Origin of the sequence: Streptomyces sp. S.PNR 29, from assembly GCF_030386795.1 — a bacterium.
Lineage (GTDB): Bacteria > Actinomycetota > Actinomycetes > Streptomycetales > Streptomycetaceae > Streptomyces.
The window spans coordinates 262,492-317,216 of record NZ_JANUQM010000009.1; the positions used below are offsets into that span (position 1 = coordinate 262,492).

Annotated in this window: 55 protein-coding genes and 1 pseudogene (1 of these 56 running past the window's edge); 18 read left to right on the plus strand and 38 right to left on the minus strand. The window is 71.6% G+C overall.

Annotation, left to right across the window (positions count from 1 at the left end; genetic code table 11):
* Nucleotides 1-238: 238 nt before the first annotated feature.
* Both NW895_RS24660 and NW895_RS24665 read left to right on the plus strand, forming a co-directional pair.
* Nucleotides 239-1,444 carry an FAD-dependent oxidoreductase gene (locus tag NW895_RS24660; RefSeq protein ID WP_289938102.1) on the plus strand — a complete coding sequence of 402 codons (1,206 nt, stop codon included), beginning with the start codon at nucleotides 239-241 and terminating at the stop codon, nucleotides 1,442-1,444.
* Complete coding sequence (locus NW895_RS24665; protein ID WP_289938103.1) at nucleotides 1,441-2,361, plus strand: RNA polymerase sigma-70 factor; 921 nt, start codon at nucleotides 1,441-1,443, stop codon at nucleotides 2,359-2,361. Before NW895_RS24660 ends, NW895_RS24665 begins: the two co-directional genes overlap by 4 nt.
* A 24-nt stretch (nucleotides 2,362-2,385) precedes the next feature.
* Here NW895_RS24665 and NW895_RS24670 read toward each other — a convergent pair whose 3' ends face one another.
* The 3 genes from NW895_RS24670 to NW895_RS24680 all read right to left on the minus strand — a co-directional run bounded on the left by NW895_RS24670 (nucleotide 2,386) and on the right by NW895_RS24680 (nucleotide 5,708).
* On the minus strand, nucleotides 2,386-4,773 hold the full coding sequence (locus NW895_RS24670) for an excinuclease ABC subunit UvrA (RefSeq protein ID WP_289938104.1): 2,388 nt from the start codon (nucleotides 4,771-4,773) through the stop codon (nucleotides 2,386-2,388).
* A gap of 87 nt (nucleotides 4,774-4,860) precedes the next feature.
* Nucleotides 4,861-5,277 (minus strand): VOC family protein, encoded by a 417-nt coding sequence (locus NW895_RS24675; RefSeq protein WP_289938105.1) that lies wholly within the window; start codon nucleotides 5,275-5,277, stop codon nucleotides 4,861-4,863.
* A gap of 5 nt (nucleotides 5,278-5,282) precedes the next feature.
* Nucleotides 5,283-5,708 carry a helix-turn-helix transcriptional regulator gene (locus tag NW895_RS24680; protein WP_289938107.1) on the minus strand — a complete coding sequence of 142 codons (426 nt, stop codon included), beginning with the start codon at nucleotides 5,706-5,708 and terminating at the stop codon, nucleotides 5,283-5,285.
* 94 nt (nucleotides 5,709-5,802) lie between these two features.
* On the opposite strand from NW895_RS24680, the gene NW895_RS24685 reads away from it, so the two are divergent.
* Entirely contained in the window at nucleotides 5,803-6,783 is a 981-nt protein-coding gene (locus tag NW895_RS24685) for a GNAT family N-acetyltransferase (RefSeq protein WP_289938108.1), read from the plus strand.
* A gap of 48 nt (nucleotides 6,784-6,831) precedes the next feature.
* On the opposite strand, the gene NW895_RS24690 is transcribed toward NW895_RS24685, so the two are convergent.
* A complete protein-coding gene (locus NW895_RS24690; RefSeq protein WP_289938110.1) occupies nucleotides 6,832-7,536 on the minus strand; it encodes a TIGR03943 family protein in 705 nt (234 codons plus the stop codon).
* Nucleotides 7,533-8,555 carry a permease gene (locus tag NW895_RS24695; RefSeq protein WP_289938111.1) on the minus strand — a complete coding sequence of 341 codons (1,023 nt, stop codon included), beginning with the start codon at nucleotides 8,553-8,555 and terminating at the stop codon, nucleotides 7,533-7,535. Before NW895_RS24695 ends, NW895_RS24690 begins: the two co-directional genes overlap by 4 nt.
* Before the next feature lie 173 nt (nucleotides 8,556-8,728).
* Between NW895_RS24695 and NW895_RS24700 the strand changes: the two genes are divergently transcribed.
* A complete protein-coding gene (locus NW895_RS24700) occupies nucleotides 8,729-10,642 on the plus strand; it encodes an NAD-binding protein (protein WP_289938323.1) in 1,914 nt (637 codons plus the stop codon).
* A 116-nt stretch (nucleotides 10,643-10,758) separates the two neighbouring features.
* Here the strand turns inward: NW895_RS24700 and NW895_RS24705 are convergent, their stop codons facing one another.
* Nucleotides 10,759-12,597, minus strand: coding sequence for a prolyl oligopeptidase family serine peptidase (locus NW895_RS24705; RefSeq protein WP_289938113.1), 1,839 nt, complete (start codon nucleotides 12,595-12,597; stop codon nucleotides 10,759-10,761).
* Nucleotides 12,598-12,801: 204 nt separating this feature from the next.
* Here NW895_RS24705 and NW895_RS24710 point away from each other — a divergent pair, with 204 nt between their 5' ends.
* A complete protein-coding gene (locus NW895_RS24710) occupies nucleotides 12,802-13,596 on the plus strand; it encodes an SURF1 family protein (RefSeq protein ID WP_289938114.1) in 795 nt (264 codons plus the stop codon).
* A gap of 26 nt (nucleotides 13,597-13,622) precedes the next feature.
* Here the strand turns inward: NW895_RS24710 and NW895_RS24715 are convergent, their stop codons facing one another.
* The 4 genes from NW895_RS24715 to NW895_RS24730 form a co-directional block, all read right to left on the minus strand.
* Nucleotides 13,623-14,783, minus strand: a complete 1,161-nt coding sequence (locus tag NW895_RS24715; RefSeq protein WP_289938115.1) for a hypothetical protein — start codon at nucleotides 14,781-14,783, stop codon at nucleotides 13,623-13,625.
* The gene (locus NW895_RS24720; RefSeq protein WP_289938324.1) at nucleotides 14,780-15,355 is read right to left on the minus strand and encodes a SigE family RNA polymerase sigma factor; all 576 of its coding nucleotides are present in this window, start codon (nucleotides 15,353-15,355) and stop codon (nucleotides 14,780-14,782) included. The genes NW895_RS24715 and NW895_RS24720 overlap by 4 nt, the downstream gene beginning before the upstream one ends.
* 494 nt (nucleotides 15,356-15,849) lie before the next feature.
* Complete coding sequence (locus tag NW895_RS24725; protein ID WP_289938116.1) at nucleotides 15,850-16,926, minus strand: aspartate-semialdehyde dehydrogenase; 1,077 nt, start codon at nucleotides 16,924-16,926, stop codon at nucleotides 15,850-15,852.
* Nucleotides 16,926-18,203: an aspartate kinase gene (locus NW895_RS24730; RefSeq protein ID WP_289938117.1), complete on the minus strand. Its 1,278-nt coding sequence runs from the start codon at nucleotides 18,201-18,203 to the stop codon at nucleotides 16,926-16,928. Before NW895_RS24730 ends, NW895_RS24725 begins: the two co-directional genes overlap by 1 nt.
* A gap of 237 nt (nucleotides 18,204-18,440) precedes the next feature.
* Between NW895_RS24730 and NW895_RS24735 the strand changes: the two genes are divergently transcribed.
* Nucleotides 18,441-19,142 (plus strand): response regulator transcription factor, encoded by a 702-nt coding sequence (locus NW895_RS24735; RefSeq protein WP_289938118.1) that lies wholly within the window; start codon nucleotides 18,441-18,443, stop codon nucleotides 19,140-19,142.
* Nucleotides 19,139-20,488 carry a HAMP domain-containing sensor histidine kinase gene (locus NW895_RS24740; protein WP_289938119.1) on the plus strand — a complete coding sequence of 450 codons (1,350 nt, stop codon included), beginning with the start codon at nucleotides 19,139-19,141 and terminating at the stop codon, nucleotides 20,486-20,488. Before NW895_RS24735 ends, NW895_RS24740 begins: the two co-directional genes overlap by 4 nt.
* Before the next feature lie 3 nt (nucleotides 20,489-20,491).
* Here NW895_RS24740 and NW895_RS24745 read toward each other — a convergent pair whose 3' ends face one another.
* From NW895_RS24745 to NW895_RS24765, 5 genes and pseudogenes are all read right to left on the minus strand, one after another.
* Entirely contained in the window at nucleotides 20,492-21,019 is a 528-nt protein-coding gene (locus tag NW895_RS24745) for an SgcJ/EcaC family oxidoreductase (protein ID WP_289938120.1), read from the minus strand.
* A 118-nt stretch (nucleotides 21,020-21,137) separates the two neighbouring features.
* A pseudogene (locus NW895_RS24750) lies at nucleotides 21,138-21,362 on the minus strand (Uma2 family endonuclease); the annotation flags it as partial.
* A 50-nt stretch (nucleotides 21,363-21,412) separates the two neighbouring features.
* Nucleotides 21,413-22,381, minus strand: coding sequence for a hypothetical protein (locus NW895_RS24755; protein WP_289938122.1), 969 nt, complete (start codon nucleotides 22,379-22,381; stop codon nucleotides 21,413-21,415).
* 285 nt (nucleotides 22,382-22,666) lie between these two features.
* The gene (locus tag NW895_RS24760; RefSeq protein WP_289938125.1) at nucleotides 22,667-22,849 is read right to left on the minus strand and encodes a DUF397 domain-containing protein; all 183 of its coding nucleotides are present in this window, start codon (nucleotides 22,847-22,849) and stop codon (nucleotides 22,667-22,669) included.
* On the minus strand, nucleotides 22,846-23,622 hold the full coding sequence (locus NW895_RS24765) for a helix-turn-helix transcriptional regulator (RefSeq protein WP_289938325.1): 777 nt from the start codon (nucleotides 23,620-23,622) through the stop codon (nucleotides 22,846-22,848). Before NW895_RS24765 ends, NW895_RS24760 begins: the two co-directional genes overlap by 4 nt.
* A 117-nt stretch (nucleotides 23,623-23,739) precedes the next feature.
* Here NW895_RS24765 and NW895_RS24770 point away from each other — a divergent pair, with 117 nt between their 5' ends.
* Nucleotides 23,740-24,135 (plus strand): hypothetical protein, encoded by a 396-nt coding sequence (locus NW895_RS24770; protein WP_289938127.1) that lies wholly within the window; start codon nucleotides 23,740-23,742, stop codon nucleotides 24,133-24,135.
* A 31-nt stretch (nucleotides 24,136-24,166) separates the two neighbouring features.
* Entirely contained in the window at nucleotides 24,167-25,003 is an 837-nt protein-coding gene (locus tag NW895_RS24775; protein ID WP_289938128.1) for a PhzF family phenazine biosynthesis isomerase, read from the plus strand.
* A 34-nt stretch (nucleotides 25,004-25,037) separates the two neighbouring features.
* Here NW895_RS24775 and NW895_RS24780 read toward each other — a convergent pair whose 3' ends face one another.
* Genes NW895_RS24780 through NW895_RS24790 form a run of 3 tightly spaced genes read right to left on the minus strand, consistent with a single transcriptional unit; the run spans nucleotide 25,038 to nucleotide 26,711 of the window.
* Nucleotides 25,038-25,715, minus strand: coding sequence for a DUF5063 domain-containing protein (locus NW895_RS24780; protein WP_289938129.1), 678 nt, complete (start codon nucleotides 25,713-25,715; stop codon nucleotides 25,038-25,040).
* Nucleotides 25,708-26,307: a recombination mediator RecR gene (gene recR / locus NW895_RS24785; RefSeq protein ID WP_289938131.1), complete on the minus strand. Its 600-nt coding sequence runs from the start codon at nucleotides 26,305-26,307 to the stop codon at nucleotides 25,708-25,710. Before recR ends, NW895_RS24780 begins: the two co-directional genes overlap by 8 nt.
* 59 nt (nucleotides 26,308-26,366) lie before the next feature.
* Nucleotides 26,367-26,711: a YbaB/EbfC family nucleoid-associated protein gene (locus tag NW895_RS24790; protein WP_289938132.1), complete on the minus strand. Its 345-nt coding sequence runs from the start codon at nucleotides 26,709-26,711 to the stop codon at nucleotides 26,367-26,369.
* A 258-nt stretch (nucleotides 26,712-26,969) separates the two neighbouring features.
* On the opposite strand from NW895_RS24790, the gene NW895_RS24795 reads away from it, so the two are divergent.
* Entirely contained in the window at nucleotides 26,970-27,716 is a 747-nt protein-coding gene (locus NW895_RS24795; RefSeq protein ID WP_289938134.1) for an SLATT domain-containing protein, read from the plus strand.
* A 57-nt stretch (nucleotides 27,717-27,773) separates the two neighbouring features.
* On the opposite strand, the gene NW895_RS24800 is transcribed toward NW895_RS24795, so the two are convergent.
* The 3 genes from NW895_RS24800 to NW895_RS24810 all read right to left on the minus strand — a co-directional run bounded on the left by NW895_RS24800 (nucleotide 27,774) and on the right by NW895_RS24810 (nucleotide 30,923).
* Entirely contained in the window at nucleotides 27,774-29,768 is a 1,995-nt protein-coding gene (locus NW895_RS24800; RefSeq protein ID WP_289938136.1) for a serine/threonine-protein kinase, read from the minus strand.
* A 76-nt stretch (nucleotides 29,769-29,844) separates the two neighbouring features.
* Nucleotides 29,845-30,303, minus strand: coding sequence for a MarR family transcriptional regulator (locus NW895_RS24805; RefSeq protein WP_289938137.1), 459 nt, complete (start codon nucleotides 30,301-30,303; stop codon nucleotides 29,845-29,847).
* Nucleotides 30,300-30,923 carry a type 1 glutamine amidotransferase family protein gene (locus NW895_RS24810; RefSeq protein WP_289938139.1) on the minus strand — a complete coding sequence of 208 codons (624 nt, stop codon included), beginning with the start codon at nucleotides 30,921-30,923 and terminating at the stop codon, nucleotides 30,300-30,302. The genes NW895_RS24805 and NW895_RS24810 overlap by 4 nt, the downstream gene beginning before the upstream one ends.
* Before the next feature lie 154 nt (nucleotides 30,924-31,077).
* On the opposite strand from NW895_RS24810, the gene NW895_RS24815 reads away from it, so the two are divergent.
* From NW895_RS24815 to NW895_RS24825, 3 genes are all read left to right on the plus strand, one after another.
* Nucleotides 31,078-32,448 carry an aspartate aminotransferase family protein gene (locus NW895_RS24815; RefSeq protein WP_289938142.1) on the plus strand — a complete coding sequence of 457 codons (1,371 nt, stop codon included), beginning with the start codon at nucleotides 31,078-31,080 and terminating at the stop codon, nucleotides 32,446-32,448.
* A gap of 144 nt (nucleotides 32,449-32,592) precedes the next feature.
* Nucleotides 32,593-33,294 carry a GntR family transcriptional regulator gene (locus NW895_RS24820; protein ID WP_289938143.1) on the plus strand — a complete coding sequence of 234 codons (702 nt, stop codon included), beginning with the start codon at nucleotides 32,593-32,595 and terminating at the stop codon, nucleotides 33,292-33,294.
* 189 nt (nucleotides 33,295-33,483) lie between these two features.
* A complete protein-coding gene (locus NW895_RS24825; protein WP_289938144.1) occupies nucleotides 33,484-34,134 on the plus strand; it encodes a hypothetical protein in 651 nt (216 codons plus the stop codon).
* Nucleotides 34,135-34,137: 3 nt separating this feature from the next.
* On the opposite strand, the gene NW895_RS24830 is transcribed toward NW895_RS24825, so the two are convergent.
* Complete coding sequence (locus NW895_RS24830) at nucleotides 34,138-34,428, minus strand: DUF3303 family protein (protein WP_289938145.1); 291 nt, start codon at nucleotides 34,426-34,428, stop codon at nucleotides 34,138-34,140.
* A gap of 92 nt (nucleotides 34,429-34,520) precedes the next feature.
* Entirely contained in the window at nucleotides 34,521-34,646 is a 126-nt protein-coding gene (locus NW895_RS24835; protein WP_289938146.1) for a hypothetical protein, read from the minus strand.
* 33 nt (nucleotides 34,647-34,679) lie between these two features.
* On the opposite strand from NW895_RS24835, the gene NW895_RS24840 reads away from it, so the two are divergent.
* Entirely contained in the window at nucleotides 34,680-34,904 is a 225-nt protein-coding gene (locus NW895_RS24840; RefSeq protein WP_289938148.1) for an RICIN domain-containing protein, read from the plus strand.
* Nucleotides 34,905-34,968: 64 nt separating this feature from the next.
* On the opposite strand, the gene NW895_RS24845 is transcribed toward NW895_RS24840, so the two are convergent.
* On the minus strand, nucleotides 34,969-36,252 hold the full coding sequence (locus tag NW895_RS24845; protein WP_289938150.1) for an adenylosuccinate synthase: 1,284 nt from the start codon (nucleotides 36,250-36,252) through the stop codon (nucleotides 34,969-34,971).
* Nucleotides 36,253-36,437: 185 nt separating this feature from the next.
* Here NW895_RS24845 and NW895_RS24850 point away from each other — a divergent pair, with 185 nt between their 5' ends.
* Nucleotides 36,438-37,289: a diacylglycerol kinase family protein gene (locus NW895_RS24850; RefSeq protein ID WP_289938152.1), complete on the plus strand. Its 852-nt coding sequence runs from the start codon at nucleotides 36,438-36,440 to the stop codon at nucleotides 37,287-37,289.
* Nucleotides 37,290-37,302: 13 nt separating this feature from the next.
* On the opposite strand, the gene NW895_RS24855 is transcribed toward NW895_RS24850, so the two are convergent.
* Complete coding sequence (locus NW895_RS24855; protein ID WP_289938154.1) at nucleotides 37,303-37,893, minus strand: Uma2 family endonuclease; 591 nt, start codon at nucleotides 37,891-37,893, stop codon at nucleotides 37,303-37,305.
* Nucleotides 37,894-37,963: 70 nt separating this feature from the next.
* Entirely contained in the window at nucleotides 37,964-38,482 is a 519-nt protein-coding gene (locus NW895_RS24860) for a MarR family transcriptional regulator (protein WP_289938156.1), read from the minus strand.
* Nucleotides 38,483-38,555: 73 nt separating this feature from the next.
* Between NW895_RS24860 and NW895_RS24865 the strand changes: the two genes are divergently transcribed.
* On the plus strand, nucleotides 38,556-39,452 hold the full coding sequence (locus NW895_RS24865; RefSeq protein WP_289938157.1) for an ABC transporter ATP-binding protein: 897 nt from the start codon (nucleotides 38,556-38,558) through the stop codon (nucleotides 39,450-39,452).
* On the plus strand, nucleotides 39,449-41,053 hold the full coding sequence (locus tag NW895_RS24870) for an ABC transporter permease (protein WP_289938158.1): 1,605 nt from the start codon (nucleotides 39,449-39,451) through the stop codon (nucleotides 41,051-41,053). Before NW895_RS24865 ends, NW895_RS24870 begins: the two co-directional genes overlap by 4 nt.
* Nucleotides 41,054-41,093: 40 nt before the next feature.
* On the opposite strand, the gene NW895_RS24875 is transcribed toward NW895_RS24870, so the two are convergent.
* Nucleotides 41,094-42,314: a cytochrome P450 gene (locus NW895_RS24875; RefSeq protein WP_289938159.1), complete on the minus strand. Its 1,221-nt coding sequence runs from the start codon at nucleotides 42,312-42,314 to the stop codon at nucleotides 41,094-41,096.
* A gap of 220 nt (nucleotides 42,315-42,534) precedes the next feature.
* Here NW895_RS24875 and NW895_RS24880 point away from each other — a divergent pair, with 220 nt between their 5' ends.
* On the plus strand, nucleotides 42,535-43,281 hold the full coding sequence (locus tag NW895_RS24880) for a class I SAM-dependent methyltransferase (protein ID WP_289938160.1): 747 nt from the start codon (nucleotides 42,535-42,537) through the stop codon (nucleotides 43,279-43,281).
* 47 nt (nucleotides 43,282-43,328) lie between these two features.
* Here the strand turns inward: NW895_RS24880 and NW895_RS24885 are convergent, their stop codons facing one another.
* The 11 genes from NW895_RS24885 to fbaA all read right to left on the minus strand — a co-directional run.
* A complete protein-coding gene (locus NW895_RS24885; protein ID WP_289938162.1) occupies nucleotides 43,329-43,994 on the minus strand; it encodes a response regulator transcription factor in 666 nt (221 codons plus the stop codon).
* On the minus strand, nucleotides 43,991-45,313 hold the full coding sequence (locus NW895_RS24890) for a histidine kinase (protein ID WP_289938326.1): 1,323 nt from the start codon (nucleotides 45,311-45,313) through the stop codon (nucleotides 43,991-43,993). Before NW895_RS24890 ends, NW895_RS24885 begins: the two co-directional genes overlap by 4 nt.
* A gap of 115 nt (nucleotides 45,314-45,428) precedes the next feature.
* A complete protein-coding gene (locus NW895_RS24895) occupies nucleotides 45,429-46,103 on the minus strand; it encodes a response regulator transcription factor (protein ID WP_289938164.1) in 675 nt (224 codons plus the stop codon).
* Nucleotides 46,100-47,494: a sensor histidine kinase gene (locus tag NW895_RS24900; RefSeq protein WP_289938327.1), complete on the minus strand. Its 1,395-nt coding sequence runs from the start codon at nucleotides 47,492-47,494 to the stop codon at nucleotides 46,100-46,102. Before NW895_RS24900 ends, NW895_RS24895 begins: the two co-directional genes overlap by 4 nt.
* A gap of 13 nt (nucleotides 47,495-47,507) precedes the next feature.
* On the minus strand, nucleotides 47,508-48,707 hold the full coding sequence (locus NW895_RS24905) for an acyltransferase (protein ID WP_289938329.1): 1,200 nt from the start codon (nucleotides 48,705-48,707) through the stop codon (nucleotides 47,508-47,510).
* A gap of 1 nt (nucleotide 48,708) precedes the next feature.
* Nucleotides 48,709-49,800, minus strand: coding sequence for an alpha/beta hydrolase (locus NW895_RS24910; protein ID WP_289938165.1), 1,092 nt, complete (start codon nucleotides 49,798-49,800; stop codon nucleotides 48,709-48,711).
* A gap of 145 nt (nucleotides 49,801-49,945) precedes the next feature.
* A complete protein-coding gene (locus NW895_RS24915) occupies nucleotides 49,946-50,827 on the minus strand; it encodes an alpha/beta hydrolase (RefSeq protein WP_289938167.1) in 882 nt (293 codons plus the stop codon).
* A gap of 212 nt (nucleotides 50,828-51,039) precedes the next feature.
* On the minus strand, nucleotides 51,040-52,239 hold the full coding sequence (gene kynU / locus NW895_RS24920) for a kynureninase (RefSeq protein WP_289938169.1): 1,200 nt from the start codon (nucleotides 52,237-52,239) through the stop codon (nucleotides 51,040-51,042).
* Nucleotides 52,232-53,062, minus strand: a complete 831-nt coding sequence (locus NW895_RS24925; protein ID WP_289938171.1) for a tryptophan 2,3-dioxygenase family protein — start codon at nucleotides 53,060-53,062, stop codon at nucleotides 52,232-52,234. The genes kynU and NW895_RS24925 overlap by 8 nt, the downstream gene beginning before the upstream one ends.
* 137 nt (nucleotides 53,063-53,199) lie before the next feature.
* The gene (locus NW895_RS24930; protein WP_289938173.1) at nucleotides 53,200-53,613 is read right to left on the minus strand and encodes a DUF3151 domain-containing protein; all 414 of its coding nucleotides are present in this window, start codon (nucleotides 53,611-53,613) and stop codon (nucleotides 53,200-53,202) included.
* A 108-nt stretch (nucleotides 53,614-53,721) separates the two neighbouring features.
* Nucleotides 53,722-54,725 carry the 3' portion of a class II fructose-bisphosphate aldolase gene (gene fbaA / locus NW895_RS24935; RefSeq protein ID WP_289938174.1) on the minus strand. It continues 28 nt past the right edge of the window, so 1,004 of the gene's 1,032 nt are visible here — the last part of the coding sequence; its start codon lies off the right edge, out of view — the gene reads right to left on this strand; its stop codon occupies nucleotides 53,722-53,724.

The window sequence follows — 54,725 nt, forward strand, 5'->3', positions numbered from 1 at the left end:
TGCCGCCAGGAGCTGGCGATCACCGAGCTCTTCGCCGCCCGGGTCTCGGTCGGCACCGGATTCCAGCAGTACGACATCTGGGGCTGAAACCGCACCCAGGTTGCCGCCCCCGGGATCACCCACACGGTGGGTGGTCGCCCGGCCCGTCTGTGGCGCGCGTCACATCCGCCTCATGTCACGAACGAGGCGGCAGCTTCCATCTCGTGGTCGTCGACAGCGACCGGAGAGAGGCGAAGCGATGAGCGCACAGCACACGACCGACCGGGCGACCACCCACCGTGTGGTGATCCTGGGGGCGGGTTACGCGGGGATGTCCGCGGCCGTCCAGCTCGCGGCCCGGGTCCAGCGGCGCAAGGACGTGCAGGTGACGCTGGTGAACGCGCAGGAGCGGTTCACCGAGCGCATGCGGCTGCACATGACGGCGACCGGGCAGCGGCTCGCCGGGCTGAGCATCCCGGAGCTGCTGGAGGGCACGGGCGCGCGGTTCGTGCGCGGCTGGGTGACGGCGGTGGACGCGGACGCGAGGACGGTACGGATCGACGACGAGCGGGTCCTGCACTACGACACCCTGGTGTACGGGTTGGGCAGCATGGCCGACACGTCGGCGGTGCCGGGTGCCGAGGACCACGCGTACACCCTGAACAGCGCGCAGGACGCCGAGGTACTGGCCGACCGGCTGGCACGGCTCGGCAGCGGCACGGTGGTGGTCGGCGGGAGCGGGCTGACCGGCGTCGAGACGGCCGCGGAGATCGCCGAGCGGCACCCGGAGCTGAACGTCGTGCTGCTGGGCCGGGAGGAACCCGGCGCGGCCATGAACGCGAAGGCCAAGGCGTATCTGCACGCCGCGCTCGGCCGGCTGGGCGTGACGGTGCGCAGCGGGGTCGAGGTGGTGAAGGTGCTGCCCGACGCGGTCGAGCTGGCGGGCGGGGAGAGCGTCGCCGCCGATGTGGTCCTGTGGACCAGCGGCACGCGGACCTCGCCGCTGGCGGCCGCCGCCGGGCTGGCCGTCGACGGGCACGGGCGCATCGTCACCGACACCACGCTGCGGTCGGTGTCCCACCCCGAGGTGTACGCCATCGGCGACGCGGCCGGGATCCGCCAGGGCTACGGCGTCATGCACGGCACCTGTCAGGGCGGCATGCCGACCGGCGTGCACGCCGCGGTGTCGATCGTCCGCGCGCTGAAGGGGAGGCGGCCCAAGCCGTTCCGCTTCGGCTACTACCACACGCCGGTGAGCCTGGGGCGCCACGACGCGGTCGTGCAGTTCACCCGCCCCGACGACAGCCCGCGACGTATTCATCTGACCGGGCGTACGGCGGCCTGGTACAAGGAGACGGTGACTGCCTCGCCCTGGCCGACCTACGGCCGTATGAAGAAGATGCCGGCCTCGGGCGCGTTGTGGCCCCGCGGGGGCCGCTTCACCCGGGTCCGGGACGCGCGGTGACTCCCCTGCCCGCCGACCTCGACCAGAAGGTGTTCCACCAGCACCGGAACCTGCTGTTCTCGGTGGCCTACCGCGTCCTCGGCAGCGCGGCCGATGCCGAGGACGCGGTCCAGGACGCCTGGATCAAGTGGTCGGCTGCCGACCGCTCTCAGGTGGCCGACCCCAAGGCGTACCTGACGCGGATCGTGTCGAATCTGGCGCTGGAACGGCTGCGCTCCACCCGGCACAAGCGGGAGACCTATGTGGGGCCGTGGCTGCCGGAGCCCATCCTCACCAGTGCCGACACCGCCGAGGCCGTCACGGACGCCGAGTCGGTGTCGATGGCGATGCTGGTGGTGCTGGAAACGCTCAGCCCGCTGGAGCGCGCGGTGTTCGTGCTGAAGGAGGTCTTCGGCTTCAGCCATGCCGAGATCGCGGAGGCGGTGGAGCGCTCCGAGGCCGCGGTGCGGCAGGCCGCGCACCGTGCCCGTGAGCATGTGCGGGCCCGGCGGCCCCGTTTCACCGCCGACCGGTCGCGGCGGCGTGAGGTCACCGAGCGGTTCTTCGCCGCCGCGACCGGTGGTGACCTCAACGCCCTGATGGAGCTGCTGTCCCCGGACGTCACCCTGTGGACCGACGGCGGCGGCAAGGTCCGCCAGGCCCTGCGTCCGGTCGTGGGTGCGCAGACGGTGGCCGCCTGGTTCGCGGCCATCGGCACGGTCAGCTACCAGGGCATCGAGCCCGCCGACATGAACGCCGAGCTCGTCGAGATCAACGGCGGCCCGGGCCTGCTGTTCAGCGGGCCGGGCCGCGTGATCGCCACGGTCACCTTCGACTTCGACGCCGACGGTCGCATCACCGCCATCCACAACGTGGCCAACCCGGACAAGCTCCAGGCCGTCGCCGACGGCACCGCTCATGACGTCGGGACGCGGTGAGCGCTCCGGCCGTCGGGGGCCCGCTCACGCGCCGACGTACTCCGCGAGGTGCTCGCCGGTGAGGGTGGAGCGGGCGGTGACCAGGTCGGCAGGGGTGCCCTCGAAGACGATGCGGCCGCCGTCGTGGCCCGCGCCGGGGCCGAGGTCGATGATCCAGTCGGCGTGCGCCATGACCGCTTGGTGGTGCTCGATGACGATGACCGACTTCCCGGAGTCGACGAGCCGGTCGAGGAGGCCGAGCAGTTGTTCGACGTCGGCGAGGTGGAGGCCGGTGGTCGGCTCGTCGAGGACGTAGGTGCCGCCCTTGTCCGCCATGTGCGTGGCCAGCTTGAGCCGCTGCCGCTCGCCGCCGGAGAGGGTGGTGAGCGGCTGGCCGAGACTGAGGTAGCCGAGTCCGACGTCCGCCATCCGGTCGAGGATCTTGTGTGCGGCGGGGGTGCGGGCCTCGCCCGTGCCGAAGAACTCCTCGGCCTCGGTCACCGACATGGCGAGCACCTCGCTGATGTCGCGGCCGCCGAGGCGGTACTCCAGCACCGAGGGCTGGAACCGCTTGCCCTCGCAGTCCTCGCAGGGGGTGTCGACGCCGGCCATCATCCCCAGGTCGACATAGATGACGCCGGCGCCGTTGCAGGTGGGGCAGGCGCCCTCGGAGTTGGCGCTGAACAGCGCCGGCTTGACTCCGTTGGCCTTCGCGAACGCCTTGCGGATCGGGTCGAGCAGTCCGGTGTACGTCGCCGGGTTGCTGCGGCGCGAGCCGCGGATCGGCGATTGGTCCACCGACACCACGCCTTCCGGGGCCGGGATGGAACCGTGGATGAGCGAACTCTTGCCGGACCCTGCGACACCGGTGACGACGCAGAGCACGCCGAGCGGGATGTCGACGTCGACGTTCCGCAGGTTGTTCGCCGTCGCGCCGCGGATCTGGAGCGTTCCGGTGGGCTTGCGCACCGTCTCCCGGAGCCTGGCGCGGTCGTCGAGGTGGCGGCCGGTGACGGTGCCGCTCGCCCGCAACCCCTCGACGGAGCCCTCGAAGCAGACGGTGCCGCCCGCCGTGCCGGCGCCGGGGCCGAGGTCGACGACATGGTCGGCGATCGCGATCGTCTCCGGCTTGTGCTCCACGACGAGCACCGTGTTGCCCTTGTCCCGCAGCCGGAGCAGCAGTTCGTTCATCCGCTGGATGTCATGGGGGTGCAGACCGATGGTGGGCTCGTCGAAGACGTACGTGACGTCGGTGAGCGAGGAGCCGAGGTGCCGGATCATCTTCACGCGCTGCGCCTCGCCGCCCGAGAGCGTGCCCGCCGGACGGTCGAGCGAGAGGTAGCCGAGGCCGATCTCCGTGAAGGAGTCGAGGGTGCGCTGCAGCGCGGTGAGCAACGGCGCCACCGACGGCTCGTCGAGGGCGCGCACCCATGCGGCCAGGTCGCGGATCTCCATCGCGCAGGCGTCGGCGATGCTGATGTTCCTGATCTTCGACGAACGGGCGCCCTCGTTGAGCCGGGTGCCGTCGCACTCGGGGCAGGTGGTGAAGGTGACCGCACGTTCCACGAACGCCCGGATGTGCGGCTGCATCGATTCCTTGTCCTTGGACAGGAACGACTTCTGGATCTTGGGGATCAGGCCCTCGTACGTGAGGTTGATGCCGTTGACCTTGATCCTGGTCGGCTCCCCGTACAGAAAGGCCTGCATCTCCTTCTTCGTGTACTCACGGATCGGCTTGTCCGGGTCGACGAAGCCGGACTGGGCGTAGAGCTGCACGGTCCACTGGCTGTCCGACTTCCAGCCGGGGATGGTGAACGCTCCCTCGGACAGCGACTTGGAGTCGTCGTAGAGCTGGGTGAGATCGATGTCGGAGACCTTGCCCCGGCCCTCGCAGCGGTTGCACATGCCGCCGGTGCGCTCGTAGGTCGCCTTCTCGGCCTTGGTCCTGGCACCGCGCTCGACCGTGATCGCACCGCTCGCCCGGACCGAGGCGGTGTTGAAGGAGTACGCGCTGGGCGGGCCGATGTGCGGCTGTCCGAGTCTGCTGAAGAGGATGCGCAGCATCGCGTTGGTGTCGGTGGCGGTGCCGACCGTGGAGCGGGGGTCGCCGCCCATCCGCTGCTGATCGACGATGATCGCGGTCGTCAGCCCGTCGAGCACGTCCACCTCGGGCCGTGCCAGAGTCGGCATGAAGCCCTGCACGAAGGCGCTGTAGGTCTCGTTGATCAGCCGCTGCGACTCCGCGGCGATCGTGTCGAACACCAGCGAGCTCTTGCCCGAGCCGGAGACGCCGGTGAACACCGTCAGCCGGCGCTTCGGGATCTCGATGCTGACGTCCTTGAGGTTGTTCACGCGCGCGCCGTGCACGCGGATCAGATCGTGACTGTCGGCAACGTGCTGCACGGGCGCTTGCGTGTTCGTCCTCGTGGCCATGCTCTTCCTGTCTCCCTCTCGGTCCGGATCCCGATCCGACCAGCTTCGAACAGCCGTACGTCTGGTGTTGTCCGTCGGCGTGGTGGCTCAGGGCTTGCGGGGCTGGTTGAAGCGCAGCATGTTGCCGGAGGGGTCGCGGAAGGCGCAGTCGCGGACGCCGTACGGCTGGTCGATCGGCTCCTGAAGCACCTCGCCGCCCGCGGCGCGGATGCGTTCGAAGGTGGCGTCGCAGTCGTCGGTCCGGAAGATGACACCGCGCAACAGGCCCTTGGCCAGCAGTTCCCTCATGGCCTGTCTGTCGGCGGGCGAGGCGTTCGGGTCCGCGAGCGGGGGTTCGAGGACGATGTCCACATCGGGCTGCGACGGCGAGCCGACGGTCACCCAGCGCATTCCCTCGAACGCGACGTCGTTGCGCACCTCCATGCCGAGAACGTCCCGGTAGAAGGCGAGCGCCTCATCGTGGTCGTGGACGGCGATGAAGCACTGGGAAAGTCTGATGTCCATGCGCTTCACGCTACGGGCGGGGAACCGGGTTTCGCTTCTCCATTCCTGACCGGTCGCGTGTGGATCCTGGCGACGCAGGGCGGGACCGCGGCGCCCTCGTCATGACGGCGGGCCCGGTACGCGCTCGGGCTCTCGCCGACCAGCTCGGTGAACCGCGAGCTGAACGACCCCAGCGAGGTACAGCCGACCGCGAAGCAGACCTCCGTCACCGTCAGGTCGCCCCGCCGCAGCAGCGCCTTGGCCCGCTCGATCCGGCGCGTCATCAGGTAGCTGTACGGCGTCTCCCCGTAGGCGGCGCGGAAGCTGCGGGAGAAATGGCCCGGCGACATGAGGGCGACGCGCGCCAGCGCCGGGACGTCGAGCGGTTCGGCGTACTCGCGGTCCATCAGGTCACGGGCCCGGCGCAGCCGGACCAGGTCCTCCAACGTCACACGACCACCATCCCACAGCGGCCGGCCGTCCGTTCCCTGTCGCCCGCAGCGCACGCCCGTGATGCGATGGAAGGGTGTCGGGAAGGAGAGAGCGATGATCCCACCGGCAGTACGGCAAGAGCGGACCGCGGCCACGGTCGAGGTCCGGCCCTTGGCCGAGGCGGATCTGGACCGGGCGGACGAGATCTTCCGGGTCGCGTTCGGGACGTTCCTCGGATTTCCCGACCCCAGGACGTTCGTGGAGACGGCCGACTACGTGCGCACCCGCTGGGCGGCCGATCCGCGGGCCGCTTTCGTGGCGACGGTCGAGGGTGAAGTCGTCGCATCGAACTTCGCCGCCAACTGGGGCAGTGTCGGCTACTTCGGCCCGCTGACGGTGCGGCCGGACCTGTGGGGCCAGGGGATCGGCAAGCACCTCATGGAAGCGGTGATGGACTGCTTCGCCGCCTGGGGCAACCGCCACCTCGGGCTGTTCACCTTCGCGCACAGTCCGCAGCACGTGGAGCTCTACCGCCGCTACGGTTTCTGGCCCCGGTTCCTCACGGCCGTCATGAGGAAGCGGGTCGCGGGCGGTGCGGCGGTCCCCGGCCGGACGCTGTACGGCGAACTGCCCGCCGCCGAACGGCCCGGCGCACTGAGCGCGTGCCACGCGCTGACCGGGGCCGTGTACGAGGGGCTGAGCCTGGAGCGCGAGATCGTGGCCACGCACGCGCAGGGAATCGGTGACACCGTTCTGCTCCAGGGAGCCGGATCCGAGCTCGACGGTCTGGCCGTCTGCCACTGTGGAGCCGGGTCGGAGGCCGGGGCGGACGTGTGCTTCGTGAAGTTCGGCGCCGCACGACCCGGACCGGGGGCCGCCGACCGGTTCGAACGGCTGCTTGACGCGTGCGAGCGGCTGGCCGCCGAGCGCGGGCTGGGACAGTTGGACGCCGGGACCAGCCTCGGGCGCCAGGACGCCTACCGCCGCATGGCCGACCGCGGTTTCCGCACCGAGTTGCAGGGCGTGACCATGCACCGGCCCAACGAACCCGGTTACAGCCACCCCGATGCCTATGTGATCGACGACTGGCGCTGAGAAGCCGGCTGAGCGCGTCCGGCGCCCGCGGGGGCGAGCGCCGCACCGTCAGCCGTTCCAGGTCTCGTCGTACGGGTCGTGCGGCGTCGGCACCGGCTTGGCCGCGGTGACGTCGATGAACGGGATGGGGCCGTCGTTGAGCGGGTCCTTGGCCCGCTTCGGGGTGTACGTGCCGGTGATCTCCAGCCAGGTGTCGGGCTGCAGCACCGGCGGGGTCCGGCCGGTCAGGCCGACCTTCACGGGCCGGCCGTCGGCGGCACAGCAGTTGAGGGCGATGCGCACCAGGTAGGGGGCGCCGGTGCGGTCCAGGGCGACGAACCCGGTGAGCTTGATCTGCCGGCCGCGCAGCGAGCGGCCGTGGTCGTAGACGGCGCGGCCCGCGTAGTCGGCGACGCCGAGCCGCAGGGGGCCTTCGGCGGGAAGGTCCGGGAAGCCGAAGGGCTGCTGCAGGGCCGTTCCGGTGTGCATCGCGCTGTACGAGCCGAGGGCCGGCGGGGCGACCAGGATCAGGGCGAAGACGGGGAGGGCGAGAAGCCAGGACACCCGGGGCTCGCGGTGGTCGTGTCCGGCGTGCGCGCGCCGCCACTCGTACCACACCGTCGCCGCCGCGGCCGCGATCAGTACCGCGCCGGACAGCAGGAGCAGCGGCTGCAGGCCCGCCTTGACGTACCGCAGATACAGGTCGGTGAAGCCCGCGTGCAGCAGAGCCGCGCCCAGCAGGAACAGCAGCGCCGCCTGCGCCTGACGGTTCACAGCAGCACCGCCCCGGTCAGCACCGACACGGCGACGCCGAGGGCGAAGGTGGCGGGGGCGAAGCGCAGGGCGAAGCCGCGGCCGAACGTGCCCGCCTGCATGGCGAACAGCTTCAGGTCGACCATCGGCCCGACGACCAGGAACGCCAGCCGGGCCGTCAGCGAGAACTGGGACAGCGAGGCCGCCACGAACGCGTCCGCCTCCGAGCAGATCGACAGCAGGACGGCGAGCACCGCGAGGGCGAGGACCGAGAAGGCGGGGCTGTCGGCCGCGGTGCGCAGCCAGCTCGCCGGGACGACGGACTTCAGGGTCGCCGCCGCCATCGCGCCGACGACCAGGAAACCGCCGGCGTGCATCACGTCGTGCCGCACCGAGCCCCAGAACGCCGCTCCCCTGCTCTGTCCCTCGTACGACGAACGGGCCGGCGGACGCAGCCAGTCGGTGCGGCCGAGCCGCTGCCACAGCCAGCCCATCGCGCACGCCACCAGCAGGCTCGCGACGAAACGGGCGAGGACCATCTCCGGGTCGCCGGGGAAGGCGACGGCGGTCGCCGTCAGCACGATCGGGTTGATCGCCGGGGCGGAGAGGAGGAAGGCGAGTGCGGCGGCCGGGGTGACACCGCGGCGGACCAGCGCCCCGGCCACGGGCACGGACGCGCACTCGCAGCCGGGCAGCACCGCGCCCGCCGCCCCGGCGACCGGCACCGCGAGGGCGGGCCGCTTCGGCAGGGCGCGGGCGAAGAAGGACGGCGGTACGAACACCGCGATGGCCGCGGACAGCAGCACGCCGAGCACCAGGAAGGGCAGGGCCTGGACGACGACCGCGAGGAACACCGTCGTCCAGCTCTGCATCACCGGAGCGGACAGCGCCCGGCGGACCGGGTCCTGGAGCATCACCGCCAGGACGAGCAGGAGGGTGAGGAGGAGGGGGGAGTTGAGGTTGCCCCGCTGCTCCTCCCCCGCGCCCTGGGGGTCCGTGCGCTCGCCGGTCCCCTTCGGGACTGCTTTGGTGACGGCCACGGCGAGGTACCTCCGGTGCGGCAGGGTGCTGGCTTCCCTCCCCTTTCATACGGCGGTGCGCGGGCCCGCGTTCAGTGGTCGCTGGAACCACCCGTCCCGTTGAGGCAGTCTTTGCCCTCGTGGGGAGCGTTCCGAATCAGGGTTCGACAGCCGACCCGTCCGTGTCGGCGCACATGGTGGTGTGCGGCGACGACGGGCTCGCGCACCGGCTGGCGGCCGAACTCAGGGGTGTGTACGGCGAACAGGTCACGCTCGTCGTGCCGCCCTCCGGGCGCCGGGTGCGCCAGCCGGTGGTCGGACGGGCCCGCGCGGCCTCGGCGGCGCTGCTGGACCGGGTGAGCGCGGCCGTCAACCGGACGGCGAGCGGCGGTGAGCCCACCGGCAACGGCAACGGCAACGGCAACGGCCGGATCGTGGAGGCCCCCGAGGCGACCGAGGCCGTGCTCGCCGACGCGGGCGTCGACCGGGCCGCCGCGCTGGCGCTCGTGTACGACGACGACGAGACCAACATCCGCGCCGCCCTCACCGCCCGCCGCCTCAACCCCCGGCTGCGGCTCGTGCTGCGGCTGTACAACCGGCGGTTGGGACAGCACATCGAGGAACTCCTCGACCAGTCGGCCGCGTTGGCCGCCGGTGGCTCCCCCGCCTCGGGGGCCGACGCCTCCACCACCGTGCTGTCCGACGCCGACACCGCCGCCCCCGCGCTGGCCGCGACCGCGCTCGCCGGCACCAGCAAGGTCGTCCAGACGGACGGGCTGCTGCTGCGCGCGGTGGAGCGTCCGCCGCCACGGCCCGGGGAGGTCGCCGACCCGGGGTTGTCCACGCTGGCGCTGCTCTCCGCGACGAGCAACGACCCGGCGGGCGCGGACGGTTCCGAGGGCAGTGGCGAACAGGGGCCGCAGCTGCTGCCCGACGCGGCGGCGGTGGCGGCGGCCACCGGGCGCGGGACGATCGTGCTGGAGCAGGTGTCGTACGCCGGGGCCTCGTCGTCCTCGGGTCTGGGTGCCGGTGTGCCGCCGCTCGCGTCGCTGTTCTCGCGGCGGCTGAGGTGGTCGCTGGCGGGGCTGGTGGCGTGCGTGGCCGGGCTCGCCGTCGCGCTGTCGGTGGTGACCGGGGACCATCTGCTGTACGCCACGTACATCACGCTGCTCGATCTCTTCGCCATCGACGATCCCGCCCTCGGCGAGTCCGCGGGGCGGCAGGTCCTGCAACTGCTGTCCGGACTGGTCGGGTTGCTGCTGCTGCCGGTGCTGCTGGCCGCGGTGCTCGAAGCGCTGGGGACGTTCCGGACCGCGTCGGCGCTGCGGAAGCCGCCGCGGGGGCTGAGCGGGCATGTGGTGCTGCTCGGGCTCGGGAAGATCGGCACGCGGGTGCTGACGCGGCTGCGGGAACTGCACATCCCGGTGGTGTGCGTGGAGGCCGACCCCGAGGCGCGGGGGATGGCGACGGCGCGGCGGCTGCGGGTGCCGGTGGTGCTCGGGGACGTCACGCAGGAGGGCGTCCTGGAGGCCGCCAAGATCCACCGGGCGCATGCGCTGCTGGCGTTGACCAGCGCGGACACGACCAACCTGGAGGCCGTGCTGTACGCGCGGTCCGTGCGGCCCGATCTGCGGGTGGTGCTGCGGCTGTACGACGACGACTTCGCGACCGCCGTGTACCGCACCCTGCGTGCCGCGCACCCCGGCGCGCTCACCCGGAGCCGCAGTGTGTCCCATCTGGCCGCGCCCGCGTTCGCCGGGGCGATGCTGGGGCGGCAGATCCTGGGGGCGCTGCCGGTGGAGCGGCAGGTGTTGCTGTTCGCCGCGGTGGATGTGGCCGGGCATCCGCAGCTGGAGGGGCGGACGGTCGGGGAGGCGTTCCGGCCGGGGGCCTGGCGGGTGCTGGCGCTGGACACGGCGGCTCCGGGTGAGCGGCGGGACGAGCCCGCGGTGGAGGAGGCGTACGAGGAGGGGCGGCGGTCGGGGTTGCTGTGGGACCTGCCCGACACGTACGTCCTGCGGAGCGAGGACCGGGTGGTGCTGGCGGCGACCCGGCGGGGGCTGGCGGAGTTGCTGGGGAGGCGGAGGCGGGAGCCGGCGGGTACTTAGGGGTCCTTTCACCATGCCCGTCCGGGTCGCGCGGGCCGGGCGTTGCGCCGGGGGCGCACAACCCGGCGCTACGGGGTGCCGTCCGCGGCGTGCGGACGGCCTCCTGATCCGCGGACCTACTGCACGGCACCGCCCCCCACATACCTCTCCGCGAAGTCCAGTTCCAGCCGCACCTGCTTGATCCGTTCGTCCACCACCAGGGAGCCGTGGCCCGCGTCGTAGCGGTAGACCTCGTGGACGGCGCCTCTCGCTTCGAGGCGTTTGACGTAGTTCTCGATCTGGCGGATGGGGCAGCGGGGGTCGTTGACGCCGGCGGAGATGTAGACCGGGGCCTTGACCTGGTCGACGTAGGTGAGGGGGGACGATGCCTCGAAGCGCTCCGGGACCTCCTCGGGGGTGCCGCCCAGCAGGGTGCGGTCCATGGCCTTCAGGGCCTCCATCTCGTCGTGGTAGGCCGTGACGTAGTCGGCGACCGGCACGGCGGCGATGCCCACGGTCCACGCGTCCGGCTGGACGCCGAGGCCGAGGAGGGTGAGGTAGCCGCCCCAGGAACCGCCGGTGAGGATCAGGCGGTCGGGGTCGGCGAGGCCGGACGTGATCGCCCATTCCCGTACCGCCGCGATGTCCTCCAGCTCGATCAGGCCGACGCGGTGCTTCAGGGCGTCGGTCCAGGCGCGGCCGTACCCCGTGGAGCCCCGGTAGTTGACCCGCACCACCGCGTACCCGTGGTCGACCCAGGCCGCCGGGCCCGCGGCGAAGGAGTCGCTGTCGTGCCAGGTCGGGCCGCCGTGGATGTCGAAGACGGTGGGGAGGGGGCCGGTCGCTCCGGCCGGCTTCTGCACCAGGGCGTGGATGCGGCCGCCCGGGCCCTGCACCCACACGTCCTCCACGGGCACGGAACCCGGGGACTTCATGCCGGGCGGGTCGAGGACGGCCCGGCCGGTTGTCGAGCGGACCGTGGACGGTTCGGCGGCCGAGGACCAGAGGTACTCCACGCTGCCGTCGGGGCGGGCCGTCGCGCCCGACACCGTGCCTGCCGGGGTCGGGATCCTCACCAGTTCACGGCTCGCCAGGTCGTAGCGGAACAGTTCGCTGCGGGCCTCGAAGCTGTGCGCGATCAGCAGGCCGGTGCCGTCCGGGTACCACTCGGCGCTCACGTCGCCGGGCAGCTCCAGGGCGAGGTCGGTCTCCTCGCCCGAGGCGACGTCCCAGACCAGGGGTTCCCAGCGGCCACGGCGCTGGTGGCCGACGAGCAGGCGGGTGTCGCCGTCGACCGGGGCGAAGCCCAGCACCTCCAGGCCCAGCTCGACCGTGCCGCCCTTGGTGTCGTCGAGTTCGGCGACCGCCGTGCCGTCGGGGCGCAGGACGCGCAGCGCCGAGTGCATCGCGTCGCCGTGCTCGGTGTGCTCGACGGCGATCAGCGAGCCGTCGTGGGAGAGGTCGCCGACGCCCGCCGACTCGCGGTGGCGGTAGATCTCCACGGGGGGCTCGCCCGTGCGCGCGAGGTGGATCGTCGTACCGTCCTCGTCCGTGGAGCGGCCCACGACCGCCGTGCGCCCGTCCCGGCCGAGGGCCAGGCCCGCCGGGTACGACGGGTCGAGGCCCGGCGTCGCGAGCTCGTCCTCACCGCCCGCGAACGGCTGGCGGCGCCAGACGCCGAACTCGTCGCCGTCCTTGTCGTCGAACCACCAGATCCACTCGCCGTCCGGGGAGAGCACGCCGTCCGTCGTGCCGTTGGGCCGGTCGGTGACCTGGCGCTGCTCTCCGGTCGAACGGTCCCAGGCGTACAGCTCGTACGTCCCTGTCGCGTTCGAGACGAACAAGGAGCGGTCCGGTGCGTCCTCCGCCCAGTCGGGCAGCGACACCCGGGGCGCCCGGAAGCGCTTCTCCCAGTCCGGCATCTCCTCGTACTGTCCTCGCTGATCCGGCGAGACGGACCCGTTGCTCTCAGTCATGGCCTCATACTGCCCGCTCGGGCCGACAATGCGCCGCCCAGGTCCCCAGCCTGTGGAAAACTTCGCGTCTGTGCAGGCCAGGGCGGATTGTCAGGGCCGGGGTGCACACTCTCGACATGACCGACACGACCGATCTTCGCAGGACCGTCGAGATTGCCGCCCCCGCGACCGGCTGGCGCGCACGCGCACCGTACCGTTGAGTGCGTGTACCGGTTTCTGCTGACGCCCCGATGGTGGGGGATCAACGTCTTCGTGCTGCTCTCCATCCCCTTCTGCGTCTTCATGGGGTCATGGCAGCTGGGCCGCTTCGAGGACCGGGTGCAGGATCATCGCAACGCGACCGAGCAGGCCGCGACCTACCGCAAGGAGGCGGCCCGCCCGCTGGCGGAGCTGCTGCCGGTGGACAAGGCCACCGTCGGCAAGCAGGTCACCGCGACCGGCCGGTACGGCAAGCAACTCCTCGTGCCCGACCGGGAGCTGGACGGCAAGCAGGGCTACTACGTCCTGACGCTGCTGCGCACCGACTCCGGCAGGGCGCTGCCGGTCGTGCGCGGCTGGCTGCCCGGCAAGCCCGACGCGGCGAAGGCCCCGGCCCCGCCCAGCGGCGAGGTCACCGTCACGGGGGCGTTGCAGGCGTCCGAGACCCCGGGCGACAACGGCGTCAGCGCGCGCGGCGGTCTGCCGGCCGGGCAGACGGCGGCGATCAGCGCGGCGTCGCTGGTGAACCTCGTGCCGTACGACGTGTACGACGCGTGGGTCACGCTCAACCGGGGCGACTCCGGGATGAAGGCCGTGCCGGTGACCGTGGCGACGGGCAGCGGGCTGGATCTGAAGGCGTTCCAGAACCTCGGTTACACCGCCGAGTGGTTCGCCTTCGTCGGCTTCGTGATCTTCATGTGGTTCCGGCTGCTGCGCCGCGAGGTGGAGTTCGTGCGGGACGCGGAGCTGGGGTTGCTCCCCGAGGAGGAGCAGCAACAGCCCAGTCCGTCCGGAGTGTGAGGACGAGGTCCGGGTTCCGCGGGCTCTCAGGAGCCTGCCAGCACACCCGTCCAGTACACGGTCCCCGCGCAGGCGTTGGACACCGTCACCGTGGCCGAAGCCGTCCCCGTCTCCGCCGTGTACGTCACCGCCACGCTGCCGTCGGCCGTGCCGTCCTCCGTGACCAGCTGGGTCGACGTGCCGGTGTCGCCACCGGTGGAGGTGCCGCCGGCGTCGGCGCTGGTGTCCTGGGTCGGCGTCGGGGTGGGTGAGGGGTCGGGTCCGCCGGTGCTGCCGCCGTCGGTGCCGCCGTTGGTGGGGCAGGTCTCGGTGGGCACCCAGGCGAACTTCACGTCGTACGCGGCCCCCGGCTGGAGCACCAGCTGCGCGGCCTCCAGGGACGGGTCGGGCAGTGCGGCCGCCGGGTCCCCGGCCACATGCCGGGCCGTGGCGATCTTGGCGGGGTCCGCCGCGCCCTGGGCGAGCGCACCCACCGTGCCGGGGCTGCTGACCGTGCAGCTCGCGGTGGAGATGTTGGTGACCCGGAAGGAGCCGTAGACCGCGCCGGTGGAGTCGGGCGCGCCGCTGCTCGCGGTGGCCGAGCCGAGCTGGGCCGCCGTGCACACCGGGACGCCGGCCGCGCTGCTGGACGGCGGGTTGGCGCCCGCGCTGACCCCGGTGCCGGGACCGGTGCCCTTGCCCTTGCCCTCCTCCTTGGCGTTGCCCTTGCCCTTGTCCTCGGTCTTGCCCGAGGTGTCGCCAGAGGTGCTCTCGCCGCCGTCCGGGCCCTTGCCCTCGCTCGCCCCGCCCTGGGTCTGCGAGGCCTGTCCGGCGATGGACGGGTTGGCGTCGGAGTCGGCGGAGTTGGAGACGTGCACCAGTGCCGGGACGGCGGTGCCGATGAAGAGGGCGGCGGCCGCCATGCCGACGGCTGCCTGCCGTTTGCGGGCCCGGCGCGCGGGCACCGCCCGCCGCAGGTACTCCAGGGTGCCGTCGCGCGGCTCCACCTCCTGAACCGCCTGGTGGAGCATCGTGCGCAGTGCCAGCTCGTCCGATTCGAGCCCGTTCGGGCTCTGGTCGTCTGGGCCGTGGTTCACAGTTCCGTTCCCAGCGTGCGATTGCTTCGGCTTCTGCCCGTTCAGCCTCGTCGGCTCGCGCCACTCGTACGGCTCGTGCGAGCCGCGCCGCGCATCGTGGCCCTCGCTCATGCCGGCGCCTCCATGGCCACCCGGAGCGCCGCGATGCCGCGCGAGCCGTACGCCTTCACCGAGCCCAGCGATATGCCGAGCGTCTCGGCGACCTGCGCCTCGGTCATGTCCGCGAAGTAGCGCAGGACCAGCACCTCGCGCTGGCGACGCTGCAGGCCCTTCATCGCCTTGATGAGGGAGTCGCGCTCCAGCTGGTCGTACGCGCCTTCCTCCGCGCTCGCCATGTCGGGCATGGGCTTCGACAGCAGCTTCAGGCCGAGGATGCGGCGGCGCAGTGCCGAACGCGAGAGGTTGACGACCGTCTGACGCAGGTACGCCAGCGTCTTCTCCGGGTCGCGGACCCGCTTGCGCGCCGAGTGGACGCGGATGAAGGCCTCCTGGACGACATCCTCACAGGAGGCGGTGTCGTCGAGCAGGAGGGCGGCGAGACCCAGCAGCGACCGGTAGTGGGCGCGGTAGGTCTCGGTGAGGTGGTCGACGGTGGTACCGGCCGCAACGACATCCTCGGCACCGTCGCGCTGATTCGGTATGCGGGCGGGCCGCGCTGCGGGCATGGGCGCGATCACCGGCATGCCACCGGGCGCGCCGGCCATGCGCGGTCGGACCGGCCGACGGGGCGGCCGGAAAGCCGTACCGCGCGTCGCCGCACTGAAGTCGAGTACCTCTGCCACGCCAGTTGGACACGCCTACCCCCGCAAGGGTTGTACGTGCCGGGCGTCACGTTCGGGCCGGTCTTCGCCGACCGTCTACCCGCGTCAGGCAGCACAACCGACGGTGCATCAATTGCCCTCATGCGTCCCGCTCTTCCCCTATGTCCAGATATGAAGGGGCGTCCCCACGCCCGTTCCAGGCGTCCCCACGCCTGTGAAGCGCTCCCACGGCCCTGAAAGGTGACCGCAAAGACGCTCCCCGCCCTCCGCGCGGTTGCGGAGGGCGGGGAGGTAAATCCTCTGACGCCGAAGGGCCGGGTACAAGTGTTCCGTACCGCCGATCGGTTCACATGTCGCACATAGATCCTACAAACGTTTACAGCGCACGCGCGGAGATTTCCGTCACCGGTGCGGACTCAGGACATCTCCGCCGCCACCAGCTCCGCGATCTGCGCGGTGTTGAGAGCCGCGCCCTTGCGCAGGTTGTCGCCGCAGACGAAGAGTTCCAGGGCCGTCGGGTCGTCCAGCGCCCGCCGCACCCGTCCCACCCAGGTCGGGTCGGTGCCGGCCACGTCGGCGGGCGTGGGGAACTCCCCGGCCTCCGGGTTGTCGAACAGCACGACACCGGGCGCCGTGGCGAGGATCTCGCGGGCCTTGTCGACGGTGACCTCGCCCTCGAAGCAGGCGTGCACGGTCAGCGAGTGCGCGGTGACCACGGGCACCCGCACACACGTCACCGCGACCGGCAACGCCGGCAGCCCGAGGATCTTGCGGGACTCGTCCCGCACCTTCATCTCCTCCGAGGACCAGCCGTCGTCCTTCAGCGACCCGGCCCACGGAACGACGTTCAGCGCGACCGGCTCCGGGAACGGCCCCGTGTCGTCCCCCACGGCCCGCCGGAGGTCACCGGGGCTGGTCCCCAGTTCCGTACCGGCCACCAGGGACAGCTGCCGCCGCAGCGTTGCGACGCCGGCCCGGCCCGCCCCGCTCACCGCCTGGTACGAGGAGACCACCAGCCCGCGCAGCCCGAACTCGGCGTGCAGCGCGCCCAGCGCCACGATCATGGACAGCGTCGTGCAGTTGGGGTTGGCGATGATCCCGCGCCGGCGCATCCGTACGGCGTGCGGATTGACCTCGGGCACGACCAGCGGCACCTCCGGGTCCATCCGGAAGGCGCCGGAGTTGTCGACCACCACCACGCCCCGCGCGGCGGCGAGCGGTGCCCAGTGCGCGGACACCTCGTCGGGTACGTCGAACATCGCGACGTCGACCCCGTCGAAGGCCTCCTCCGACAGGGCCACCACCTCGACCTCCTCGCCGCGCACGGCCAGCTTGCGGCCGGCCGAGCGCGGCGAGGCGATCAGTCGGATCTCACCCCAGATGTCCGCGCGCTGGGACAGGATCTGGAGCATGACGGCACCGACGGCCCCGGTCGCTCCCACGACCGCGAGCGTCGGACGCCCGGACCGTCCGGTCCGCCCGGTGCCCGTCATCAGCGGCCGGTGCCTCCGTAGACCACGGCCTCGTCGCTGTCGGAGTCGAGCCCGAAGGCGCTGTGGACGGCACGGACGGCCTCGGGCACGTCGTCGGCCCGGGTGACGACCGAGATGCGGATCTCGGAGGTCGAGATCAGCTCGATGTTCACGCCCGCGTCGCTCAGCGCCTCGAAGAAGGCGGCCGTGACGCCCGGGTTGGTCTTCATCCCCGCGCCGACCAGGGAGATCTTGCCGATCTGGTCGTCGTAGCGCAGCGAGTCGAAGCCGATTCCGGCCTTGTTCTTCTCCAGTGCGTCGATGGCCTTGCGGCCCTCGGTCTTCGGCAGCGTGAAGGAGATGTCCGTCAGGCCCGTGGAGGCGGCGGACACGTTCTGCACGACCATGTCGATGTTGATCTCGGCGTCGGCGATCGTGCGGAAGATCGAGGCCGCCTCGCCCGGCTTGTCCGGCACGCCGACGACCGTGATCTTGGCCTCGGAGGTGTCGTGCGCGACACCGGAGATGATGGCCTGCTCCACCTGCTTGTCCCCTTGGTTGATCGGCTCGCTGCTGACCCACGTGCCCTGCAGCCCGCTGAAGGACGAGCGGACGTGGATCGGGATGTTGTACCGGCGGGCGTACTCCACGCAGCGGTGGAGCAGCACCTTCGACCCGGACGAGGCCAGCTCCAGCATGTCCTCGAAGGAGATCCAGTCGATCTTCCGGGCCTTCTTCACCACGCGCGGGTCGGCGGTGAACACGCCGTCGACGTCGGTGTAGATCTCGCAGACATCGGCGTCCAGGGCGGCGGCCAGGGCCACGGCGGTGGTGTCGGAGCCGCCCCGCCCGAGCGTGGTGATGTCCTTGGTGTCCTGGCTGACACCCTGGAAACCGGCGACGATCGCGATGTTGCCCTCGTCCACCGAGGTGCGGATACGGCCCGGCGTGACGTCGATGATCCGCGCTTTGTTGTGGACCGAGTCGGTGATGACACCTGCCTGGCTGCCGGTGAAGGACTGGGCCTCGTGGCCCAGGTTTTTGATCGCCATGGCCAGCAGGGCCATGGAGATCCGCTCTCCGGCGGTCAGCAGCATGTCGAGCTCGCGCCCGGCAGGGATCGGGGAAACCTGCTCGGCGAGATCGATCAGCTCGTCCGTCGTGTCGCCCATCGCGGAAACCACGGCCACCACCTGGTTGCCGTTCTTCTTCGCTTCCACGATCCGCTTGGCGACGCGCTTGATGCCCTCGGCATCGGCTACGGAGGAGCCTCCGTACTTCTGCACGACAAGGCCCACGTGCGCTCCTCGCTCAGTCCGTCTCTTTCCGCACGTACGTATATGTACTGCGGTCGGCTCAGTCTAACGAGCGTCCGAAAATCCCTTCTGTGGTATCGCATGGTGAGATTTCCGGGCTGCTCGTTCAGAGCTGCTCATGCCCAAGCAGCCGCACGCCACTCGAAAAAGTGCTTCGCATCACAAACGGCACCTCAGTGTGGGCTGTGAATTAAGTTTCAAGCACTAGGGTTCGGGGCTGTGCGCGTACTTCTCGTGGAAGACGATGAGCCGGTCGCCGAGTCGCTCCGCCGTGGCCTCAGGCGCTACGGATTCGAGGTGGACTGGGTCACCACGGGCGCGGCCGCGCTGGCCCACCCGGACCCGTACGACGTCGTCCTGCTCGACCTCGGCCTGCCGGACACCGACGGCCTCGACGTGTGCAAGGAGCTGCGGGAGCGCGGCGACGTGCCGATCATCGTGATCAGCGCCCGCAGCGACGAGACGGACCGGGTGGTGGGCCTGGAACTCGGCGCCGACGACTACGTCTCCAAGCCGTTCGGCGTCCGGGAGGTCATCGCGCGCATCCGGGCGGTCATGCGGCGCGTCCAGCCGCGTACCGAGGTCTCCGGGACCGGCCCCGACCGCTACGGCCCCCGCCTGACGATCGACCGCAAGGCCGCCCGGGTCCGCCTGGACGGTGAGGAGGTCGCCCTCGCGCCGAAGGAGTACGACCTGCTGGCCTTCCTCACCGAGGAGCCCGGGGCGCTGATGTCGCGGGAGCAGATCATGGAGGCGGTGTGGGACGCGAACTGGTTCGGGCCGACCAAGACGCTGGACGTGCACGTGGCGGCGCTGCGCCGGAAGCTGAAGGGCGCGATCACCATCGAGGCGGTGCGCGGGGTGGGCTTCCGGCTGGAGGTCGACGGTGACGGAGCAAGCAGTGGTGGCGGCGCGTCGTGAACCGCCAGCTCATCCGCAGCTACATCCTGCTCGTCGCGATCGCCATCGCCCTGTTCACCGTGCCGGTGGCGTTCACGCTGACCAAGCAGCTGCGTGACGACACCAAGGAGTCGGTCCTGCGCGAGGCCAAGACCATGGCCCTGCTGCTGGGCGACGGTACGACGGCTTCCTGCCAGGCGCTGGACAAGATGGCCGGCGCCTACGGCGACGAGACGCCCGGCGAGGTGCAGGTGACCGGCCCGCCGGACTGCGCGGCGCATCTGCGCGGACCGTCCCGGGACGCGGCCCTGACCGAGGCCGTGCGGGACGGGAAGGCCACGACCGACTGGGGCTCGGACTTCATCTGGGGGCGCCACCTGGTGATCACGGTCCCCGCCTCGAAGGGCGACGAGGTCGTCGGCGCCGTACGGATCGTGTACTCGACCGACCAGCTCACCCGCCGGCTGTGGACGATCTGGGGCTTCCGGGCGGGGCTGGCCGTCGCCGTCCTGGCGGCCGCGGCCGGGCTCGGCGCGATCGTCGCCCGCCGGCTGACCCGGCCCCTGCGCCAGCTCAACGAGATGGCCAGCAGGTTCAGCGACGGCGACCTGACCGCCCGTTCGCCGGTGGAGGGGCCGCCGGAGACCCAGACGCTGGCCCGCACGCTCAACCAGGCCGGCGAACGCCTCGACACGCTGATCGCGTCGCAGCGCATCTTCGTGGCGGACGCCTCGCACCAGCTCCGCACTCCCCTCACGGCCCTGCGGCTGTCGCTGGACAACATCGCGGACGGCGTGGACGACGAGTTCGTACGGGAGGACGTGGAGCAGGCCACCGCCGAGGTCGTGCGGATGAGCCGCCTGGTCAACGGACTGCTGGTGCTGGCGCGGGCGGAGGCGAGGGTGACGGCCACGGAGCCGTTGCCGCTGTGGGACATCGTCAAGGAACGGCTCGCGGTGTGGAGGCCGGCCGCCGACGAGCGCGGAGTCACCATCGCGCTCAGGGGGAGTGCCGACGGCCGGCTGCTGGTGCTGGCCAGTCCCGGTCACCTGGACCAGGTCCTGGACAACGTGCTGTCCAACGCCCTGGAGGTCTCACCGGACGGCGGGACGATCACCGTCCGGGTCGAGCCGCGGGGCGACGAGGTGCGGATCGCGGTGCTGGACGAGGGGCCCGGCATGTCGGACGCCGAGAAGTCCCGCGCCTTCGACCGCTTCTGGCGCGGCCAGGGCCTGACCGGGAGGGCCGGCTCCGGCCTCGGCCTCACCATCGTCAGGCAGCTCGTGGCGGACGACGGCGGGACCGTGACCCTGACGGACGCTCCCGGGGGCGGACTGTGCGTGACGACCACGCTCCGCGCCGGCTGACGGTCAGCCCTCCGGCATCTTGGAGGAGTGGTGGTTGACGATCAGCCACTTGCCGTCCCGCTGCTTCTCCCAGGCGTAGGTGTAGCGGGCCTTGACGGTGCTCTTCGCGCCCGTGGCGTGGTCGGTGAGGGCGAACTCGTAGACGCCGGTGTCGATGACGCTGTCCTCGTCGAGGACGTTGACGATCGACTCGATCTTCGTGCCGTACGGCTTGTTCTGCAGGAAGTGCTCGAAGTAGTCGACGATCTCGGCTCTGTCGGTCCTGACGTTGTTGGAGACGGTGGGCAGCAGGACCGCGTCCGCCGCGTACAGGTCGGCCACCTTCTCCGGGTCGCCGGTCTGCAGCGCGGCGTTCCACTCGTCGAACAGGCCGAGGACCTGGGCCTCGGTCGCCATCTTCGCGGACGGCTTCGGGGACTTGCCGGCGAAGTCGGCTCCGGCGACCCCGACACCGGCGGCGAAGGTACCGAGGGCGGTGACGGACACCGCGGTGACGAGTGCCGCGCGCTTGCCTATGGAACGACGGGTCATCGCAACTCCAGTGCTTCGAGGGGGTTTTTCGCCTCCGCGTTCTCTGCGGTGGAAGTGACTCCAGCTTCGCGTGGCACCGGTTAGGGGTTGTGCAGCGCACGTACAGGGGACGGACACGCTCCGTCTTCAGGCCGCGCTCACCGTGCAGCCACAGCTCAGGGCGTTGTTGCACGCACAGCCTCTGCAGCCAGGCAACAATCTCGCTGTGATTGCCGTCGGGTACCGGCTTGACCACGACCTTTCCGTTGATGAACTCCAGCCGCACGGTCTCCGGGGCATGGCGTTCCAGCTCCTCGAACTCCTCGACGGACATCTGCGGCCGGTCCTCGGTCCTGGGGGTCATGGCGTCGCCTCCTCGACTCCATGGTGCCCTGACCGGCGCGTCCTGCACGCTCACAGCAGCCCTGCCGCGCGGCGGAGTGCGTTGACGCGGTCGGTGACGTCGATGACCTCGTCCGCCCCGGGCAGGCCGCCACCGGAGCGCTGGCCGGGCAGAAATGTCTCCGGTACGTATCCGGGCACCGGTCCTTCCGCCTCGACCGCCGCCAGGCACTCGCCGCACAGCCCGCCGACGATCTTCGTCGTGCGCTCGTCCGCGTCGCACAGGCCGCACGCCATGATCACCCGGCTCACGCGGGCCCGCCTGGCGGCCTTCTGCCGGATCTTCGCCTTCTTCGGAGGCATCTTCTTCTCCAATCGATTGCGGGCGAGTCCGCCCGGGTTGGTGACGTCGGGCGGGAGGCCGTCCGTCAGGGCCCTGCTGATGTCGCCGGGGGTCGCGCCGCGGTTCAGCCACTCGGCGGCGAGGTGTTCGAGGGAGCGGCAGTCGCTGTCGGACAGCGACATACGGGCGTCGGCGCGACGGACTTCGGCCAGGGCCTCGTACGCGGTGCTGGGCTCGTCGACGGGCTCGTCCACCGGCTCGACCTGCTCCGCCCGCTCGGGCTCCGGAGCCGGTTCCTCGGCCTGCTCGACACGGGCCAGGCCCGGCATGTAGTCCTCGGTCACGTCCTTGCCGTGCCGCTCCCGCGCGAAGTCCTCCCACCACTCGGCCGACCTGCGCGTACGCGACCAGTACGTTCGTGTGACCCACCGCATCGAGTTGTCCTCGACGGTGATGTGCTCCTTGATCCAGCGCAGGTGGCCGGCAAGGGTGATCCGGCCCAGTGAGGTGCGCACGGCCTGCTGGCCGTAGCGGGGATGCTCCGCCGCGATCGCCTTGTAGCCCATCGCATGGCCGTCTTCGAGGTGGTCGACGAAGACGGCGATCTCGCGGTCGCGGGGGCTCAGGTGTGCGAAGTCCGGGTCGGCGTGCGGGTCTTCGTCACCCGCAGAGCGTTTGCCGTAACCCGTTTTGGCCATCGGGTGGGACGGGGACGGCAGGGCGGGGCTAAGGTAGGCGGAAGCCACCATCGAAGGCTCGATTCGATGAGTAGGTCTAGGCCCCGGAGCCGGTGTTGGCGCACCGACCGGGGCCGATCTGTTGCCGCGAACCTAGAGCGGCTTTACGTTCCGAAGCAAGCCGATCACGGAACGTCACCCTTTCGAGGTACGCCACCTCAACTCACGTGCAGACTTGGTGGGTTGGGTTGGATTTCAACCAAACCAAAACCCAGAAACCCACTGGAAGAGCTCGAAGCCCGAGGCTCAAGCTCCGGGCTGAACTGCGGAAACGAAGGCCGCCCAGGCGGGGGCGGTGAGGTGGAGTTCGGGGCCCGCAGGGTTCTTGGAGTCACGGACGTGGATGCTGGTGGAGAACGCCACTTCGACGCAGGCGCCGCCCTCGTTGTCGCTGTGGCTCGACTTGAACCACGTGAGCTGGTCACTCATGGCTGATCCACCATCCGCTCGACGAAACGGGCCGACTCAGCAGGACTGAGGGCCTGCGCTCGGATCATGCTAAGCCGGTCGGTCACTCGGCTGACAACCTCTGGATCGGCCGAAAGTTCGCTGGCGAACGGGCCTTCATTGAAGGCGAACCGCTCGTGGTCACGAGTCTCCAGCAGCACCATCGGCCCCATGAGCGCGTCACTGAAGGCACGCTCAAAGGGCAGCACCTGCAACGCGACGTTTCGCAACCGAGACGCCTCCAACAGGCGGTGCAGCTGTTTGACATCCGTCTGAGGGCTACGGAGCACGGCTTCGTACAGTACGAAGCTGAAGGCGACCGTCGGCTTCTGCTGTACGAGGAGGGCCTGCCTCTCCATTCGTGCCGCGATCCGCTCCTCCACAGTCTCCTGGTCCAGAGCCGGAATGCGGTTCTCGATCAGCGCCCGCGCATAGCTCTCGGTCTGCAACAAGCCAGGGATCAAAGAGGCTTCGTACCACCAGAGACTGATCGCCTCCCGCTCCCGAGCCATGAAGTCCTGCGCCCGTACAGGGAACTTCTCCCTCTGCAGGTACTCCTTCGCCGCGCTCAGCAGCCCCTCCGCCCGGCACAGCTCATCCGCCACGTCGAGCGCCCGCGGCGTCGGCATCCGCACCCCCTGCTCCATCGACTTGATGGTGTCCGGGGAGTAGTTGGACGCGGCGGCCAGTTGCTCGCGGCTGACGTTCGCCTTCGTGCGCCAGCGCTTCATCTGGTTGCCGCTGTATCGCCACATGGCAGGCGGCTGGGAGTTGGAGTTGTACGGGCCCGACACAGTGCGCACCTCCGACAGATACACCCCGGCGTGTATCACCTCAGTCACTACCGAGCGTAGCCACACGGGCGCCACCGTGTGACCATGACGAGAGCAATTCACCGCCCCGACTGGGTCCCGGCCGCAGGCCACCAACTCCACGTCGCCGGCGTTCACTTCGACGCCGTAAGAATCGAAGGGCTGCGGGGGGAACTGGTCGCCGACTGGCTCATCGAGGCGACCGACGAGGACGCGGGGCCGATCGTGTGCGAGGCGAGCCGTTCCCGGTGGGTGTACTTCCTGCTCGCGCCGGGTGAGGTGCGCAGGCACCGCTGGCCCCTCGGCGTGCAGCAGTTCGGCGGCAGGGACGTGCATACCGTCACCTACATCGGGATCCCGGCTCTTGAGGGGAACACCTGGCCGCTGCGCTGGTACAGCGAACCGACGCCGACGGCCCCGTACGTGGCGGCCGCGCGCCTGCGGAAACTCCTTTGACGGCCCTCGGCCCCGCCGTTACCGTCCGCCAATGGAGATATTGCGCTACGTGGCGTTCAGCACCGATCCCAAGGGCGGCAACCCGGCGGGTGTCGTGCTCGACGCCACCGGGGTCGACGACGCGACGATGCTGGCGACGGCGGCCGAACTCGGCTACTCGGAGTCGGCGTTCGTGGTGCCGTCCAGTGACGGCACCCTGGACATCCGGTACTTCAGCCCGCTCGCCGAGGTTCCCTTCTGCGGCCACGCGACGATCGCGACGGCCGTCGCCTACGCGGAACGGCACGGCACCGGATCCCTGCGGCTGCGCACCCAGGCGGGCCCGGTCACCGTCACCACCGACCGCGCGGCGGACGGCACCGTGGTGGCGACCCTGGTGAGCGTCGCACCCCGTACGGAGCCGCTCCCGGAGGCCGATCTGGCCGAGTTGCTGGCGATCCTGAACTGGTCCGCCGAGGACCTCGACCCGGCGCTGCCGCCACGCGTCGCCTACGCCGGTGCCTGGCACCCGGTCATCGCCGCCGGGAGCCGGGAGCGGCTGGCCGACCTGGACTACGACATGCCCGCGCTCGCCGCCCTCATGGCCCGCAGGGACTGGACCACCGTCGACCTGGTCCGGCGCGAGTCCCCCACGGTGTTCCACGCCCGCAACCCCTTCCCGCCCGGCGGTGTCGTCGAGGACCCGGCCACCGGTGCGGCGGCCGCAGCGTTCGGCGGCTATCTGCGGGAGCTCGGACTCGTCGAGACACCCGCCTCCTTGACGATCCATCAGGGCGCGGACATGGGACGGCCGAGCACCATCACGGTGACCGTTCCCGAGGAGCCGGGCACGGGCATCGGCGTCACCGGCGCGGCCGTTCAGATCTGAGCGGCCGCGCTTCAGGGCGAACCGAGGATCAGCGTCATCCTCGCGGTGTCTTCACCGCGCGGGGCCGCAGCCCCAGCGGCCCCGCGATCTCCTGGGCCATCACCTTGCCGGCCTCGATCTCCAGGGTCTCGTCGCCCATGCCCTGGTCGGTGTCCAGGCCGTCCAGCTCCGCCAGGGGCTGGTTGAGGCGGACGTGGGCGACCACCGACTGCAGGGCGCGCAGGGTCGCCGAGGCCGTGGAGCCCCAGTTGGAGAAGTACGAGAACTGCCACCACCACAGGGCCTCCGTGGTGCGGCCCGCGCGGTAGTGGGCCATGCCGTGGCGCAGGTCGGTGATGACGTCGGTGAGGTCGTCGGAGATACGGGCCGGGACGGGCGCCTTGCGGGGCTCGTAGGGGTCGAAGACCTCGGAGTAGACGTCGATCGGGTCCAGCAGGCGGGCCAGGTTCTCGCGGAGTTCGTCCACGTCGGGCTCCGGGCCCGGATCGGGCTCGTAGCGCTCGTCGGGGACGATGTCCTCGTGTGCGCCCAGACGGCCGCCGGCCAGGAGCAGCTGGGAGACCTCCAGGAGGAGGAAGGGGACCGCCGAGTCCGGCTCGTCGCCCTTCGCTACCTCCGTGACGGCCACCAGGAAGCTCTCGATCTGGTCCGCGATCTGGACCGCGAAGTCGTCCGGGTTCTGGTGGGTCGCGTGCAGCGTGGCGTCAGACATCTAGGAGTCGTCTCCCCTCGAAGGCGCGGCCGAGGGTGACCTCGTCCGCGTATTCCAGGTCGCCACCCACCGGGAGGCCGCTGGCCAGGCGGGTGACCTTGAGGCCCATGGGCTTGATCATGCGGGCGAGGTACGTGGCCGTCGCCTCGCCTTCGAGATTCGGGTCGGTGGCGAGGATCAGCTCGGTGACCGTGCCGTCGGCCAGGCGGGCCAGGAGTTCCCTGATGCGCAGGTCGTCGGGGCCGACCCCGTCGATGGGGCTGATCGCTCCGCCGAGCACGTGGTACCGGCCACGGAACTCGCGGGTGCGCTCGATGGCCACGACGTCCTTCGGTTCCTCCACGACGCAGATGACGGCCGGGTCGCGGCGCGTGTCACGGCAGATGCCGCACAGCTCCTCCTGCGCGACGTTGCCGCATGTCGCGCAGAAGCGGACCTTCGCCTTCACCTCCATGAGGGCCTGCGCGAGCCGCCGTACGTCCGTCGGTTCCGCCTGCAGGATGTGGAAGGCGATCCGCTGCGCGCTCTTGGGACCGACGCCGGGCAACCGCCCCAGCTCGTCGATGAGGTCCTGGACCACGCCTTCGTACAACGGACTGCCGTCCTTCCTGAGGTTCCTTCAACACGTACGGTAGAGGCCCGTCGGCCGTCTTAGAAGGGCAGACCGGGGATGCCGCTGCCACCGCCCAGGCCCTGGGCGAGCGGGCCGAGCTTCTGCTGCTGCAGCGTCTGCGCGTTCTCGTTGGCCGCCTGGACGGCCGCGACGATCAGGTCGGCGAGGGTCTCGGTGTCCTCCGGATCCACCGCCTTGGGGTCGATCTGCAGGGCACGGAGCTCGCCGGAGCCGGTGACGGTGGCCTTCACCAGGCCGCCGCCCGCCTGCCCGTCGACCTCCGTCTGCGCCAGTTCCTCCTGCGCCCGCTGCAGATCCTGCTGCATCTTCTGGGCCTGCTGGAGCAGCTGCTGCATATTGGGCTGGCCACCACCGGGGATCACGATCAGCTCCTTGCTTCGGTACGGGTTTTCCCGTTCGGCACGAGCCTACGTGGTCCACGCGGGCCTCGCCCCGGCACTCTTTCGAGTGAGTCGATCGCGTGGCCTATACCTGAGCAAGAACTACTTCCGGGCGGAAAAGTGGTGAAACCCGGGTCTTCGCCACCCATTGGGCGGTAGGAAGGGGTCCGGCGCGTCAGCCTCGGATGTCACGTGAGCGTCGCCAGGGCGTCACGTACCGTGATCAGGAGGGAGTGCCGGGTGGGTCAGCCGGAGATGCAGCCCGAGGGGCCGGCTCAGGACGGGCGGGGCGAGGAGGCGGCCGGGCTGCGGCCGGGCGATCTGAACGGGCGGGTGTTTCCGCTCGGGGACTGGGGAGAGCCCGCGGAGCGGCTGGAGGAGCTGTACCGGTGGGTGGAGCGGGGGGCACTGGACACGGTGGCCTGGTATCTCGCGGACCGGGTGTGGAAGCGGCGGGGGGCGCGGTTGTTGCGGGGCGGGGCCGCGGTGGGGGCGGTCGCCGGGGCCGCGCTGCCGCTGCTGGACATGACGGGCGTCGTGGGCGGGGTCGCGCCCTGGGGGTATCTGGCGTTGCTGCTCGGAGTGGCGTGTGTGGCCGGGGACCGGTACTTCGGGGTGACGTCCGGCTGGATAAGGGACGTGGCGACGGCTCAGGCCGTGCAGCGGCGGCTGCTGGCCCTGCAGTTCGACTGGGCCTCGGAGAGTGTGCGGGAGGTTCTGGGGCCGGCGGAGGGGACGGCGAGCGAGGCGGTCGAGCGGTGTCTCGCGGTGCTGCGGCGGTTTTCCGAGGACGTGACGGAGTTGGTGCGGGCGGAGACGGCGGACTGGATGGTGGAGTTCCGTACCGGGTCGGCGCCGATGGGGATCCAGTCGGCGCTGGCCGGTGGGGGGCGGCCGGAGGCGGGGGGAGGGCAGGGGCGGTTTCCTCTGCCGCCGGGGGGTGCGCGGCCGAACATGCCGAGGCAGCGGCCGCCTGAGCCGCGGTGAGGTGTACGCCCGAGGTTCAACGTCCCCGCAGGAGGCGGGACTTGGCTGCCGGGTGGCTCACTCCCTCGTGTAGGTCAGCTGCTCCCCGCTGCTCGTGTTGCTGCGCCGCAGGCTGTCGTCCGGCAGCAGGGTGACCTCGGTGGCCTCGCCCGGCGTGCAGGAGGAGCGCGGCTGCCCGACCGTCACCGTGGAGGGGCCGATGCGCAACGGCCCGTCGGCGCCGGGATCCTCGGTGAGCTCCGCCTCGAACACGCAGTGGTAGGAGCCGCCGTCCGCGGTGGATCCGTCGGCGACGAGGGACAGGACCGTGTCGCCGACCTCGCCCTGCTGGAGGGTCAGCCGCCGGGTGTGCTGTCCGTCGGCGTTGTCGATGGTGGTGGTCCAGGTGCCCAGGTAGGCGGCCGGGACCACGCCGTCCGCCGGCGCCGAGGCGGCCGGCTGCGAGGGCGTCGGGGACGGGGCGGGCGTCGTCGGGCCGGAGTTCACCGGTGCGCTGGTGGTCGGGGAGGCGGTGGTGGCGCCGCCGGCCTGGTCGCCACCGCCGCTCATCAGCGCGTAGACCGAGCCGCCGGCGGCCAGCGCGACGACGACGGCGACCGCGACGAGCAGCACGGTGGAACGGGCGTTTCTTCGGGGTGGCTCCTGAGGGGCGCCGGGTGTGCCGTACGGCGACGGGCCGTACGGCGGGGTCGAGCCGGGGCCGGGCTGGTGCGGGTAGCCGTAGGCGGCGGGCTGGGGAGGGACGTACGCGGGGTGCGGGTGCGGAGGTGTCTGCGGCGGTGCCGGGGCGGCTCCGAGCGGTCCCGGCGGAGGTGTGGGGCCGCCCTGGCCCGCGACCAGGGTCGGGAGGTGGTTCAGCGGAACACCCCCTCCGAACTGCCCCGGGGGCGGCGGCCCCGGAGTGGCGGCCGGGCCGGGGCCCGGGGACGTGTCCGGGGCGGCGGTGTGCTCGGGCGGGACATCGGGGCGTGGCTGCTGCGCGGCGGGGTCGGGGCCGGGCGGCATCGCCGGACCGGACGGATCGACGGAACCCTGCCGACCGACGGCACCCACCTGCCCGGCCGTCCCCGGCCACCCCCCGTCCCCGGCCTCCCCCGGCCTCTGGGGATCCTCCGTGTCCAGCAACCGCACCGCATGCCGGCCGAGTTGGGCCACGAGGGTGCTGGGCAGCCAGGGGTCCCGGGAGCGGCCGTCGGCGACGGTGTCGTGGGCGCCTGTGCGCTGCAGGACGCGGTCCAGCGTCGGCCGGGCGGCCGGGTCCTTCTTCAGGCAGTCGCGTACGAGGTCGGCGATGCCCTCGGGCATGCCGTCCAGGTCGGGTTCCTCCTGGGCGATGCGGAACATCAGGGCGTGGACACCGCTGCCCGCGGTGCCGAACGGGAGGCGGCCGGTGGCGGCGTACGCCAGCACCGAGCCGAGGCAGAAGACGTCGCAGGCGGGCGTGATGCGGTCACCGCGCACCTGCTCGGGGGCCATGAAGCCGGGCGACCCGACCAGCGCCCCGGTCCGCGTGAGCCCGCCGTCCGCCACCGTCTCCAGCGCCCGCGCGATCCCGAAGTCGATGACCCGCGGGCCGTCGATGGTCACCAGCACGTTGGACGGCTTGAGGTCGCGGTGCACGATCCCGGCGGCGTGGATGTCCTTGAGGGCGTGCGCGAGCCCGGCCGCGAGGATGCGGACGGACCGTTCGGGCAGCGGCCCGTGGTCGTTCCCCACCACCTGCTGCAGGCTCGGCCCGGCGACGTACCCGGTGGCCACCCACGGCACGGCGGCCTCGGTGTCCGCGTCCAGCACCGGCGCCGTCCAGGCCCCGCCGACCCGCCGCGCGGCCCGCACCTCCTGCCGGAACCGCGCCCGGAACTCCTCCCGCCCGGCCAGCTCCTCCCGCACCAGCTTGACGGCGACGGTACGGCCACGGTCCGAACGGGCCAGATAGACGTACCCCATCCCGCCGGCGCCGAGCCGCGCCAGCAGCCGGTACGCCCCGATCTTCCCCCAGTGCTCAACGCCTGGGGGGACCCCCATCGGATCCCCCGCCCCCAGCTTCTCCATCGCTCAGCCGCCTTCCCCCCACGCGAGCAACAGACCGAGGATAGTGCGGGCCCGTGTGCGATGAGCTGGGCGTCGTCTACGGTTCCGTAACAGGCGGGCCCACCTGGTCGAGAACTTTCGACAGGCGTTCGAGCGCCTGCACCGCCTCGGCGAGCTCCGCCTCACCGAAGGCCTCCGCGAGCCGGTCGGCGAAGCCCGCGTGCCCGGGGTTGATCCGGGCGATCGCCGCGCGCCCCTCGTCGGTCGGTGCGAGGAGTTTGGCGCGTCGGTGGGCGGGGTTGGGCCGGTACTCGGCGAGGCCGCGCTCCACCAGCAGGTCGGCGATGCGCTGCACGCTCTGGCGGGTGATGCCCATGGCGCGGGCGATGCCGGAGACGGGCAGGGGCTCGGCGAGGACCGCGCCGAGGACCTGCCACCAGGCGGCGGTCAGCCCGGCGGGCCTGGCCAGCTCCTCGGCCACGGCGAGGAACTGGCCGTTCAGCCGGAAGACGCCGAGCGCGCCACGGCTGAGCAGGTCCTGACGTTCCCGGCTCATGCCGCCCCGGCCTTCTGCAGGACGGCGTACGCCTCGGCGTCGGAATCGTGGAACAGCCGGTACCAGGCGTCGGTCACCTCCTCGTCGTACACCCCGAGGAGCCGGAAGATCTCGCGGGCGAAGGCGACGGGCTCGGTGGGACCGGCGGTGACCAGCAGTCCGTCGGTGACGGCGTCGGCGTCGACGTAGCGCCTGCCGCCGTCGTAGCCCGTCGCGGCCAGGTAGAAGGAGACCGCGCTGGTGTGGTCGCGGTCGTCCAGCAGCCCCTCGCGGGCGAGCCCGGCGGTGGCGCCGCAGATCGCGGCGACGGGCACGCCGGCGTCGAGGAAGGCGCGGGCCTTGCGGGCGAAGGGCGCGAGGTCGTCGCCCGCGTCCCAGAGGTCGGCGCCCGGGAGGATCAGCAGGGAGCTGTCCTCGGGCCGTACGGCGTTCAGGGCGGTGTCGGGCTGGACGCGCAGTCCGCCGATGCTCGTGACCGGGGTGGTGGACGGGCCGACGGTTCGGATCTCGTACCCGGCGCGGGCGAGGTGCGCGGTGGCGTGGCCGGTCTCCCAGTCGGCGAGGGTGTCGTAGACGGCGAGGTGCACGGGCTTGCGGTCGTGGCCGGTAGTGCCGTTCATGGCTCCTCCTCGGGCCGATGTCTATGACAGCATGCTGACATTTCGACCGGGTACTGTCAATGCTGCCGATGTCGACAACCTGTCGCGGAAACCCCCCGACCGCAGACATGACGCCGATGTCGCGCCCCCGGCGAGCACACCTACGCTCCCCGCCATGACCCCTCAGCCTCAGCCGAATCCCCGGGTCGGCGCTGCCGTGAAGGCCGCGGACCGTGCGCATGTGTTCCACTCCTGGTCCGCGCAGGACCTCATCGACCCGCTCGCCGTCGCCGGTGCCCAGGGGTCGTACTTCTGGGACTACGACGGCAGGCGCTACCTCGACTTCACCAGCGGGCTCGTCTACACGAACGTCGGGTACCAGCATCCGAAGGTGGTCGCCGCGATCCAGGAGCAGGCCGCGCGGATGACCACCTTCGCGCCCGCGTTCGCCGTCGAGGCGCGGTCGGAGGCGGCCCGGCTGATCGCCGAGCGGACACCCGGCGACCTGGACAAGATCTTCTTCACCAACGGCGGCGCCGACGCCGTGGAGCACGCCGTGCGTATGGCGCGGCTGCACACCGGGCGGCCGAAGGTGCTGTCGGCGTACCGCTCGTACCACGGCGGCACGCAGCAGGCCGTGAACCTCACCGGCGACCCCCGGCGGTGGGCCTCCGACAGCGGCTCCGCGGGGGTCGTGCACTTCTGGGCGCCGTTCCTGTACCGGTCGCGGTTCTACGCGGAGACCGAGGAGCAGGAGTGCGCGCGGGCGCTGGAGCACCTGGAGACGACGATCGCCTTCGAGGGGCCGTCGACGATCGCCGCGATCGTCCTGGAGACGATCCCGGGGACCGCCGGGATCATGGTGCCGCCGGCCGGTTATCTCGCGGGCGTCCGGGAGATCTGCGACAGGTACGGGATCGTCTTCGTCCTGGACGAGGTCATGGCCGGGTTCGGGCGGACCGGGGAGTGGTTCGCGGCCGATCTGTTCGGGGTCGTACCGGATCTGATGATCTTCGCGAAGGGCGTCAACTCCGGGTACGTGCCGCTGGGCGGGGTCGCGATCTGCGGGGAGATCGCCGAGACGTTCGCCCGGCGGCCGTATCCGGGCGGGCTGACGTACTCCGGGCATCCCCTGGCGTGTGCGGCGGCCGTCGCGACCATCGGTGTCATGGCCGAGGAGGGGGTCGTCGAGAACGCCGCCCGGCTCGGGGCCGAGGTCGTCGGGCCGGGGCTGCGGGAGCTGGCCCAGCGGCATCCGAGCGTGGGGGACGTACGGGGCACCGGCATGTTCTGGGCGCTGGAGCTGGTGCGGAACCGCCGGACGCGGGAGCCGCTGGTGCCGTACAACGCGGCCGGGGAGGAGAACGCGGCGATGACGGCGTTCGCCGGTGCCGCCAAGGCCGCCGGGCTGTGGCCGTTCATCCACATGAACCGGACGCATGTCGTGCCGCCGTGCACCGTCAGCGAGGCAGAACTGAAGGAGGGGCTGGCGGCGCTGGACGCGGCGCTCGCGGTGGCGGACGAGTACACCGACCAGGAACAATAGGCAGTCGGCAGCAGCACACCGACCGGCCGGTCGGAATGGGGGTGCGCGGATCGACACCGCGCGCAGTCGAACGCGTATGGTGGCGTGCTCGTAGACATATACGTGCACGCCACCCCGAAACGCGATGAGGGAGACGCCCCGACCATGCCCGGCAGCACCGGCAACGGCGCCGTGACGCGCAGCACCCTGCGGCAGCAGATCGCCGACGCGCTCCGCGACGAGGTGCTGGCCGGGCGGCTCCAGCCGGGGCAGGAGTTCACCGTGAAGGAGATCGCCGAGCAGTACGGGGTGTCCGCGACCCCCGTGCGCGAGGCGCTCGTGGACCTCTCCGCGCAGGGACTCCTCGACGCCGACCAGCACCGCGGTTTCCGCGTCCACGAGTACTCGGTCGACGACTTCCGCGGCATGATCGAGGCCCGCAGCCTGGTCATCGACGGGATGTTCCACGCCCTCACCGACGAGCGCAAGGGCTACCTGAGGCCCGACGACCCCCGCATCGCCGCCGCCCTCGCCGGGGTCCGCCGGCGCGGCGAGGAGGCGCGGCGCGCGGCCGACGCCGGGGACCTCACCATCCTCATCGGCTACGACCTGCGCTACTGGCGCGAGCTCAGCGGCCTGTTCGGCAACCCCTACCTCGCCGACTTCCTGCACCGGCTGCGCGTGCGGACCTGGGTCTGCGCGGTGCAGCATCTGCGCCGGCTCAGCGATCTGCGCGGACAGCTGTGGTCCGGGCACACCGAACTGGTCGACGCCCTGTCGCGACGCGACACGCAGGCCGCCCGCGCGATCGTCGACGCCTACGACACGCACTCCCTCGCCCTCATCGAGCGGATCGCCGCCGGATGAGCGGTCCCTGACGGACAGTGGGGCCCGTCGTATGGGTAAGGGGCCCGCACGGGGGAAGTGACCCGCAAGGGGAAGCGATCCGCAAGGGGAAGTGACCCGCACCAGGAAAGTGGCCTGTGCGAGGGGCGCCGCCCTCGCACTCCACCGATTACCCTTCCTTGACCACCGTGCCGTGTGAGGAGTCCTCTTTTGGCCTGTGACCTGTGGCTGGTACCGCTCGTCGACGTCTTGTGCCACACCCCGGACAATCCGTTCGCCGAGGAACTCGCGCAATACAACAAGGTGCTCGCCGAGGCCGGGCTCCCGCCGGTTCCGGTGTACCAGTACATGCCGGGACTGTCCGGCGAGGTGGCCCCGGTCGCCGGCTTCGACTACGACGCGCTGCACTTCCTGCGGCGCGCCTACCTGCTCCAGGTGTGCGGCCTGCCGGTCACCCCGGTGGACGAACTGGGCGGCGACTACGAGCAGCTGCTGGAGATGTTCGAGACCACGGCCCAGCAGTCACACCTGGTCTGGCACTACGACCACGCGGGCGCGTACGTCCCCGTCGACTTCCCGCACCCCCTGTCCAGCGACGAACTCCTCGCCGGCGGAGGCCCGTTGGGCTCCGCCCAGACACTGCTGCGGGAGCTGGAGTTCGTCGCCCCGGCCCTCGGCATCGACCCCGCCAACCCCCCGGCGGCGCCCGAACCGCCGCACGCCCCGACGGAGTTGGAGGAACCTGCCGTCCCGGCCCCGTACGACCCCAGCCCCTTCGCCCGCGAACGCCATGTGTGGCTGGGCCTGCACGCGGCGGCGACACGGAGCCTGGCGCAGGGGTCGATGATCGTCTTCAGCTGACGGTCAGCGCAGCTGGGACAGCCCCTTCTGCACGTCCTCCGCGTTCATCACCGGGAAGACCTCGATCTCGGCGTTGAACTGGCTGAAGAACGGCTCCGCGGTGGGTGGCAGCTGGGAGCTGTCCTGCATGTCGAAGACGAAGAAGCAGGCCCGGTGACCGTTTTCCGGGCCGAAGTAGGCCGCCTCCGGCTTGAGGTGGTCCAGCTGCTCCTTGAGCAGTTCCGGCATCTTTCCGCTGCGGATGGCCTCGTTCGCCTTCTCCGTGTCCAGGGTCGCCTTGAGCATCATGCGCATCGCGATCACCTTCTCCTGCCGACGCGCTTCCGTGGACCTCGTACAGCTCCAGAATATGCCCGGTATGTAACCTTTTTTCGAACCGGTGCGGATCAGCTCGACTCCCGCACCACCAGCCGGCACGGCACGGTGTGCACACCCGGTTCCGGGGCCGGGTCCGCGTCGATGGCCTCCAGCAGGCGCAGCGCCGCGATGCGGCCTATCTCCGCGAGGTTCATGTCGATCCTGGTCGCCGCGGGCCGGGGCCTCACATGAGCACCAGCGACGGCGGCACGGCCCTGATCTGGGGCGACAACGGCACCGACGACCACCTCTGGCAGGTCATCCCGGCCCGCGACGGCTACTACAAGATCGCCAACTACAACAGCGGTCTGCTGCTGGGCGTGGACCGGATGAGCACGTCGTCCGGCGCGCAGGTGCTGCAGTGGTCGGACAACGGCACGGCGGATCACCTGTGGAGGCTGACCGCGCGCTGATCTCCTGAGGACACCTGTGCCCCTGGCCGATGTCGGCGGCCAGGGGCACAGGCATGTCAGCAGGTCAGATGAACGAGTTGATCTCAATCGTCTCGTCCCGCCCCGGACCGACGCCGATCGCGGAGATCGGGGCGCCGGACATCTCCTCCAGGGCCTTGACGTAGTTCTGGGCGTTCTTCGGCAGGTCGGCGAAGGTCTTGGCCTTGCTGATGTCCTCGCTCCAGCCCGGCAGCATCTCGTAGACCGGCTTGGCGTGGTGGAAGTCCGACTGCGAGTACGGCAGCTCCTCGACCCGCTTGCCGTCGATCTCGTACGCCACGCAGACCGGGATCTCCTCCCAGCCGGTCAGCACGTCGAGCTTGGTGAGGAAGAAGTCGGTGAGGCCGTTGACACGGGTGGCGTAGCGGGCGATCACCGCGTCGAACCAGCCGCAGCGCCGGTCACGGCCGGTCGTCACGCCCCGCTCTCCGCCGATGCGGCGCAGCGCCTCGCCGTCCTCGTCGAACAGCTCGGTCGGGAAGGGGCCGGAGCCGACGCGGGTGGTGTACGCCTTCAGGATGCCGATGACCCGGCTGATCCTGGTCGGGCCGACGCCCGCGCCCGTGCACGCGCCGCCCGCGGTGGGGTTCGAGGACGTCACGAAGGGATAGGTGCCGTGGTCGATGTCCAGCAGCGTGCCCTGGCCGCCCTCGAAGAGCACGACCTTGTCGTCGTCGAGCGCCTGGTTGAGGATCAGCACCGTGTCGGCGACGTACGGCTCGATCTTCGCGGCGTAGCCCAGCAGCTCCTCGACCACCTGGTCGACGGCGATCGCGCGCCGGTTGTACAGCTTGGTGAGGATCTGGTTCTTGACGTCGAGGGCCGCCTCGACCTTCTGCGTCAGGATCGACTCGTCGTAGAGGTCCTGCACCCGGATGCCGACGCGGTTGATCTTGTCAGCGTAGGTGGGACCGATGCCGCGCCCGGTCGTGCCGATCTTCCGCTTTCCGAGGAAGCGTTCGGTCACCTTGTCGACGGTGACGTTGTACGGCGTGATGATGTGTGCGTTGCCGCTGATCAGCAACTTCGACGTGTCGACGCCGCGCTCGTTCAGTCCGCTCAGCTCGGAGAGCAGGACCGACGGGTCGACGACGACACCGTTTCCGATGACGGGCACGCAGCCGGGCGACAGGATTCCGGAAGGGAGGAGGTGCAGTGCGTACTTCTGGTCGCCGACGACGACGGTGTGGCCGGCGTTGTTGCCGCCCTGATAACGCACTACGTAGTCAACCGACCCGCCGAGCAGGTCCGTGGCCTTTCCCTTGCCTTCGTCACCCCACTGAGCACCGAGCAGCACAAGTGCGGGCACGCGCGTACACCCCTTCCGGGCGGGGCATGTCCAAGGTCAGGGGCGTACGCGGAGGGTATCCGCCGCGCACACCGCGACCGTCGTTGGCCGCAAACCGTCGGACCGGGTGCCCCGGAATAGACGAAGCCCCTGGCGCAATAGCGCAAGGGGCTCTTGCACAAAGATGCTACCCGAGGAAGCGAGGCATGGCCGAGGTGGCGACTTTCGCGACGTCCGAGCAGCTGCTGGTGGTCATCGACCCGGTCGCCCGTCGGACGGACGGCGAGTCCGTACGGATCGCGAAAGACGTGCTCAGCGCGGGTGCGGCGAGTACGAAGGTGTGTCTGCCGGACGGCCCGGAGGAGTTCGCCCGGGCGCTGCGGCGGCGGGGTTCGCGCCGGCCGGTGGTCGTGGGCGACGACCGGGCGCTGGTGCGGGCGGTGTCGCTGCTGCACCGGCAGCGGGAGCTGGCCGGATGCGCGCTGTCGGTGGTGCCGGTGGGCCCGTCCCTCGGGCTGTCCCGTTCGCTGGGGCTGCCGACGGGGGCGGTGGCCGCGGCGCGGGCGGTGCTGGACGGGGCGGAACGGCGGATGGACCTGCTGGTCGACGACAGCGACGGGGTGGTGCTGGGGGCGGTGGGGATCCCACCGGTGTCCGCACGGGAGGCCGCGCTGCCCCTCGTACGCCCCTGGCTGCGGACGTGCCAGTCCCTCGTCCGCACCCTGGTGGCCGCCAGGCCGTCCAGACTCACGTCCGACCCGGCCGGATCCGGTCCCGCACGGCTGCGGGTCGAGGTCGACGGGGCGACGCTGGTCGACCTGGACCAGCCGGTCGAGGGTGTGTCGGTGTCGCCGGGAGAGTCAGGGGTGGCCGAGGTGGAGGTACGGCCGGTGTCCGTGGGCGCGGAGGCGACGCCGCTGATGGCGGCGGGGCGAACGGTGACCGTGTCGGGGGCGCACTTCCGGTACCGGGGGGATGTGGGGGTGTCGGGTCCGGTGCGGACGCGGACGTGGGTGGTGCGGGAGGGGGCCTGGGCGCTGACGTTGCCGGCGGGGTGAGCGGGCTGCCGGGTCAGGGCGACGTGAATTCCGCTGTGTCCAGCGTGCAGTCGAACGGCTCGGGGATGGGGAGCTTCTCGCCGAACGGCCTGGTGCAGCGCGACTCGTAGCCCTTTTCGGAGGGCGTCCAGAGGACGGTGGCCTGCTGTTCTTGCATGTCGAGGATCAGGTAGACGGGGATGCCCGCCCTTCCGTAGACCGTCACCTTGTCGGACAGGTCGTCGTCGCGAGTGGAGGGAGAGGTCAGCTCGGCGACGAACAGGAGGCCCTGGCCGTCGAGGCGGTTGGCCGTCGTCTCAAGAGTCCGCTCATGCGTCACGTGAATATCCGGGCCGTAAGCGCGTTCGTCCCCCGGGAAGAGGTACAGAGCCGGTGCCCGATCAAGGACGTGGCTCTCCGGGAGATACGGCTCCAGCTGCTGGCACACCAGCCGCATGACGCGGAGGTAGTACCCCTTCGACCACGGCGACAAGACGATGCTCCCCTTGATGATCTCGGCCTTGTAGCCGGCGGGCACGATCAGCTCGTCGAGGTCGTCCAGCAACTCCTCGAAGCCTCGGGGCTCGGTGCCGCTTATCGTCGGTCGCTCTGCCATGAGTGTCATGATGCGCCCTCCCGTTGATGCGGACCAGCCGGCACTCAGAGTAGCTGATCGACTACGCCGAATGGGCGCATCACCGGCCGAAGACCCTCTCCCGATGGACCCGCCACCGCTCCATCATCTCCGCGACGTCCTTCTCGATGAACTCGAAGAACGCCAGGGTCTCGGCCAGCCTGCGCCCCGCGGGGGTCTCGGCACCCAGACTGGTCACGCCCTCGCGCAGGGCGTCCTCCCAGCGTTTGATGATGGCCTCGCGGTTGGTGATCGCCTCGTACCACTGGTCGCTGTGGACGCGGTAGCGCTCCCGCCGCGACCCCGGCTCCCGCTCGCGCGACACCAGGTGCACCTGGGCCAGATAGCGCACGGCGCCTGAGACGGCAGCGGGGCTGATCCTCAGCCGCTCGCCCAGCTCCGCGGAGGTCAGCGTGCCGCTGTCGGAGGCGAGCAGCGCCGCGAACACCCGGGCCGGCATGCGCGGCACGCCCGCCTCGACGAGCTGCGCCGCGAAGTTCTCCACGAACCGCGAGACCGACTCCGGATCCCGCTCCACCGACTCGGGCTCCCTCATCTCATCACCCACGTCACGAGCCATACCACCACCCTAGCCGAGCTTTATACGCTTCCTTAACTTCACAAATTTCTGAAAGAAGCGTAGGTTCTGAAGCATGACGAAGGCCATCACGGTGTCCGGACTGCACAAGTCCTTCGGCCGTACGCACGCGCTCGACGGGCTCGACCTGGAGGTCGAACGCGGCGAAGTGCACGGCTTCCTCGGCCCCAACGGCGCCGGAAAGTCCACCACCATCCGCGTCCTGCTCGGCCTGCTGCGCGCCGACTCGGGCGCCGCGCAGGTCCTCGGGCGCGATCCGTGGGCGGACGCGGTGGAGGTGCACCGCCGGATCGCATACGTCCCCGGCGACGTGACGCTCTGGCGCAACCTCTCCGGCGGCGAGGTCATCGACCTCTACGGCCGCCTGCGCGGAGGGCTCGACCCCCGGCGCCGGGCCGAGCTGATCGAGCGGTTCGAGCTCGACCCCACGAAGAAGGGCCGGACCTACTCCAAGGGCAACCGGCAGAAGGTCGCCCTGGTCGCCGCGTTCGCCTCGGACGTCGACCTGCTGATCCTGGACGAGCCGACCTCGGGCCTGGACCCGCTGATGGAAGAGGTGTTCCAGCGCTGCGTGGCGGAGGAGCGGGACAAGGGGCGCACCATCCTGCTGTCCTCGCACATCCTGAGCGAGGTCGAGGAGCTGTGCGACCGCGTGAGCATCATCCGCAAGGGCCGTACGGTCGAGAGCGGCTCCCTCGCCGACCTGCGCCACCTGACGCGGACGAGCGTCACGGCCGAACTCGCGGGCCCGCCCGACGGCTTGGCCCGGCTGCCCGGCGTCCACGACCTCGACGTACAAGGCCGTCGCGTCCGCCTCCAGGTCGACACCGACAAGCTGGACGCGGTCCTGCGCTCGCTGAGCGAGTCGGGCGTCCGGTCGCTGACGTCGACTCCCCCGACGCTGGAGGAGCTGTTCCTGCGGCACTACCAGGACGAGGTGGCCGTCCGATGACCGCCCTGACGTTCGGCGTACGGTCCGGGGGTTCCCGCCAACTCGCCGGAACCGGCACGCTGCTGCGGTTCGCCCTGCGCCGTGACCGGGTCCTGATCCCCGTCTGGGTCGCGGTGAACGCGCTCATGGTGCTCTCCATGCCGAACACGCTGAAGGGCCTGTACGGCACCGCCGCCGAACGCGCCGACCTGATGCGGCAGATGGGGACCAACTCCTCCCTGCGCGCGATGGTCGGCCCGGTCTTCGGTGACTCCCTCGGCGCGCTGACGGCCTGGCGCGTCGGCGTCTACGCGGGCGCCCTGGCGGCCGTGACGAGCCTGCTCGTCGTGGTACGGCACACGCGGGACGAGGAGGAGAGCGGCCGGCAGGAGCTGGTGGCGTCCGGGACGGTGGGGCGCAGGGCCTCGCTGACGGCGGCGCTGCTCGCGGCCGCGGTCGCCAACGCCGTCCTCGCGCTGCTGGTGACGGCCGGGCTGGCCGGGCAGGGCGCCTCGGGCGCGGTGGCCCTCGGGCTGGGCATCGCGGGCGTCGGCATGGTCTTCGCCACGATGGCGGCGATCGTCGCCCAGCTCACGGAGAGCGCGCGGCTCGCCCGGGGGCTCACGGCGGCGGTGCTGGGTGCCGCCTTCGTGCTGCGCGCGGCGGGCGACTCGGGTACGGACGACGGCTCGTCGGTGCTGACGTGGCTGTCGCCGCTGGGCTGGCTGGAGAACGTACGGCCGTTCGCCGCCGAACGCTGGTGGGTGCTGCTGTTGCTGCTCGGGGCGACGCTGCTCCAGGGGGCGGCGGCGTACGGGCTGGCCGGGCGCCGGGACGTCGGCATGAGCTTCCTGCCGACCCGGCCGGGACCGGCGGCCGGACGGCTCGGTACGGCCGGCGCGCTGGCCTGGCGGCTGCAGCGCGGGAGCGTCCTCGGCTGGAGCGTCGGCTTCTTCCTCGCCGGGGTCGTCTACGGCGGTATGACCGAGGGGGCGGCCGACCTGGTCGGTGACAACGCGGACGCCCGCCGGATCATCGAGCGGATGGGCGGGCAGGCCGGACTGACGGACGCGTTCCTGTCGGCGATGGTCGGGATGCTGGGGCTGGTCGCCGCGCTGTACGTCGTGGCGTCGGTACTGCGGCTGCACGGCGAGGAGACCTCGGGGCGGGCGGAGCCGGTGCTGGCGGGCGCGGTGGGGCGGCTGCGGTGGGCGGCCGGCCACCTGGCGGTGGCGTTCGGCGGCTCGCTGCTGATCATGCTGCTCGCGGGTGCGGGCTTCGCCGTCGGCTACGGCCAGGAGGTGGGTCCCGTCCTGGGGGCGTGCCTGGTGCAGCTCCCGGCGGTGTGGGTGATCGGCGGGGTGGCGGTGCTGCTGTACGGGCTGCTCCCCCGGGCGGCGGTGGCCGCGTGGGGCGTGGCGGGGGCCGTCCTGTTGCTGGGCTGGGTCGGACCCGCGCTGGACGTACCGCAGGCGGTGCTGGACCTGTCGCCGTTCGGCCATCTGCCCAAGATGCCGGGCGGAGCCATGGAGTGGGGGCCGGTGACGGTCCTGCTGGGGCTGGCCGTGGTGCTGGTGGCCGTCGGACTGGCGGGGCTGCGGCGGCGGGACCTGACGACCTGAGGGTGGCGGCTCAGCCGGCGTACTGCCTGAGCTGTGGTGGTCACCCCACCTCGACGCTCAGCCCCTCAAGCCCCCGGATCACGAAGTTCGGTTTCCGCTCCGGCTCCGCGGCGAGGCTGAGTGCCGGGGCCTGCTCCAGCAGGGCCTTCATGGAGGCCGCCAGTTCGATGCGGGCCAGCGGGGCGCCGATGCAGTAGTGGATGCCGGCGCTGAAGGAGATGTGCGGGTTGTCCTTGCGGGTGAGGTCCAGGCGGTCGGGGGACCGGAAGACCGTCGGGTCATGGTTGGCGGAGCCGAAGAGCATGGCGATCTCCGCGCCGCGCGGGATCGTCGTGCCGTCGATCTCGATCTCATCCAGGACCCAGCGCTCGAAGAGCTGGAGCGGGGTGTCGTAGCGCATCAGCTCCTCGACCGCCGGCGGAACCAGGGAGTGGTCGGCGCGCAGGGCCGCCAGCTGGCCGGGGTTGCGGAACAGCGCCCACCAGCCGTTGACCGTGGCGTTCACCGTGGCCTCGTGGCCGGCGTTGAGGAGGAGGACGGCCGTGGAGATCATCTCCTGCTCGGTGAGGCGGTCCCCCTCGTCGTACGCCGCGATGAGGCCCGAGATCAGGTCCTCGCCCGGTTCCTCGCGGCGGGCCGCGATCAGCTCCCGCAAATAGTCCGAGAACTCCACCGACGCGCGGACCGCCTTCGTCGCCGTCTCCTCCGACGGGTTCAGCTCGTACATCCCGCAGATGTCGGCCGACCAGGGCCGCAGCTGTGCCCGGTCCGGCTCCGGGATGCCCAGCATCTCGGCGATCACCGCGACCGGGAGCGGCTCGGCGACGTCCGTCAGCAGGTCGCCGCCGCCCTTCGCCACCAGCGCGGCCACCAGGTCACCCGCCAGATGGTCCACATACGGCTTCAGCCGCTCCACCGTGCGCGGCGTGAACGCCTTCGACACCAGACGCCGGATGCGGGTGTGGTCCGGCGGCTCCAGGTCGAGCATGCCGTGGTCGTTGAGCGTGTGGAACGGCTCGTGCTCCGGCGGGGGCGGCGTACGGCCGAAGTCCTCGTGGGTGAAGCGGTGCTGGTACGTCCGGCCCAGGCGGCGGTCCCGCAGCAGCGCCGAGACGTCCGCGTGGTGCGGGACGAGCCACTGGTTCGTCGGCTCGTAGTAGTGCACCCGGCCGCGCTCGCGCAGTTCGGCGTAGGCGGGGTACGGGTCGGCGAGGAACGCCGGGTCCCAGGGGGCGAACGGGAGGCCGGTGGGAGCTGACATGAACGGACGCTAACGCGTCCACCCCGGCGCTGACCAGGGGTCCTGTCGGCCCGGACAAAATCGGTGGCCATGTGGGCACCGACCGCTCTAACCTCCCTCCGTTCGCGGTCCACACGTCCGAGCGGGGTGCATGTGATGACGGTCCAGGCAACGGCGGCCGGCTACGGCCGGCTGTCCTCCGTGAGCGCCATGACCTCATCGAACCGAAGGAACCCCTCCTGTGGATCTTCCACGCTTCATCACCCTTCAGGAAAGCAGTCACCGCATCCACAACCCGCTCACCGGTGACAAGCTCGCCGCGCTGGGCCAGGCGCTGCACCTGGAACCCGGGACCCGCGCGCTCGACCTGGCGTGCGGATCGGGCGAGTTGCTGATCACCTGGGCGCGTGACCACGGCATCACCGGGACCGGGGTGGACATCAGCACGGTGTTCACCGCGCGGGCCCGCGCCCGCGCCGCCGAACTGGGTGTGGCCGACCGGCTCGACTTCATCCATGGCGATGCCGCCGGCCATGTCTCCGACGAGCCGGTCGATCTCGCCTCGTGCATCGGCGCCACCTGGATCGGAGGCGGCACGGCCGGCACGGTCGAACTGCTGAGCCGCAGCCTCCGTCCCGGCGGCCTGATGCTCATCGGCGAGGTGTTCTGGCGGCGGGAACCTCCGCACCAGGAAGCCGTCGAAGCCTGCCACGCCGCCGGCAAGGACGACTTCGGCACGCTGCCCGAGCTGATCGAACAGTTCGGCGACCTCGGACACGACGTCGTCGAGATGGTGCTGGCCGACCAGGACAGCTGGGACCGGTACCGGGCGGCGCAGTGGTTCAATCTCCGCCGCTGGCTCGACCAGAACCCCGAGGACGAGCTGGCCGCCGAGGTGCGGAGCGAGCTCGACACCGCCCCCGCCCGCTACGCGCGCTACGAGCGGGAACTCCTCGGCTGGGGAGTCTTCGCCCTGAAGGGCCGCTGACGGTCCGCCGGGCCTCAAGGACGGTCGATCCGTCCTTGAGGCCCCGTTCAGCCCGGCGTGACCAGCCGCGCCTCGTACGCGAACACCGCCGCCTGTGTCCGGTCCCTCAGGCCCAGCTTCACCAGGATCCTGCTCACATGGGTCTTGATCGTCGACTCGGCGACCACCAGCCGCTCGGCGATCTCCGCGTTCGACAGGCCCTGCGCGATCAGGACCAGCACCTCCGTCTCCCGCTCGGTGAGATCGCCGTACGCCGCCTGCGCGGACGGCATCAGACGGGGGGCGTCGGACAGCTTCGAGAACTCGGTGATCAGGCGTCTGGTGACCGAGGGGGCGAGGAGTGCCTCGCCGGAGGCCACCACCCGGACGCCGTCGGCGAGCTGGCGTGCCGAGGCGTCCTTGAGGAGGAAGCCGGAAGCGCCGGCCCGCAGTGCCTGGTACACGTACTCGTCGAGGTCGAAGGTGGTGAGCACCAGCACCTTCGCCGTGCCGTCCGCGGCGACGATCTCCCGGGTCGCCTCGATGCCGTTCAGCTCCGGCATGCGGATGTCCATCAGGACGACGTCGGGGCCGAGTTCGCGGACCTTGTCGACGGCCTCCCGGCCGTTGACCGCCTCGCCGACGACCACGATGTCCGGCATCGCGTTCAGCAGGACGGAGAAGCCCTCGCGCACCATCATCTGGTCGTCCGCGATCAGTACGCGGATGGTCATGCGACGTCCTCACTCACCGTGGCGACCGGCAGGAACACCGCCACCTCATAACCCCCGTCGGCCGTCGGTCCCGCCGTCATCTCGCCGTTCAGCATGGAGACGCGCTCCCGCATGCCGGTGATGCCGTGTCCGGCGCCGGGAGACGGTTTGATCAGGGCCGGTGCGGGCGGCGGATCGTTGACTATGCGCAGGCCCAGGCCGCCCAGGACGTAGGAGACCTCGACACGGGCGCTCGCGCCGGGCGCGTGCCGCAGTGTGTTGCTCAGTGCCTCCTGGACTATTCGGTACGCCGACAGCTCGACGCCCTGCGGGAGTTCCCGGACCGCTCCGGTCACGGCCTTCTCCACGCTCAGGCCCGCCTCCCGCACGTTGGCCAGCAGCCCGTCGAGGTCGGCGAGCGTGGGCTGCGGGGCGTCCGGGGCCTCGTAGTCCTCGGCGCGGACGACGCCCAGGACGCGGCGCAGCTCGGTCAGGGCCGCCACCGCGTTCTCCCGGATGGTGGCGAAGGCCTTCTCCAGCTCCGGCGGCGGGTTCTCCACCCGGTAGGGCGCGGCCTCGGCCTGGATGGCGACGACCGACATGTGGTGGGCGACCACGTCGTGCAGCTCGCGGGCGATCGTGGTGCGCTCCTCCAGGAGGGTGCGGCGGGAGCGCTCGTGCGCGGTCACCGTCTGCTGGGCGGTCACCTCCTGCTCCGCTGCGCGACGTATGTGCCACACGGCGACGACGAGCAGGAGCAGCGCGGAGAAGACCAGCATGGGGGCGGTGTTGGTGCCGTAGTAGTAGTGGTCGGCGCCGAACAGCGTCTCCGCCGCGAGGCCGTACGCCGCGGTCAGCGCCCACATCCAGGCGGCCGTGCGCGGCCTGGTGCGCACGGCGACGACCGTCAGTACCGTCAGATGGCAGGCGAAGCTGCTGGGTCTCCAGGGCCAGTCGCCCCAGCCGACACCGAACGGCAGGGCCAGCACCGAGCCGGCCATGGACAGCCAGAACGCGCCGACCGGCCTGACCATGGTCAGCAGAATCGGGATCACGGCGAGCGGGCCGAGCACGATCCCGAGCCCGTTGGTGTCGACCGTGGCCATGAGCAGGGTGAACATGGCGCACGCCGCGATCAGGGCGTGCGGGGTCCAGGCCGCGTACTCCCGCAGGCGGCCCGGGAGCCGCCGGGTCAGGGGACCGTCGACGCTCATGCGGGGCAGCGGACGGTAGGCGAAGGCGTCGTGGAACAGGTCCTGCCGCAGGCCGCGCAGGGCGTCGGCGGCCAGCCGGAACTCCGGGCTGCGCTGCTTGGCCCCGTCCCCCGGCGGCATGGTCATCTGAGTCGTCTCGGTCACGTACAGAACGGTAGGCGCGAACCGGGGTCGCGGGCGTCCTCAGTGAGAGGGGTCCTCCGGTATCCCTCTCAGGTACGACGAGCCCACGGACAAGCCCTCAGTATCCCGAGGGCCGGACCAGCCCCGACTCGTACGCGAACACCGCCGCCTGCGTCCGGTCCCTGAGGCCCAGCTTCACCAGGATGCGGCCGACGTGCGTCTTCACGGTCTGTTCGGCGACGACGAGGCGCTGGGCGATCTCCGCGTTCGACAGTCCCTGCGCGATCAGGGCCAGCACCTCCGTCTCCCGCTCGGTCAGGTCGCCGACGCGCTGTTTCAGCGGGGCGCGCGGCCGGTCGGGCAGGCGGGAGAACTCGGTGAGCAGCCGCCGGGTGATGCCGGGCGCGAGCAGCGCGTCCCCGGCCGCCACGACCCGGATCGCCTCGGCGAGCTGGTTCGCGGACGCGTCCTTCAGCAGGAACCCGGACGCGCCGGCGCGCAGCGCCTCGTACACGTACTCGTCGAGGTCGAAGGTGGTGAGCACCAGCACCCTGATGTCGGGAGTCGCGCCGATGATGCGGCGGGTGGCCTCGATGCCGCCCAGCTCGGGCATGCGGATGTCCATCAGGACGACGTCCGGCGCGAGTTCGGCGACCTTGGCGACGGCGTCCAGCCCGTCCACCGCCTGGCCGATCACCTCGATGTCGGGCTGGGTGTTGAGCAGCACGGTGAAGCCCTGGCGGACCATCTGCTGGTCGTCGGCGATGACAACGCGGATGGGGCTGCTCGTCATGCGGTGTCGTCCTTGGGGTCGGTGGCCGGAGCGGCGGCCGGGTCGGAAGCGGGGGCGGGAAGCCCGGTATCGGAGGCGGAGAGACCGGTATCGGCCGCGGGGAGACCGGTACCGGCCGTGGGGCGACCGGTATCGGCCGCGGGGCCGTCGTCACGCACGTGCGCCGGCAGGAAGGCCGACACCTGGTAGCCGCCGTCCGGCTCGGGGCCCGCCCACAGGCCGCCGCCGAGCATCGCGACCCGCTCCCGCATGCCGAGCAGCCCGTGCCCCGCCCCCGACGACGGTGGCGCGGCCCGCGTCGGGCGGGAGTTGACGACCATCATGCTCAACCCGAACGTGTGGTGCTCGACCTGGACACGGGCGGTCGCGCCGGGCGCGTGGCGCAGGACGTTGCTCAGCGCCTCCTGCACGATGCGGTACGCCGACAGCTCCACGCCGGACGGCAACGGCCGCCGCTCGCCGGTGACGTCGAGGGTCACGGTCAGGCCGGCCGCCCGGGTGTTCTCCACGAGCGCGTCGAGCCGGTCGAGGGTGGGCTGCGGGGCGTCCGGGGCGGCGCCGGTGCCGGGACCGTCGAGCGGCTGAGGGGCATCCGGGTGCTCCGAGCGCAGGACGCCGAGCACCCGGCGCAGTTCGGTGAGCGCCTCCAGCGCGTTCTGCCGGATGCCGGCGAGGTTCTCCTTGAGCTCCTCGGGCGGGTCCTGGACGAGGTGCGGGGCGACCTGGGCCTGGATGGAGATCACGGACATGTGGTGGGCCACCACGTCGTGCAGCTCGCGCGCGATGCGGCTGCGCTCCTCCAGCAGGGTGCGCCGGGCGCGTTCCTCGGCGGTGATCGTCTCCTGCTCCACCAGCTGGGTGCGGGCCTCCGCCCGCCCTCGGAACGCGATGCCGACCAGGACGGCCACGGCGAAGACGGAGACCGCTGTCGTCCCCGTCGACGAGTACTGCCCTCCGCCGTTCAGCCCCGTCATGATGGCCGTCGCCAGACCGGTCGCCGCCAGCGTCGCGACCGTGGTGCGCGTGGTCCGTCGCAGGGCGAGCAGGAGGAAGACGGCCGCGTGGGCGAGGACCTCCGGCGTGCTCCAGGGATAGTTGGGTCCCGGCTGGACCGGCGGAAGCGTCTCGCGGACGGCCAGGGCCGTGACGACGGTGCCGCCCAGCGACAGGGCCCAGGCGCGGCCCGGCCAGCGCAGGGCCAGGACGACGGCCACGCCCTGGACCAGGCCGGCCAGCAGGCCCTGCGCGGTGGTGAGCCGATAGTGCCGGCTCATGTCGTTGCCGCCGGCCAGGAAGACACCGAGGGCGAGCCAGCAGACCAGGAGGCAGACCAGCAGGCGCAGCCAGCGACGGACACGGCCCCCCGGCCCCTGCTCCACCCCCGGTCGCATCACGCGGTACAGCCTAGACATGGGGCACGTCCGCCGGCGTCCGCCGATCCGACGGACGATGCGCCCGGACGACCCGCGACCGGCTCCGGCCCCCGCCGCCCTGCTCGTACGACCGGAAGGCGGCCCAGCAGACGCCCAGGGCCAGGGCGAACACCGGCAGCCAGACGAGCCGGGCCGCGACCCAGTCCAGGCCCTCGGGGCGGGTGTGCAGGCCGGGCAGGCGGCCCGCGAGGAGACCGGTGGCCGTGGTGGCCATCAGGGCCGTCTGGTGCCAGAGGAAGACCGTCATCGCGGAGAGGTTGACCAGTGCCACCGCCGCCCAGGCCATCGGCCTGCGCATCGCCCGGCGCAGCCGCTCGCGCAGCAGCAGGGCGAGGCCGCACTGGGCCAGTCCGAAGGTGACGGCCGCCAGCGTCGGCGGGTCGAGGTTGGACACCGCGGCGCCCGGGACACCGACCATCGACGCCGGGTAGCCCGCCCACGCCACCAGCGCCGCGGTCACCGCCGCCCCGCCGGCGAGCAGGATCCAGCCCGCACGGCGGCGCTCCAGCTCGCCGCGGGTCCAGGCGGCACCGAGGGCGTAGGGCACCATCCAGCCCGCCGCCAGATTCACCCAGCCGAGCCAGGACGGGGCGTCGAGGCCGAAGCGCAGGAGGTCCACATGGAGGACGACGGCCAGCGGCCAGAGCGGGTTGAGCCGGGTCAGCAACGGGGTCGCCGCCGTCAGCGCGGCGAAGACGAGGAGGAACCACAGCGGGGACAGGGCCAGTTTGACCAGCGTGCGGACCGTCAGGAAGTCCGCGCCGGTCAGGAGCAGCAGGGTCGCGGCCACCGTCCACAGGGTGAGGACGGCGGCGACCGGTTTGAACAGCCGGGACAGGCGGGTGGTCAGCCAGCGCCGGTACGGAATGCCGCGGCGGCGGGCGGATGCGTGACTGCGGGTGGCCACATGGCCGCCGACCAGGAAGAACACGGCCAGGGTCTGGAAGGCCCAGGAGACCGGGGCCAGCCAGGGCATGTGCTGCAAGGGGCTGGCGGTGCGCAGGGTGCGGCCGTCCGCGACCAGGGCCGTCACCAGCCAGTGGCCGAGGACGACGCCGAGGATCGCGATGGCGCGCAGGGCGTCGACGGCGCGGTCGCGGTCCGCGGGGGTGGCGGCGTCGACGCGGGCGGCGCTGTGCCGCAGGCGGTGCCGGGCGCCGCGCGGGCTCACTTCAGTCACGGGTCACCTCCGTGGTCTCGCCCAGGGCGATCCGGGCGAGGTTCGTCAGGGAGACGGAGCCCGGGGTGAAGTAGTCGCTGTGGCCGCCGTCGCCGGCGGCGAAGACCCGGGCGCCGAAGGCCGGGGACACCGGGTCGGTGCCGAAGCCGACGGTCGTGCCGAACAGGTCGGCCTTGATGTGCGGGACGTTCGCCACCCAGTCGTCGGCGCCGCGCGCCGCCCAGACGCGTGCGCGGGTGTGCAGGGCCGCGGCGGAGTCGGCGCCGGTGCCGGGGCTGCCGACCAGGGCGATGTCGTCGGCGTCCAGGCCTGCGGCAGCGCGGCCGCACACGACCGAGCCGTAGGAGTGGCAGAGCAGGGAGATGTGCGCCCTCGGGCCCACGAGGCCGCGGAGTCGGTCCACGAAGGAGCGCAGGTGGGGGGCGGCCTGATCGGCGCGGGTCGTCGTGGTGACCGTGGTGCTGACCGTGCCGGGCGTCTCGTAGCCCAGCCAGGCCACGACCGCGGTGCCGGTGCCCTGCGGGGCCTCGCGCAGGAGGCGTCGGTGCAGGGCCTCGGCGGCGGCGTGGAAACGGCCGTAGGTGTCGAGGTTCGTGTCGGAGCCCGGGACCAGCACGGCGATGCGGTCCGCGTGCGCGAGGTCGCCGAAGACCTCCGTCGCGCGGCCGGCGCCGCGGCCGTCGAAGGCCAGAAGGTGCCGGGACGGGGCGGCCAGGGAGCGGTCCGCTGCGGCGCGACGGTGGTCGCCGTGGCCGGCGGCCATGTGGGACGCCGCCAACGCGCCCGCTCGGTTGGCGGCGTAGGCGTCCTGGAGGGTGGCCGCGGTGACGGGCGGGAGTGCGGCGGGGGCCGGGGCCGGGATCGCGGGCCGCGTCGCGCCGGAGAGGGGGAACACCACGGCTGTGGTGACGAGGGCGGCGAGCAGGGCACGGCGCCACCTCCGGGCGTGGCGGGGTTTCCCGTGAGGTTCGCTCTCCTGCTCCCCCCGGCTGCCTTCCCCGTGCTCCTCGCGCAGGCGGCCACCGGCCCCGTCACGCAGCGCGACACCTGTCTCCGGCAGCCGCCCCTCCGCCCCAAGCCCCATGCCCGTCGCCCCTCCCAGACCGCCCGCCCATCGGGCTTGTCTGGTGGGGAAGTTATAAATGCGGGCTCGTAGCCGGCGTCACGCCAGGGAGCTCACCTGAGGCGTAGCTCTCAGGTACTACGGGTATGACGGAGTCGCCTCAGGGTCACCACGCCAACTGGGCGATCTCCTCCGCCACCACCGCGCACGCGTCCGCCGCCGGGTCGATCAGCGGGAAGTGGCCGACGTCCTCCAGCAGCGTCACGCCCACCACCTCGCCGGCCTTCGCCGCCGCTTCCGCGTACGAGTCGGCGACCGCCTGCGGGACATCCAGGTCCGCACGGCCCTGCACGAGGGTGGTGGCGATGCCGGTGGGCAGCAGCAGAGCCGGGTCCACGTACGGCAGCCGCTCGGCGAACCGCTCGTCATCGCCGAGGAGTTGCCGCGCGGCGCCCCCGCACACGTCCAGCTTGTCGGCGACCGTGAAGTCGGCGATGGGCGCGAGGGCCACCACCCCGCGCAGGGCCGCGGGCCGGTCGGTGCGCCAGGGCGCGTCGGCGGGCAGCACATGGCGGGCCGCCGCCCACAGCGCGAGGTGGCCGCCCGCCGAGTGACCGGTGAGCACCGTACGGCGCGGGTCGGCCTGGGGCAGGACCTCCCGTACGAGCGCGGGCAGCGCGTCGAGCGCGGCGGCGACGTCGTCGAGGGTGTCGGGCCAGCGCCCGGCCACGGCGGCTTCGCCCTGCCCCTCCTGGCCCTCGGCCCCACGCCGGTACTCCACACTCGCCACCGCGAAGCCGCGGCGGGCCAGGAAGTCCGCGAACGGGCTGACGTGCCGCCGGTCGTACGGAGCCCGCCAGGCGCCCCCGTGCAGCACGACCACCAAGGGCACCGCCCCGCCCGGCCCGCCCGTCCCGCGCGGGGCGTAGAAGTCGATCACCTGGTCGGGGTGATCGCCGTACGCGACGGTGGAGTCGGGGTCGACCGGCGCGTGCGCGAAGGCCGACTTCTCTTCTGCGGCGGCGCGGGCTGCGGCATCGTCCGGCATGCTCCAACCTCTCAGCGATGAAACGAACTTGGCGGACCAGGAGAGAGCAGTCAGCCTCTGGGCCGGGACGGTATCAGGCGGGTGACGTGCGCCGACATGTGGATGTCACGCTGGGTGAGGTTCAGGGAGGCCCTGTTCCCGCACCGCCCGGCCCCGGCACCCCGGCCGCCGCGACGGCCGGGGTGTACGTCACCGGCGAGAACCGGTGACGCTCAGCCCAGGGTCTCCCCGAGCACCCGCGCCGCCCGCTCCACGTCCGCGAACCCGACGTACAGCGGCGTGAAGCCGAAGCGCAGGACGTCCGGGGCACGGAAGTCCCCGACCACCCCCCGCTCGATCAGCCGCCTCATCACGTCCCCGGCGTCCTCGCACCGCAACGCCACCTGGCTGCCCCGCTCCTGGTGAGCGACCGGAGTCAGGCACTCCACGCGCCCCTCGCCCACGTACTCCCCGACGCACTCCAGGAAGAAGTCGGTGAGCGCGAGGGACTTGGCCCGTACGGCGCCGATGGACACGCCGTCCCACACCTCCAGCGCCGCCTCCAGGGCGAGCATGGAGAGGATGTCGGGCGTGCCGACGCGGCCGCGCAGGGCACCGGACGCCGGTGCGTACGCGGTCCGCATGCCGAAGGGCTCGGCGTGGGAGTTCCAGCCGGGCAGGGGCGAGTCGAAGCGGTCCTGCAACTCCCCGCGGACGTACAGGTACGCCGGTGAGCCCGGGCCGCCGTTCAGATACTTGTAGGTGCAGCCGACCGCGAGGTCCACACCGTGCTCGTCCAGCCCCACCGGCAGCGCGCCCGCGCTGTGGCACAGGTCCCAGACGGCGTACGCCCCCGCCGCGTGCACGGCCGCCGTCAGCGACGGCAGGTCGTGCAGCCGGCCGGTGCGGTAGTCGACGTGGTTGAGCAGGACCGCGGCGGTACGGTCGCTCAGCGAGGACGGCACCTCCGAAGGAGTCACCGCGCGCAGGGTGCGGCCGGTCAGGCGGGCCGCCGACTCGGCTATGTAACCGTCCGTGGGGAACGTCGTCGCGTCGACCAGGATCTCGTCCCGGTCCTGGCCCGCGAGCCGCACCGCCCCCACCAGCGCCTTGAACACGTTGACGCTCGTCGAGTCACCGACGACGATCTGCCCCGGCGCCGCCCCGACCAGCGGAGCGATCCGGTCACCGATCCGCTCCGGCGCCGTCCACCAGCCGCTCTCCTCCCAGGAGCGGATGCGCAGTTCGCCCCACTGCCTGCGGATGACGTCCGCCACCCGCGCCGGGACGTTCGCCGGCAGGGCGCCCAGGGAGTTTCCGTCCAGGTAGACCACGTCGTCCAGGACGAAGCGGGACCGCAGCGGGGCCAGGTCGTCGCCGGTGTCCAGCTTCTCCGCGCGCACAGCGAGCTCGGACACATGACGCTCAGACATACGACCTCGCCGTCCACAGCTCCGGGAACACGTTCTTGCGGGCACGCTTCTCCAGCCAGGCCACGCCGGCGGAGCCGCCCGTGCCGGGCTTGGCGCCCATCGCGCGGCGGGTGGCGACCAGGTGGTCGTTGCGCCAGCGCCACACCAGTTCGGCGACGTCGGTCAGCGCCTCGCCGAGGCGGGCCAGTTCGGCGTCCTGGTCGCCGGAGTACACGGCCGTCCAGGCCGCCTCGACGGCGTCCGAGTGTTCGTAGCGCTGGGTGACGTCCCGGCGCAGGACCGCCTCGGGGATCGCGTGGCCGCGGCGCGCGAGGAGCCGTACCACCTCGTCGTACAGGCTGGGCTCGTGCAGCGCCTTCTCCAGTTCGGCGTGGACGCGTGGCGCGCCCCGGTGCGGGACCAGCATCGACGCGGACTTCTCACCGAGCAGGAACTCCATACGGCGGTACATCGCCGACTGGAAGCCGGAGCCCTCGCCCAACGCACTGCGATAGGCGTTGAACTGGACCGGGGTGAGCTGCCCGAGCGGCTTCCAGGAGGCGTTCAGCGCCTCCAGCTCCCGGACGCTGCGCTTCAGCGCGGCGACGGCCGTCGGTACGTCGTCCGCGCGCAGGGCGTGCGCCGCGGTCTCCCACTCGTGGACGATGACGGTGAACCACAGCTCCATGACCTGGGTCGTGACCAGGAAGACCATCTCTCCGGGATCGTCGGAGAGGGGCTGCTGGAGGTGGGTCAGCACGTCCGCCTTGACGTAGTCCTCGTAAGGCGTCGTGCCGGCGAAGTCGAGATGCGGGGTCTCGGGCTCGTGAGCCTCGTGGGACATCGCTGTCTCCTGTTGTGCACTCCGGGTAGCGGTCCGCCCCTGCCGTTACCGGCACGGGGGCCCCGGTCCCCAGGTGCATCCTGCGCAATCGACCCCGGGTACGGCAAGGCGGGGCCTCGCCGTACCCGGTCAGGAGCTCAGCCCAGTACCTCGGCCGCGGTCGGCGAGGAGTCCTTCAGGAACTGGCTGCAGCGCTCGTACTCCTCCTTCTCGCCGATCGCCTGGGCGGCGCGGGCGAGGGCGTGCAGGGCGCGCAGGAAGCCGCGGTTCGGCTCGTGCTCCCAGGGCACCGGGCCGTGGCCCTTCCAGCCGCTGCGGCGCAGGGCGTCCAGGCCGCGGTGGTAGCCGGTGCGGGCGTAGGCGTACGACTCCACGACGCTGCCCCGCTCGAACGCCTCGTCGGCCAGCCGTGCCCAGGCCAGCGAGGAGGTCGGGTGCTTCGCGGCGACGTCCGCGGCCGCCGTCCCGCCCGCCAGCAGCTCACGCGGCTCCGGGTCGTCGGGGAGGTGGGTCGGGGGCGGTCCCCCGAGGAGGTTTTCGTGAATGGCCATGGGACCAGTCTGGTACATCGCCCGGCACCGGTGCCGCCCGGCCGCTCATGCCCCGAGCGCACGTCGAGCCCGGCGCCGCAGCGCCGGGCTCGCCGTGGAGGACCCCGGTTACTTCAGCTTGGTGCCGGCCGAGCGCAGGTTCTGGCAGGCCTCGACGACCCGCTTGGCCATGCCGGCCTCGGCCAGCTTGCCCCAGGTGCGCGGGTCGTAGGTCTTCTTGGAGCCGACCTCGCCGTCGACCTTCAGGACGCCGTCGTAGTTCTTGAACATGTGGTCGGCGACCGGACGCGTGAAGGCGTACTGGGTGTCCGTGTCGATGTTCATCTTGACCACGCCGTTCTCCAGGGCGGTCAGGATCTCCTGCTCGGTGGAGCCGGAGCCGCCGTGGAAGACGAAGTCGAACGGCTGGCTGCCGGCCGGCCGGCCGTACTTGGCGGCGACGCCCTCGTTCAGCTCCTTCAGCAGCTCGGGGCGGAGCACCACGTTGCCCGGCTTGTACACGCCGTGGACGTTGCCGAAGGACGCGGCCAGCAGGTAGCGGCCCTTGTCGCCGAGGCCGAGGGCCTCCGCCGTGCGGACGGCGTCGTCGACCGTCGTGTACAGGGAGTCGTTGATCTCGTGCGAGACGCCGTCCTCCTCGCCGCCGGTCGGGGTGATCTCGACCTCAAGGATGATCTTCGCGGCGCGGGCGCGCTCCAGCAGCTCCTGGGCGATGGTCAGGTTGTCGGCCAGGGTCTCCGCGGAACCGTCCCACATGTGCGACTGGAACAGCGGGTTCTCACCGCGGGCGACGCGCTCCTCGGAGACCGCGAGCAGCGGACGTACGTACCCGTCGAGCTTGTCCTTCGGGCAGTGGTCCGTGTGCAGGGCGACGTTGATGTCGTACTTCTTGGCGACGATGTGCGCGAACTCGGCCAGGGCCACGGCACCGGTCACCATGTCCTTGCTGTGCTGGCCGCCCAGGAACTCGGCACCGCCGGTCGAGATCTGGACGATGCCGTCGCTCTCCGCCTCCGCGAAACCACGCAGGGCCGCGTGCAGGGTCTGGGAGGAGGTGACGTTGATGGCCGGGTAGGCGAACTGTCCTGCCTTCGCCCGGTCCAGCATCTCGT

What these genes read in the sequence shown, in the direction of transcription:
- NW895_RS24875 (WP_289938159.1), bottom strand. Translation starts at nt 42,314, where the DNA reads ATGTCAGCTCCCACCGGCCTCCCGTTCGCCCCCTGGGACCCGGCGTTC.
- NW895_RS24870 (WP_289938158.1), top strand. Translation starts at nt 39,449, where the DNA reads ATGACCGCCCTGACGTTCGGCGTACGGTCCGGGGGTTCCCGCCAACTC.
- NW895_RS24895 (WP_289938164.1), bottom strand. Translation starts at nt 46,103, where the DNA reads ATGACGAGCAGCCCCATCCGCGTTGTCATCGCCGACGACCAGCAGATG.
- NW895_RS24865 (WP_289938157.1), top strand. Translation starts at nt 38,556, where the DNA reads ATGACGAAGGCCATCACGGTGTCCGGACTGCACAAGTCCTTCGGCCGT.
- NW895_RS24820 (WP_289938143.1), top strand. Translation starts at nt 32,593, where the DNA reads ATGCCCGGCAGCACCGGCAACGGCGCCGTGACGCGCAGCACCCTGCGG.
- NW895_RS24840 (WP_289938148.1), top strand. Translation starts at nt 34,680, where the DNA reads ATGAGCACCAGCGACGGCGGCACGGCCCTGATCTGGGGCGACAACGGC.
- NW895_RS24885 (WP_289938162.1), bottom strand. Translation starts at nt 43,994, where the DNA reads ATGACCATCCGCGTACTGATCGCGGACGACCAGATGATGGTGCGCGAG.
- NW895_RS24860 (WP_289938156.1), bottom strand. Translation starts at nt 38,482, where the DNA reads ATGGCTCGTGACGTGGGTGATGAGATGAGGGAGCCCGAGTCGGTGGAG.
- NW895_RS24890 (WP_289938326.1), bottom strand. Translation starts at nt 45,313, where the DNA reads ATGACCATGCCGCCGGGGGACGGGGCCAAGCAGCGCAGCCCGGAGTTC.
- NW895_RS24725 (WP_289938116.1), bottom strand. Translation starts at nt 16,926, where the DNA reads ATGACGGGCACCGGGCGGACCGGACGGTCCGGGCGTCCGACGCTCGCG.
- NW895_RS24765 (WP_289938325.1), bottom strand. Translation starts at nt 23,622, where the DNA reads ATGTGGCGATACAGCGGCAACCAGATGAAGCGCTGGCGCACGAAGGCG.
- NW895_RS24670 (WP_289938104.1), bottom strand. Translation starts at nt 4,773, where the DNA reads ATGGCCACGAGGACGAACACGCAAGCGCCCGTGCAGCACGTTGCCGAC.
- NW895_RS24930 (WP_289938173.1), bottom strand. Translation starts at nt 53,613, where the DNA reads ATGGCCATTCACGAAAACCTCCTCGGGGGACCGCCCCCGACCCACCTC.
- NW895_RS24705 (WP_289938113.1), bottom strand. Translation starts at nt 12,597, where the DNA reads ATGACTGAGAGCAACGGGTCCGTCTCGCCGGATCAGCGAGGACAGTAC.
- NW895_RS24850 (WP_289938152.1), top strand. Translation starts at nt 36,438, where the DNA reads ATGGCCGAGGTGGCGACTTTCGCGACGTCCGAGCAGCTGCTGGTGGTC.
- NW895_RS24660 (WP_289938102.1), top strand. Translation starts at nt 239, where the DNA reads ATGAGCGCACAGCACACGACCGACCGGGCGACCACCCACCGTGTGGTG.
- NW895_RS24900 (WP_289938327.1), bottom strand. Translation starts at nt 47,494, where the DNA reads ATGCGACCGGGGGTGGAGCAGGGGCCGGGGGGCCGTGTCCGTCGCTGG.
- NW895_RS24745 (WP_289938120.1), bottom strand. Translation starts at nt 21,019, where the DNA reads ATGACCCGTCGTTCCATAGGCAAGCGCGCGGCACTCGTCACCGCGGTG.
- NW895_RS24685 (WP_289938108.1), top strand. Translation starts at nt 5,803, where the DNA reads ATGATCCCACCGGCAGTACGGCAAGAGCGGACCGCGGCCACGGTCGAG.
- NW895_RS24800 (WP_289938136.1), bottom strand. Translation starts at nt 29,768, where the DNA reads ATGGAGAAGCTGGGGGCGGGGGATCCGATGGGGGTCCCCCCAGGCGTT.
- NW895_RS24775 (WP_289938128.1), top strand. Translation starts at nt 24,167, where the DNA reads ATGGAGATATTGCGCTACGTGGCGTTCAGCACCGATCCCAAGGGCGGC.
- NW895_RS24815 (WP_289938142.1), top strand. Translation starts at nt 31,078, where the DNA reads ATGACCCCTCAGCCTCAGCCGAATCCCCGGGTCGGCGCTGCCGTGAAG.
- NW895_RS24700 (WP_289938323.1), top strand. Translation starts at nt 8,729, where the DNA reads ATGGTGGTGTGCGGCGACGACGGGCTCGCGCACCGGCTGGCGGCCGAA.
- NW895_RS24675 (WP_289938105.1), bottom strand. Translation starts at nt 5,277, where the DNA reads ATGGACATCAGACTTTCCCAGTGCTTCATCGCCGTCCACGACCACGAT.
- NW895_RS24720 (WP_289938324.1), bottom strand. Translation starts at nt 15,355, where the DNA reads ATGCCGGTGATCGCGCCCATGCCCGCAGCGCGGCCCGCCCGCATACCG.
- NW895_RS24830 (WP_289938145.1), bottom strand. Translation starts at nt 34,428, where the DNA reads ATGCGCATGATGCTCAAGGCGACCCTGGACACGGAGAAGGCGAACGAG.
- kynU (WP_289938169.1), bottom strand. Translation starts at nt 52,239, where the DNA reads ATGTCTGAGCGTCATGTGTCCGAGCTCGCTGTGCGCGCGGAGAAGCTG.
- NW895_RS24925 (WP_289938171.1), bottom strand. Translation starts at nt 53,062, where the DNA reads ATGTCCCACGAGGCTCACGAGCCCGAGACCCCGCATCTCGACTTCGCC.
- NW895_RS24715 (WP_289938115.1), bottom strand. Translation starts at nt 14,783, where the DNA reads ATGAGCGAGGGCCACGATGCGCGGCGCGGCTCGCACGAGCCGTACGAG.
- NW895_RS24910 (WP_289938165.1), bottom strand. Translation starts at nt 49,800, where the DNA reads ATGGGGCTTGGGGCGGAGGGGCGGCTGCCGGAGACAGGTGTCGCGCTG.
- NW895_RS24810 (WP_289938139.1), bottom strand. Translation starts at nt 30,923, where the DNA reads ATGAACGGCACTACCGGCCACGACCGCAAGCCCGTGCACCTCGCCGTC.
- NW895_RS24855 (WP_289938154.1), bottom strand. Translation starts at nt 37,893, where the DNA reads ATGACACTCATGGCAGAGCGACCGACGATAAGCGGCACCGAGCCCCGA.
- NW895_RS24835 (WP_289938146.1), bottom strand. Translation starts at nt 34,646, where the DNA reads ATGAACCTCGCGGAGATAGGCCGCATCGCGGCGCTGCGCCTGCTGGAG.
- NW895_RS24760 (WP_289938125.1), bottom strand. Translation starts at nt 22,849, where the DNA reads ATGAGTGACCAGCTCACGTGGTTCAAGTCGAGCCACAGCGACAACGAG.
- NW895_RS24780 (WP_289938129.1), bottom strand. Translation starts at nt 25,715, where the DNA reads ATGTCTGACGCCACGCTGCACGCGACCCACCAGAACCCGGACGACTTC.
- NW895_RS24915 (WP_289938167.1), bottom strand. Translation starts at nt 50,827, where the DNA reads ATGCCGGACGATGCCGCAGCCCGCGCCGCCGCAGAAGAGAAGTCGGCC.
- NW895_RS24755 (WP_289938122.1), bottom strand. Translation starts at nt 22,381, where the DNA reads ATGGCCAAAACGGGTTACGGCAAACGCTCTGCGGGTGACGAAGACCCG.
- NW895_RS24805 (WP_289938137.1), bottom strand. Translation starts at nt 30,303, where the DNA reads ATGAGCCGGGAACGTCAGGACCTGCTCAGCCGTGGCGCGCTCGGCGTC.